This window comes from Lysinibacillus sp. FJAT-14745, from assembly GCF_001275675.1.
GTDB lineage: Bacteria > Bacillota > Bacilli > Bacillales_A > Planococcaceae > Lysinibacillus.
Genome location: NZ_LITM01000009.1, coordinates 1 through 57,671, shown reverse-complemented (window position 1 = coordinate 57,671; position 57,671 = coordinate 1). Strand labels below are relative to the sequence as shown.

Annotated in this window: 49 protein-coding genes; 32 read left to right on the top strand and 17 right to left on the bottom strand. The window is 36.8% G+C overall.

Annotation, left to right across the window (positions count from 1 at the left end; translation table 11 throughout):
* Window positions 1-888: 888 nt before the first annotated feature.
* Window positions 889-2,634, top strand: a complete 1,746-nt coding sequence (locus AMS59_RS15515) for an HD-GYP domain-containing protein (protein ID WP_234007819.1) — start codon at window positions 889-891, stop codon at window positions 2,632-2,634.
* 49 nt (window positions 2,635-2,683) lie between these two features.
* Here AMS59_RS15515 and AMS59_RS15510 read toward each other — a convergent pair whose 3' ends face one another.
* The gene (locus tag AMS59_RS15510) at window positions 2,684-4,069 is read right to left on the bottom strand and encodes a glycine--tRNA ligase (RefSeq protein ID WP_053484649.1); all 1,386 of its coding nucleotides are present in this window, start codon (window positions 4,067-4,069) and stop codon (window positions 2,684-2,686) included.
* A gap of 451 nt (window positions 4,070-4,520) precedes the next feature.
* Here AMS59_RS15510 and AMS59_RS15505 point away from each other — a divergent pair, with 451 nt between their 5' ends.
* The 12 genes from AMS59_RS15505 (at window position 4,521) to AMS59_RS15445 (ending at window position 16,196) form a co-directional block, all read left to right on the top strand.
* The gene (locus AMS59_RS15505; protein WP_053484648.1) at window positions 4,521-5,153 is read left to right on the top strand and encodes a helix-turn-helix transcriptional regulator; all 633 of its coding nucleotides are present in this window, start codon (window positions 4,521-4,523) and stop codon (window positions 5,151-5,153) included.
* 19 nt (window positions 5,154-5,172) lie between these two features.
* Window positions 5,173-5,985 carry a pyruvate, water dikinase regulatory protein gene (locus AMS59_RS15500; RefSeq protein ID WP_053484647.1) on the top strand — a complete coding sequence of 271 codons (813 nt, stop codon included), beginning with the start codon at window positions 5,173-5,175 and terminating at the stop codon, window positions 5,983-5,985.
* Window positions 5,986-6,192: 207 nt separating this feature from the next.
* On the top strand, window positions 6,193-8,025 hold the full coding sequence (dnaG, locus tag AMS59_RS15495; RefSeq protein WP_082337536.1) for a DNA primase: 1,833 nt from the start codon (window positions 6,193-6,195) through the stop codon (window positions 8,023-8,025).
* 32 nt (window positions 8,026-8,057) lie between these two features.
* Window positions 8,058-9,185 (top strand): RNA polymerase sigma factor RpoD, encoded by a 1,128-nt coding sequence (gene rpoD / locus AMS59_RS15490; RefSeq protein ID WP_053484645.1) that lies wholly within the window; start codon window positions 8,058-8,060, stop codon window positions 9,183-9,185.
* Between the two features lie 304 nt (window positions 9,186-9,489).
* Complete coding sequence (locus tag AMS59_RS15485; RefSeq protein ID WP_053484644.1) at window positions 9,490-10,053, top strand: hypothetical protein; 564 nt, start codon at window positions 9,490-9,492, stop codon at window positions 10,051-10,053.
* 463 nt (window positions 10,054-10,516) lie between these two features.
* The gene (locus tag AMS59_RS15480; protein ID WP_053484643.1) at window positions 10,517-10,867 is read left to right on the top strand and encodes a cytochrome c; all 351 of its coding nucleotides are present in this window, start codon (window positions 10,517-10,519) and stop codon (window positions 10,865-10,867) included.
* Window positions 10,868-11,185: 318 nt separating this feature from the next.
* Window positions 11,186-11,878 (top strand): tRNA (adenine(22)-N(1))-methyltransferase TrmK, encoded by a 693-nt coding sequence (locus AMS59_RS15475; protein WP_053484642.1) that lies wholly within the window; start codon window positions 11,186-11,188, stop codon window positions 11,876-11,878.
* A 1-nt stretch (window position 11,879) separates the two neighbouring features.
* Window positions 11,880-13,001 (top strand): Nif3-like dinuclear metal center hexameric protein, encoded by a 1,122-nt coding sequence (locus AMS59_RS15470; RefSeq protein WP_053484641.1) that lies wholly within the window; start codon window positions 11,880-11,882, stop codon window positions 12,999-13,001.
* Between the two features lie 15 nt (window positions 13,002-13,016).
* Entirely contained in the window at window positions 13,017-13,241 is a 225-nt protein-coding gene (locus AMS59_RS15465; protein ID WP_053484640.1) for a hypothetical protein, read from the top strand.
* A 651-nt stretch (window positions 13,242-13,892) separates the two neighbouring features.
* The gene (locus AMS59_RS15455; RefSeq protein ID WP_053484638.1) at window positions 13,893-14,141 is read left to right on the top strand and encodes a DUF2164 domain-containing protein; all 249 of its coding nucleotides are present in this window, start codon (window positions 13,893-13,895) and stop codon (window positions 14,139-14,141) included.
* 222 nt (window positions 14,142-14,363) lie between these two features.
* A complete protein-coding gene (locus AMS59_RS15450) occupies window positions 14,364-14,897 on the top strand; it encodes an NADPH-dependent FMN reductase (protein ID WP_053484637.1) in 534 nt (177 codons plus the stop codon).
* Between the two features lie 405 nt (window positions 14,898-15,302).
* The gene (locus tag AMS59_RS15445) at window positions 15,303-16,196 is read left to right on the top strand and encodes a PhzF family phenazine biosynthesis isomerase (RefSeq protein ID WP_053484636.1); all 894 of its coding nucleotides are present in this window, start codon (window positions 15,303-15,305) and stop codon (window positions 16,194-16,196) included.
* A 71-nt stretch (window positions 16,197-16,267) separates the two neighbouring features.
* Here the strand turns inward: AMS59_RS15445 and AMS59_RS15440 are convergent, their stop codons facing one another.
* Entirely contained in the window at window positions 16,268-16,447 is a 180-nt protein-coding gene (locus tag AMS59_RS15440) for a hypothetical protein (protein WP_049663817.1), read from the bottom strand.
* Between the two features lie 219 nt (window positions 16,448-16,666).
* On the opposite strand from AMS59_RS15440, the gene AMS59_RS15435 reads away from it, so the two are divergent.
* Together AMS59_RS15435 and AMS59_RS25350 are read left to right on the top strand one after the other, a co-directional pair.
* Window positions 16,667-17,392 carry an alpha/beta fold hydrolase gene (locus AMS59_RS15435; RefSeq protein WP_053484635.1) on the top strand — a complete coding sequence of 242 codons (726 nt, stop codon included), beginning with the start codon at window positions 16,667-16,669 and terminating at the stop codon, window positions 17,390-17,392.
* 62 nt (window positions 17,393-17,454) lie between these two features.
* Complete coding sequence (locus AMS59_RS25350; protein WP_156304690.1) at window positions 17,455-17,682, top strand: hypothetical protein; 228 nt, start codon at window positions 17,455-17,457, stop codon at window positions 17,680-17,682.
* Between the two features lie 321 nt (window positions 17,683-18,003).
* Here AMS59_RS25350 and AMS59_RS15430 read toward each other — a convergent pair whose 3' ends face one another.
* The 3 genes from AMS59_RS15430 to AMS59_RS15420 all read right to left on the bottom strand — a co-directional run bounded on the left by AMS59_RS15430 (window position 18,004) and on the right by AMS59_RS15420 (window position 21,265).
* A complete protein-coding gene (locus tag AMS59_RS15430; protein WP_053484634.1) occupies window positions 18,004-18,540 on the bottom strand; it encodes a hypothetical protein in 537 nt (178 codons plus the stop codon).
* Between the two features lie 119 nt (window positions 18,541-18,659).
* Window positions 18,660-19,925, bottom strand: a complete 1,266-nt coding sequence (locus AMS59_RS15425; RefSeq protein WP_053484633.1) for a dicarboxylate/amino acid:cation symporter — start codon at window positions 19,923-19,925, stop codon at window positions 18,660-18,662.
* Window positions 19,926-20,215: 290 nt separating this feature from the next.
* Complete coding sequence (locus tag AMS59_RS15420) at window positions 20,216-21,265, bottom strand: TRAP transporter substrate-binding protein (RefSeq protein ID WP_053484632.1); 1,050 nt, start codon at window positions 21,263-21,265, stop codon at window positions 20,216-20,218.
* Window positions 21,266-21,416: 151 nt separating this feature from the next.
* Here AMS59_RS15420 and AMS59_RS15415 point away from each other — a divergent pair, with 151 nt between their 5' ends.
* Both AMS59_RS15415 and AMS59_RS15410 read left to right on the top strand, forming a co-directional pair.
* Window positions 21,417-22,958, top strand: coding sequence for a sensor histidine kinase (locus tag AMS59_RS15415; RefSeq protein ID WP_199777785.1), 1,542 nt, complete (start codon window positions 21,417-21,419; stop codon window positions 22,956-22,958).
* Between the two features lie 210 nt (window positions 22,959-23,168).
* Window positions 23,169-23,870 carry a response regulator gene (locus AMS59_RS15410; protein WP_053484631.1) on the top strand — a complete coding sequence of 234 codons (702 nt, stop codon included), beginning with the start codon at window positions 23,169-23,171 and terminating at the stop codon, window positions 23,868-23,870.
* 225 nt (window positions 23,871-24,095) lie between these two features.
* Here AMS59_RS15410 and AMS59_RS15405 read toward each other — a convergent pair whose 3' ends face one another.
* Both AMS59_RS15405 and vrrA read right to left on the bottom strand, forming a co-directional pair.
* The gene (locus tag AMS59_RS15405; RefSeq protein ID WP_053484630.1) at window positions 24,096-25,064 is read right to left on the bottom strand and encodes a 4-hydroxy-3-methylbut-2-enyl diphosphate reductase; all 969 of its coding nucleotides are present in this window, start codon (window positions 25,062-25,064) and stop codon (window positions 24,096-24,098) included.
* Between the two features lie 73 nt (window positions 25,065-25,137).
* On the bottom strand, window positions 25,138-25,680 hold the full coding sequence (gene vrrA / locus AMS59_RS15400) for a VrrA/YqfQ family protein (RefSeq protein WP_053484629.1): 543 nt from the start codon (window positions 25,678-25,680) through the stop codon (window positions 25,138-25,140).
* 352 nt (window positions 25,681-26,032) lie between these two features.
* Here vrrA and AMS59_RS15395 point away from each other — a divergent pair, with 352 nt between their 5' ends.
* On the top strand, window positions 26,033-27,721 hold the full coding sequence (locus AMS59_RS15395; protein WP_053484628.1) for a methyl-accepting chemotaxis protein: 1,689 nt from the start codon (window positions 26,033-26,035) through the stop codon (window positions 27,719-27,721).
* Between the two features lie 114 nt (window positions 27,722-27,835).
* On the opposite strand, the gene AMS59_RS24380 is transcribed toward AMS59_RS15395, so the two are convergent.
* The 5 genes from AMS59_RS24380 to AMS59_RS15375 form a co-directional block, all read right to left on the bottom strand.
* Window positions 27,836-28,015 (bottom strand): FeoB-associated Cys-rich membrane protein, encoded by a 180-nt coding sequence (locus tag AMS59_RS24380; protein ID WP_082337533.1) that lies wholly within the window; start codon window positions 28,013-28,015, stop codon window positions 27,836-27,838.
* A gap of 10 nt (window positions 28,016-28,025) precedes the next feature.
* Window positions 28,026-30,005: a ferrous iron transport protein B gene (gene feoB / locus AMS59_RS15390; protein WP_053484627.1), complete on the bottom strand. Its 1,980-nt coding sequence runs from the start codon at window positions 30,003-30,005 to the stop codon at window positions 28,026-28,028.
* Window positions 30,002-30,229: a FeoA domain-containing protein gene (locus tag AMS59_RS15385; RefSeq protein WP_053484626.1), complete on the bottom strand. Its 228-nt coding sequence runs from the start codon at window positions 30,227-30,229 to the stop codon at window positions 30,002-30,004. The genes feoB and AMS59_RS15385 overlap by 4 nt, the downstream gene beginning before the upstream one ends.
* A gap of 123 nt (window positions 30,230-30,352) precedes the next feature.
* A complete protein-coding gene (locus AMS59_RS15380) occupies window positions 30,353-31,057 on the bottom strand; it encodes a response regulator transcription factor (RefSeq protein ID WP_053484625.1) in 705 nt (234 codons plus the stop codon).
* A gap of 495 nt (window positions 31,058-31,552) precedes the next feature.
* Window positions 31,553-34,273 (bottom strand): sensor histidine kinase KdpD, encoded by a 2,721-nt coding sequence (locus AMS59_RS15375; protein WP_053484624.1) that lies wholly within the window; start codon window positions 34,271-34,273, stop codon window positions 31,553-31,555.
* Window positions 34,274-34,648: 375 nt separating this feature from the next.
* On the opposite strand from AMS59_RS15375, the gene kdpA reads away from it, so the two are divergent.
* The 3 genes from kdpA to kdpC are packed head-to-tail and all read left to right on the top strand — an operon-like array spanning window position 34,649 to window position 39,118.
* The gene (gene kdpA / locus AMS59_RS15370) at window positions 34,649-36,352 is read left to right on the top strand and encodes a potassium-transporting ATPase subunit KdpA (RefSeq protein ID WP_053484623.1); all 1,704 of its coding nucleotides are present in this window, start codon (window positions 34,649-34,651) and stop codon (window positions 36,350-36,352) included.
* Between the two features lie 52 nt (window positions 36,353-36,404).
* Complete coding sequence (gene kdpB, locus AMS59_RS15365) at window positions 36,405-38,468, top strand: potassium-transporting ATPase subunit KdpB (protein ID WP_053484622.1); 2,064 nt, start codon at window positions 36,405-36,407, stop codon at window positions 38,466-38,468.
* Between the two features lie 11 nt (window positions 38,469-38,479).
* Window positions 38,480-39,118: a potassium-transporting ATPase subunit KdpC gene (kdpC, locus tag AMS59_RS15360; RefSeq protein ID WP_053484621.1), complete on the top strand. Its 639-nt coding sequence runs from the start codon at window positions 38,480-38,482 to the stop codon at window positions 39,116-39,118.
* 277 nt (window positions 39,119-39,395) lie between these two features.
* On the opposite strand, the gene AMS59_RS15355 is transcribed toward kdpC, so the two are convergent.
* Complete coding sequence (locus AMS59_RS15355) at window positions 39,396-40,451, bottom strand: 2,3-butanediol dehydrogenase (protein ID WP_053484620.1); 1,056 nt, start codon at window positions 40,449-40,451, stop codon at window positions 39,396-39,398.
* 591 nt (window positions 40,452-41,042) lie between these two features.
* On the opposite strand from AMS59_RS15355, the gene AMS59_RS15350 reads away from it, so the two are divergent.
* On the top strand, window positions 41,043-42,344 hold the full coding sequence (locus AMS59_RS15350) for a DEAD/DEAH box helicase (RefSeq protein ID WP_053484619.1): 1,302 nt from the start codon (window positions 41,043-41,045) through the stop codon (window positions 42,342-42,344).
* A 12-nt stretch (window positions 42,345-42,356) separates the two neighbouring features.
* Window positions 42,357-43,250, top strand: a complete 894-nt coding sequence (locus AMS59_RS15345; RefSeq protein ID WP_053484618.1) for a deoxyribonuclease IV — start codon at window positions 42,357-42,359, stop codon at window positions 43,248-43,250.
* 51 nt (window positions 43,251-43,301) lie between these two features.
* On the opposite strand, the gene AMS59_RS15340 is transcribed toward AMS59_RS15345, so the two are convergent.
* A complete protein-coding gene (locus AMS59_RS15340) occupies window positions 43,302-43,538 on the bottom strand; it encodes a Nif11 family protein (RefSeq protein WP_053484617.1) in 237 nt (78 codons plus the stop codon).
* Window positions 43,539-43,767: 229 nt separating this feature from the next.
* Between AMS59_RS15340 and AMS59_RS15335 the strand changes: the two genes are divergently transcribed.
* Genes AMS59_RS15335 through AMS59_RS15325 form a run of 3 tightly spaced genes read left to right on the top strand, consistent with a single transcriptional unit; the run spans window position 43,768 to window position 45,811 of the window.
* Complete coding sequence (locus tag AMS59_RS15335) at window positions 43,768-44,514, top strand: metal ABC transporter ATP-binding protein (RefSeq protein ID WP_053484616.1); 747 nt, start codon at window positions 43,768-43,770, stop codon at window positions 44,512-44,514.
* 14 nt (window positions 44,515-44,528) lie between these two features.
* Entirely contained in the window at window positions 44,529-45,392 is an 864-nt protein-coding gene (locus AMS59_RS15330; RefSeq protein ID WP_053484615.1) for a metal ABC transporter permease, read from the top strand.
* A complete protein-coding gene (locus tag AMS59_RS15325; RefSeq protein ID WP_053484614.1) occupies window positions 45,389-45,811 on the top strand; it encodes a Fur family transcriptional regulator in 423 nt (140 codons plus the stop codon). Before AMS59_RS15330 ends, AMS59_RS15325 begins: the two co-directional genes overlap by 4 nt.
* Window positions 45,812-46,113: 302 nt before the next feature.
* Here the strand turns inward: AMS59_RS15325 and serC are convergent, their stop codons facing one another.
* A complete protein-coding gene (gene serC / locus AMS59_RS15320) occupies window positions 46,114-47,205 on the bottom strand; it encodes a 3-phosphoserine/phosphohydroxythreonine transaminase (RefSeq protein WP_053484613.1) in 1,092 nt (363 codons plus the stop codon).
* A gap of 1,049 nt (window positions 47,206-48,254) precedes the next feature.
* Between serC and AMS59_RS15315 the strand changes: the two genes are divergently transcribed.
* A complete protein-coding gene (locus AMS59_RS15315; protein WP_053484612.1) occupies window positions 48,255-48,794 on the top strand; it encodes a hydrolase in 540 nt (179 codons plus the stop codon).
* A 35-nt stretch (window positions 48,795-48,829) separates the two neighbouring features.
* Here AMS59_RS15315 and AMS59_RS15310 read toward each other — a convergent pair whose 3' ends face one another.
* Window positions 48,830-49,339, bottom strand: coding sequence for a PCYCGC motif-containing (lipo)protein (locus AMS59_RS15310; protein ID WP_053484611.1), 510 nt, complete (start codon window positions 49,337-49,339; stop codon window positions 48,830-48,832).
* A 79-nt stretch (window positions 49,340-49,418) separates the two neighbouring features.
* The gene (locus AMS59_RS15305) at window positions 49,419-51,731 is read right to left on the bottom strand and encodes a YhgE/Pip domain-containing protein (protein ID WP_053484610.1); all 2,313 of its coding nucleotides are present in this window, start codon (window positions 51,729-51,731) and stop codon (window positions 49,419-49,421) included.
* A gap of 191 nt (window positions 51,732-51,922) precedes the next feature.
* Here AMS59_RS15305 and AMS59_RS15300 point away from each other — a divergent pair, with 191 nt between their 5' ends.
* From AMS59_RS15300 to AMS59_RS15280, 5 genes are all read left to right on the top strand, one after another.
* The gene (locus AMS59_RS15300; protein WP_053484609.1) at window positions 51,923-52,402 is read left to right on the top strand and encodes a co-chaperone YbbN; all 480 of its coding nucleotides are present in this window, start codon (window positions 51,923-51,925) and stop codon (window positions 52,400-52,402) included.
* Between the two features lie 98 nt (window positions 52,403-52,500).
* Window positions 52,501-53,202 carry an O-linked GlcNAc transferase gene (locus tag AMS59_RS15295; protein WP_053484608.1) on the top strand — a complete coding sequence of 234 codons (702 nt, stop codon included), beginning with the start codon at window positions 52,501-52,503 and terminating at the stop codon, window positions 53,200-53,202.
* A gap of 380 nt (window positions 53,203-53,582) precedes the next feature.
* Window positions 53,583-55,760 (top strand): EAL domain-containing protein, encoded by a 2,178-nt coding sequence (locus tag AMS59_RS15290; RefSeq protein WP_156304689.1) that lies wholly within the window; start codon window positions 53,583-53,585, stop codon window positions 55,758-55,760.
* 168 nt (window positions 55,761-55,928) lie between these two features.
* Window positions 55,929-56,486: a hypothetical protein gene (locus tag AMS59_RS15285; protein ID WP_053484607.1), complete on the top strand. Its 558-nt coding sequence runs from the start codon at window positions 55,929-55,931 to the stop codon at window positions 56,484-56,486.
* A gap of 90 nt (window positions 56,487-56,576) precedes the next feature.
* The gene (locus tag AMS59_RS15280; protein ID WP_053485096.1) at window positions 56,577-57,230 is read left to right on the top strand and encodes an alpha/beta hydrolase; all 654 of its coding nucleotides are present in this window, start codon (window positions 56,577-56,579) and stop codon (window positions 57,228-57,230) included.
* Window positions 57,231-57,671: the final 441 nt, after the last annotated feature.

Sequence of the window (57,671 nt, the reverse complement as noted above, 5' to 3'; positions counted from 1 at the left end):
GCTAAAAATTAACATGGGAAAATGGCTTGTTCATCAACATGGAGTAGATATTATCCAACTAGGGTGCTTTCAGGGTCGAACGATCATCTGTTTAGGGACAGAGGACTTATTTCTAATCCTATATATCAATTAAAATACGTATAACAAATGTCATCTCCGACTTTTGTGGTGAGACAAAAGTTGGGTAAAATACATAAAAATGATCAATTTCCAATGTTCCAGAATGTAAAAATGAGTAGTTATTTTTCCAAAATGGTAATGTTTGTATATTTTTATTGAATGTTTGCTAATAGTATTAGGACAAATTGATTAATCTTTTATAATTTACAGAAATATTATTTATGAGATAAATTTAACTATAAATTATAAAAATACACTTTTCAATCCTTTATATAGGACCTTATATCTTTTTGGTTTCAAATTAATAGCTGTTGTTAAAGGAATGCGTTAGATATAAATTACTAATTTTAAAATAGTTTTTAACATAAACATAGTAGTAACTATTCATTCGAGTACCATAAACTAGTTGAAAAGGCATTTTAATCTATGATATTGTAAATGATATAGACGCAATTATGTCGAGGCATAATTGATACTATTCTTGTATTACTTATACGTTTCGTACCCATTGAAACTAGGCCAATTTATATAAATTTGACATACATATAAAATGTAAAATAAGCCTCTATCAGCAAAAGCATTTTAACTACTTTCAGCCAAATATTTTCTGTAGCGAAAGCAAAGCTTCAGCTATAAATGTTTTTGTAACGTAAGTGAAACGTCAGTTACATATGCGAAAGAAGTTAAGCTGATTCCGGACGCAATTATGCCGTGGCATAATTGATGAACAACGCAGTCTTATCGAAGAAGGAGGGAGTCACATAATGCTTGAACATTGCGTATGTGGCAGAAAATATGCTAAGAAAAGTGACGTTAAGTATTGATGAAGTTGAAGCAAATGATATTGTAGCTGAAGATATATTTTCTGATTATCGTTTACTAGCTAAAAAAGATCTAGTTTTAACTGAACGAATTATTGCCTTACTTAAACTTAGAAAAGTAGACGAATTATCTGTATATTTACCAACTGATTCAGTCCGAATTGTGCATGATTTAAGTGTTCAGCGTACAAGGGATTTCGAGGATGTGTTTGCACCATTATTGGATAAAAAGGATGAGGTAGATGAATATAAAGATACAGTAAGTAACCTTTTTATGACTACATTAGAGAATGTTGTGCATGAATTACGCTATGGTCAAATTTTAAAAAGCATCCAAGATACTGCTTATGTACGAGGTGTTTTTGAACAAATTTTAGAAAAAAGACATCGCTATGAATTACTCATGCGATTAAAAGAATGGGATGAATATTCATTTGTTCATTCATTTGATGTTTTCATTTTAGGTACAATTTTTGCACGTTATTTAGGTTTAACAGATATTGAAACACTAGCAAGGGGCTATTTGTTCCACGATATTGGGAAGGTGTTTATTCCACAAGAAATATTAAATTTAAAACGAAAATTATCAGAAGATGAGTTTGACATTGTTAAAACTCATACGACTAAAGGTTTTGAGATGCTTATAGAAAATGGGGAAGAGGATATTGCCTATTTCGCACGTGATCATCATGAGCGCTTTGCCGGTCAAGGTTATCCGAATCGGCTATGTGAGGATGAAATGTGTGACGGAGTTCAATTACTGCAAATTATTGATGTTTATTCAGCAATGACATCAAAGCGAGTATATCATTCGGGATATGCTGCAACAGATGCGTTAGCTGTTTTATATCGTGATCGACATTTATATAACGAGAAATTTATGCACAAATTTGTAGAGTGCTTAGGGATTTATCCTGTCAACTCACTCGTTCAACTATCTGATAATCGAAGTGCACAAGTAGAACTTGTCTATGATTTATTCCCAACGTTACCTAAAGTTAAGCTATTGGATGAACAAAAGTCTATGATTTTACCTTTGAATTATAGTGTGAAAATTTCGAAAATGATCGATTATCGTGCTAACAGCTTTGAAGAAATTTTTAACTTATTTATAGAACAATTAATTCGCTGTGACGAAAACAGCTTAAGAGTCTACTTTAATAAATTAATAGATCATTTACATCCTAAAGAAATTGTTTTAAAAATATTTTTACCTGCCTTTCGAATTCTACGTTTATTAACGAGAGAAATTCAAACGGATATGACAAAATATAGGAATTCTATAAATATTCTAAAGCAATTATTAGACGAGCAATTAAATGTATTATATATGGATTATCAGCATGAGAAAACAACTATATTAGTTGTGGAAACTTCACTTCGTGAAAATTTCTTCATAAAACTTGTGCAAAGTATTTTATATATTGATAAAATTGTGCCGTTTTTTATTAATCCAGATGATGATCAGCGCATTACGCAATTAATGGAACATTGTAACGTAAATGTAGCTTACTTTATTGGGGATGAACTCGCAGTCGATAAGAGAGTTCGCCCAATGCGAGAAGGAACGTTCCTTTTTTATTCGCTTGTAGATATTGAGGAATTACTTATTAGCTTAGTCGGTATGAGTATGAAAAGGTTTTCCTTTGAGGAGAAGATGCAAGAGCGCTTGTTTTCATCATTAAAGATATGACAAGAGGGAGTCGCTGGAAATGCGACTCCCTCTTTATATACTTATGAATTTAGAATTGAAGATGTTTTTCAATGTATGCTTTAACATCTGTAATTGGCATACGAACTTGAGACATTGAATCACGATGACGCACTGTAACTTGACCATCCTCTTGTGAGTCAAAGTCGTATGTGATACAGAATGGTGTACCAATTTCGTCTTGACGACGGTAACGTTTACCGATTGATTGAGACTCGTCAAAGTCAACTGGGAATGCTTTGCGAAGCTCTGCCCATACATTTGTAGCTTCATCTGAAAGCTTTTTAGAAAGTGGTAGGACTGCTGCTTTAAATGGCGCTAGAGCAGGGTGGAAGCGTAAAACTGTACGCTTATCATCGCCTTCAAGCTCTTCCTCGTCATAAGCATCGCAAAGGAATGCTAATGTTACACGGTCTGCACCTAAAGAAGGCTCGATACAATATGGAACATAACGTTCGTTTGATACTGGATCGATGTAAGTGAAATCTTCACCAGAATGCTCCATATGCTGTTTTAAATCGAAATCTGTGCGATCCGCTACGCCCCATAGCTCGCCCCAACCGAATGGGAATTTAAATTCGATATCAGTTGTAGCATTTGAGTAGTGAGACAATTCGTCGTCTTCATGATCACGAAGACGCATAGACTCTTCTTTCATGCCTAAATTTAATAACCAATTTTTACAAAATTCCTTCCAGTATGCGTGCCATTCAAGGTCCTCGCCTGGCTTACAGAAAAATTCCAATTCCATTTGTTCAAATTCACGTGTACGGAAAGTGAAGTTACCTGGAGTAATTTCGTTACGGAATGATTTACCGATTTGTGCAATACCGAATGGTGTACGTTTACGCATAGAACGTTGTACGTTTTTAAAGTTCACGAAAATACCTTGTGCTGTTTCTGGGCGTAAATAAATTTCGTTAGTAGAAGATTCTGTTACACCTTGGAATGTTTTAAACATTAAATTAAATTGACGAATATCTGTAAAATCAGCTTTACCACAATCTGGGCACACTACGTCATACTTAATCATCGTTTCTTTCATTTGGTCAAATGTCATACCATCGACAATGATTTCATCGCCTTTTGCTAGTGCAGCATCCTCGATGATTTTATCAGCACGATGGCGCGCTTTACATGCTTTACAATCAATCATTGGATCATTAAAGTTACCAACGTGACCAGAAGCAACCCAAGCTTTTGGGTTCATTAAAATTGCAGCATCTATCCCAACGTTGTGCTCTGATTCTTGGACAAATTTTTGCCACCATGCTTTTTTTACATTGTTTTTTAATTCAACACCTAGTGGACCGTAATCCCAAGTGTTTGCTAAGCCTCCGTAGATTTCAGAACCTGGGAAGACAAAGCCGCGATGCTTCGCTAATGATACAATTGTTTCCATTGATTTGTTAGCCATAAAAATAGCCTCCTTTGTAGTTTTCAAAGAGTGAACTTTGAATTTGTTTTAGCGTATTTATAGATAAATTCGCTAAATATTTTTAATTTAGGTAGGACTAAATTAAAAATAGCACCCGTCTCCGGGCACAATAAATGCCCAGGGACGAGTGCTAAAACCCGCGGTTCCACCCTGATTGTTTTAAACGTGTTGTTTAAAACCTCTTTTCAAAAAGTTAGCTCAAGGAGTGCCTTTTCTCTGTTGCTATGTAGACTTTCACCATCTTCTACTCGCTTTAAAGTGGAACAGATACTTTTTTCCCGTCATCGCCTATATAACGCAAATTACTCGAAAATACATCTAGAGCAAGCGTATGTGTCAATATTGTAGCATGTAGTTCTTTTCTTCGCAATAATTATTAAAATAGTATATAATAATTGAGCATAAGTATAACACTATTAGATTTGAGGCGGTGAGTCCAATCGAACTCAATAAACGTCAGGAAGACATTTTACAAATTGTGAAAGAAAACGGCCCAATCACAGGCGAACATATTGCAGAACGTCTCAGTCTGACAAGAGCAACTTTAAGACCAGATTTAGCTATACTCACAATGGCGGGCTTTTTAGATGCTAGACCTCGTGTAGGCTATTTCTATTCAGGTAAAAAAACATCTGTTACATTGATGGATAGTATTCATAATTTAAAGGTGAAAGATTTTCATTCAGGACCAGTTGTTGTACCGGAAACAATGACTGTTTATGATGCGATTTGCTTCATGTTTTCAGAGGATGTTGGAACACTTTTTGTCGTAGATAAGAATGAATTTTTGACAGGGGTACTTTCTCGTAAGGATTTACTACGAACAAGTATTGGCACGCAGGATTTAAACAAAATTCCTGTACATATAATAATGACACGTATGCCAAATATTTCGTACTGTGAGAGATCAGATTCTTTAGTTGTCGCAGCGAATAAACTAATTGAACGAGAAGTTGATTCGCTACCAGTAGTAGAGCCACAAGAAGGTGGATTAACTATCGTTGGTCGTCTGACGAAAACGACGATTACACGAGCTTTCTTATCGCTAGTACAAAATGTCTAAATATTTGAAGGAGAGCAGCATGAAAAGACTACGAGTTTTTGTTGTATCTGATTCAGTCGGTGAAACTGGTGATCAAGTAGCGAAAGCAGTTATTAGCCAATTTCGACCTGGTTTGGAAAACACGGTAATTCGTCGTTTTCCTCATATACAATCAGAGGAGCTCATTCGGAAAATTGTTGGCCTTGCAGCGAAACAGAAGGCATTTATTGTGTACACGCTTGTTCGCCAGGAAATGCGTTCGATATTACATGAACTGTGTGAGCAAGAAAAGATATATGCTGTTGATATTTTAGGGCCTGCTTTAAAAACAATGGCAACTTTTGTGGAAGAATTCCCATTAGAAGCACCAGGAATTGTTCACCAGCTAGATGATGATTATTTTAAAAAAATTGAGGCTATTGAATTTGCAGTAAAATATGATGATGGTAGAGATCCACGTGGTCTATTACAGGCTGATATTGTGCTAGTCGGTGTTTCACGTACCTCTAAAACGCCGTTATCACAATATTTAGCACATAAACGCTATAAGGTAGCGAACGTACCTTTAGTACCAGAAGTGGAGCCACCAGAAGAACTATTAAAAATTGATCCTAAAAAATGTATTGGTTTAATTATTTCTCCTGATAAATTAAACTCAATTAGAAAAGAGAGATTAATATCTCTTGGATTGAATGATGATGCTATCTATGCACAGCATAATCGAATATTAGAAGAAATCCAGCATTTTGAAAAAATTGTCGCTAAAATCGGTTGTAAGGTTATTGATGTGACAAACAAAGCTGTTGAGGAAACAGCTAACGTCATTATTGAGCATATCTCGAACTGTAAATAAGAAACGAATGATGATAAACCACCTCGGTTATAAGAGGCGGTTTTTTTGAGTCGGTTGTGAAAATAGTATAGATAAAAACTGATTTTTGTTTTATAATAATAAAATTGTGGTAAAAATATTTATTAAGAGAAAAATCCTATTTTTTTGTCGAGAAATAAAGGATTTTTAAATCGGATAGCGAATTGTGTTTTATAACGTAATTTAAAGATGGTGATGGATTTGGCAGGGAAGATTCCTGAAGAAGTGATTGAACAGATTCGCACACAATCAGAAATTGTTGATGTCATAAGCGAATACATGCAGCTTACAAAGCGTGGGCGAAATTGGTTTGGCCTCTGTCCATTTCACGGAGAACAAACGCCATCTTTTTCTGTGTCATCAGACAAACAAATTTTTCATTGCTTTGGTTGTGGTGCAGGTGGTAATGCTATTACTTTTGTCATGGATATAGAAGGTATTTCTTTTCCTGACGCAGTCGTGAAACTTGGTGAACGTGTTGGCATACATTTAGATGTTGGGCCTAGTTTACCTGAAGTAGCGAAAAAGGTATCTAAAGCGGAAGAAAGGATGAAAGAAGCACACGCTTTTGCAGCAGATTTTTTTCATCATTTACTGTTAAATACTGAAGATGGTGAAGAACCTTTAAATTATTTGCTAGAAAGAGGATTTACAAGGGAACTTATAGAATCTAATAGCATTGGATGGTCTCTTCCTAGCTTTGATGCATTAACGATATTGCTTGAAAGAAAAGGTTATAACTTACAAGAAATCGCTGAAAGTGGTTTAGTTATTAAGCGTGAAGGGGAAGAACGCTATTTTGATCGTTTTAGAGGGCGTATTATGTTTCCTATTCGTGATGAGAACGGTAAGATTATAGCATTTTCAGGACGAATTCTTGCATCGACTGGTGAAGAGGCAAAATATTTAAATAGTCCAGAATCACCGATTTTTCAAAAGAGTGAAGTGCTATATAACCTAGATAAAGCACGAACCTCAATTAGAAAAAATCGTCAAGTAGTATTGATGGAAGGGTTTATGGATGTTTTAGCAGCAACCTCTGTTGGCGTAACGAATGCTGTAGCAACAATGGGCACCTCGCTTACGAATCAGCATATCACAAAGCTAAAGCGCTTAGTAGAGCAGATTACGATTTGCTATGACGGTGATAATGCTGGTTTTGATGCGGCAAAAAGAGCAGCGCAGTTACTGCAAACGGAACGTATGAAAGTCAATATTGCGGTATTACCAGATAAGCTAGATCCCGATGAATACATTCGTAGTTTAGGTGGACAAGCATTTAAAGAACAAATTTTGGAAAACCCTCATGCGTATATTGCTTTTATGATGATGCATGCTAGACGAAATAAGAACTTTCAGTTTGAAAATGATACGCTTCAATATATCCAAGAAGTTCTTGAACAACTGGTAGGTAGATCATCACCAGTTGAACGAGATCTGTATATAAGGCAGCTATCGAATGAAACAAACATATCGGAAGAAGCGATTTATGCTCAATTCCGAAAGCTAGAGGCAAATCAGGTGCGTTCTGCAAAAGTAGAAATGCCTGTTCAAATGCCTTCGATGCCGGTCACTCAGCAACACAAGCCTATGGACGCAGCTGAACGTGCCGAACGTTTATTACTGGCTCATATGCTTCATAATATAGATGTAGTGGACAGGGTATTACGTAGTGAGCAAAAAGATCCGTTTGCACGAGATGCCTATATGGCTGTTTTTGTTCGCTTAGTAGGATTTTATGAAGAATATGGTCATCCTGATTATCAGCGTTTTGTTGAGATATTGGATGACTCTGAATTACGTAAGATTGTAATGGAAGCGGCTTTAGCGGAACGGGACCCCGACCAAGCAGAGGCAGAGGTCACAGACTCAATACGTCAGCTGCAAAAATATAGAATTGAGCAAGAAATTCAACAAAAGATGCATGAGTCAAAGGAAGCGGAGAAGATGCATGAGTATGCGCGTGCACTTGAAATCGCCCAACAGATTATTCATTTAAGAAAATCGTTATCGGCGATTTAATCCGATTCGGTTGTTTAGAAGGAGGAAGGTTTATGGCGGACAAGTCAGAACGTTCAAAAGAGGTAGAAGTAGAAATTACATTAGATGAAGCAAAAAAAATACTACAAGAAAAAGCAAAAACAGAAGGTGAAATTTCAATGAAAGAAATTTCAGAGAAACTAGCGCCTTATGAATTGGAGAACGAAGAGATTTTCCACTTTGCTGAGGATCTTGAAAAGGCTAAAGACATTCAAATCATTGGAAAAGAAGAGTTTGAAGAAGAAAGCTTAATGAAAGAAGAAGCAAGCGAAGAGACTTTTGATTTAAATGATTTGAGTGTACCACCGGGTGTTAAAATAAATGACCCTGTACGTATGTATTTAAAAGAAATTGGTCGAGTTGATTTACTTTCTGCCGAGCAAGAAATCGCATTAGCGGAACGTATTGAGCAAGGTGACGAAGAAGCGCGTAAACGCCTAGCAGAAGCGAACTTACGTCTTGTTGTATCGATTGCAAAGCGATATGTTGGCCGTGGAATGCTATTCCTTGATTTAATTCAAGAGGGGAATATGGGGCTTATCAAGGCTGTTGAGAAATTTGACTACCGTAAAGGCTTTAAATTCTCCACTTATGCAACATGGTGGATTCGCCAAGCGATTACACGTGCAATTGCGGACCAAGCACGTACAATTCGTATTCCAGTGCATATGGTAGAAACAATTAATAAATTAATTCGTGTACAACGCCAATTACTACAAGACTTAGGTCGCGAGCCATCTCCTGAAGAAATTGGGGAAGAAATGGATTTAACACCTGAAAAAGTACGTGAAATTTTAAAAATTGCACAAGAACCAGTATCTCTTGAAACACCAATTGGAGAAGAAGATGATTCACATTTAGGAGACTTTATTGAGGATTCTGAAGCTCAATCTCCATCTGACCATGCAGCTTATGAATTGTTAAAAGAGCAATTAGAAGATGTGTTAGACACATTAACTGACCGTGAAGAAAATGTCCTTCGCTTACGTTTCGGTTTAGATGATGGTCGCACACGTACATTAGAAGAGGTAGGGAAAGTATTTGGTGTAACACGTGAACGTATTCGCCAAATTGAAGCTAAAGCTCTTAGAAAGCTACGTCACCCTTCTCGCAGCAAACGTTTAAAAGACTTTTTAGAATAAAGATAAAAAGTTGGGGCTACCTAATTAGTGATGACTAATTAGGTAGCCCTTTTTTAGGCTACTATTATATTCGCATGAAATAGGAGACTACCTGTGAAAGCGAAGTAAATATCCGCGCAAAATTTTCATCATTTATCCCTAGATCATACTAAACATAGTAGATATTTTTTCGATAAATGTTATAGCGAGTAATTAGAATGAGGCAGTCTTATTATTTTTGCTACTTTATATAGATGTGTTATGAAAGGTTTTAAGATAAAATTGTAATAATAACCATTATTAAGCAATGTTTGGAGTATACATTATGACAAATCCTCGAAAAAAAATAATCTTGAATGAGATTTTGTTTTGGAAGCAGAATAAGCTATTACCAGAGCATTACTGTGATTTTTTAGCGGCTCTATATGCAGAGGGGGCGGATCTAGAGGAGTTAGAACCAGTACACCATAAACAAGCTATATTGCCTTCTGAAAAGAGAAAACTGCTACTTATAATTGCGGGTATATGTATCGCCATGATTATGCTGCTGTCTATTTATTTTACAATATCATCCTTAATGATCATTTTAACGGTTGTCGTTGGAATAGCTGCGGTGATATTATTTCTGACGGCGTTTCGAATGGCACGAAAAAATGATTTATTAGCTCCTGTTTTCCATTTGTTAGGTGCTATTTTATTGTTTAGTATGTCAATTCGAATTTACACTACATATTTTAATGGAAATAATATTGCATTGTTTTGCTTGATTGCAGCAAACTGCGGGGTTTGGCTTTGGTCAGGTTTAAAAATGAAGCTACTTTATTTCACGGTTTCAGGTGTCCTAGGTTTACTAGCACTGATTAGCTATTATATCATAAACTTATTATAAGAACTCATTTTGTAAAATAGTTTCGCTGACAATGACAAAAATCCGTTTGCTTTCAAATAGCTAACGGATTCTTTTTTTTGTATCAAAATTGTGTCTGTAATTTATTCAACATTAACTTCCTGTAAATACTTTATTGGTGAAGAATATAATCGTATAGCTTATTTAGTTAATGGATTATTATTAAAAAGATATTTTGATTTTCTTGGTATACGAATGTGTAAAAGAGGAAAAATAACAGCATGTAAGGAAGTTAAGTTTAAATGCTAAAAGATGATAGATAGTCCAAGTAATGGGGATTTCAAGACATATTTTATCCAATAGTTACAGAAATGTCGAATTTGTTACAAACAAAGGAAAACTTAGCGAATAGGCTTTTCGTTTCATGGTTAATGAAGTACAATATTAGATGTTGACTGATTCTATATTATCATAGAAGTAGATTTACAATGAGGAGGGGAAACATATGAAAAACAATCCAGTCGTTCCTTACATCTTAATTCTTGCATTTGGTATTGGTCTTATTTTCTTCATGTCTTTAACAGGTGCAGAGAACAAAAAAGAAATTGCTGCTGAAAAAGAGGGCGGTGGCGAAAAGACAGAAGCTAAAGATGACGGTTCAGCTTTAGTACAATCTTGTATTGGCTGTCACGCTGCTGACTTAACTGGTTCTGTGGGTCCAAATCTACACGGCAAAGATGAAGCTCGTATCGTAGAAGTTTTAACAAAAGGGATCCCAGGCACACCAATGACGCCTGGTCTGAAAAACGAAGCGGAAGCAAAAGCAATCGCTAAGTACATTTCAACTCTAAAATAGTCTAACTTCTTTCAGCGGATGCCCAGACAAACATCCGCTAAAAGAAGTAAAAGCCTCCGGCGGATGTCACGGAATCGGAAAGGAATTCTTTGTGCCAGCACAAAGCCGATTCCGGACGCAATTATGCCGAGGCATAATTGATAAAAGTAGCTGTACTGAAAGCGTTTAATCGTAATCGGTACAGCTACAATTTATTTATCTTTATTTCAGTTAAAGAAAAATGGAGTTGCTCAAAAATTTGAGTCAACTCCATTTGTTTTTTTTCGCGACATCATCCATACTAAGAATGGACACTATTTAAGACAGGCGGTAAAAAAAATGAATGCACAAAAATTATCAAAGCGATTAGAAACAGTAGCAAAATATGTACCCTCTGGTGCGGTTATAGCTGATATTGGCAGTGACCATGCCTATTTACCATGCTACTTAATTCATAAAGGTATTGCTTCTTATGCGATAGCAGGGGAAGTTGTGAAAGGACCATTTGAATCAGCAGTTGGACAAGTGAAAAAGGAAGGCTTAACAGAAAAAATTACAGTACGACTTGCGAATGGCTTAGCAGCAGTAGAAGAAGCTGATCACGTAGATACAGTTACTATTGCTGGGATGGGTGGACCTCTTATTGTCTCCATTTTGGAGAAGCATCCTGAAGCATTGCAAGGGGTAACAAGGCTTATTTTGCAACCAAATATTCATGCTAAAGTGATTCGTGAATGGGCATTAGCACATAATTGGGCAATCCAGGACGAAGAGATTTTAGAGGAAGACGAAAAAATTTATGAAATTCTTGTATTGCAAAGAAGCTCAATGACGTTAACGGAACCGGAAATTTTATTTGGTCCGAAATTAATGCAACGAAAATCACCATCATTTATAAAAAAATGGTCACGTGAAAAAGAAAATTGGCAGCGTGTATTAAAGTCCATTGAAGGGGCAGATCAAACACCTGAAATTGAAGAAAAACGTGGAGAATTAGTAGCTCTACTCAATTTAGTGGAAGGGGTTCTGTGAGATGAAAACAGTTAACGGTCAGGAAATTATACAATTGTTCGAATCATGGTCGCCTAAAAAATTAGCCTGTATGGAAAATGACCCAATCGGTCTTGCAATCGGCACATTAAACAAACCTGTAAGTAAAGTATTAGTCACATTAGATGTTAATGAAGCAGTAGCAGACGAGGCTATTGCTCAAGGATGCGAGCTAATAATAGCGCATCATCCACCGATTTTTAGACGTCTTTCGAATATTCGTACTGACAATCCAGCCGGGCGTTTATATGAAAAGCTTATCAAAAATGATATTGCCGTTTATGCAGCACATACGAATCTAGATGTGGCTGAAGGTGGTGTCAACGATCTACTAGCAGATGCTCTACAGCTTGAAAACCGTTCTATTTTAGAAGAAACATATGCTGAAAATATGTTGAAGCTGGCAGTTTTTATACCGACTGCAAATGCCAATGATTTACGTGAGGCATTAGCAAAAGCAGGAGCAGGCCGTATTGGAGATTATGAAGCATGTAGCTATACTACATTGGGAGAAGGTCGTTTCCGTGCACTAGAAGGTGCAAATCCACATGTAGGTTCTATTGGTGAATTACATGTTGAAGAAGAAGTGAAGGTAGAAGTAGTATTTCCAGAATCCATAAAAAGTCGTGTATTAAAGGCCATGTTAAACGCGCATCCATATGAAGAACCAGCCTATGATATCATTCGCCTAGACCAGCAAACAAATGTAATGGGCTTAGGCCGAGTTGGTTATTTACCACAAGAAATGACTCTTCATAAATTCACGCAATTTGTAAAGGGGCAGCTAGACGTACCTGCTGTCCGAGTTGTTGGTGATTTACAGTCGAAGGTGAAAAAAGTAGCGCTTGTCGGTGGCGATGGCAATAAATATATTTATTCTGCGAAACGTGCTGGGGCAGATGTATTTTTAACGGGAGATATGTATTTCCATACAGCCCAGGACGCTCAAGCAATTGGTCTACAAATCGTCGATCCAGGTCATCATGTGGAGAAAGTGATGATTGCAGGAGTAGCTAAAAAGATGTCGAGAATGTGCGAGGATAAAAAATATTCTGTTGAATTTGTCCAATCTACTATTCATACAGAACCGTTTTTATTCGTGTAAGAGAGGGGAATAGCTGTGGCGAATGAAAGACCTTCTGGCAATAAAGCCGGCAAGTTATGGATAATGATTGGTTTGCTAATTGCTGTGTTTGGTGTAGGCATGACATTTATGACAAATACGATGAATGCCAAAAAAATTGATGCTATGACTGAGCAATGTGAAAAAGATGGTGGAGAAGCCATCGTCTCAAAGGAAAAGAATTTTCTATCAACAAACTATTCATTTAAATGTAACCAGTAATAATAAAAGGCTGAATTATAGAATTAAATATAATTCAGTCTTTTTAATGTTAAAAACTATATGTTCAAGGAAATCTTGGTGAATGGTTTTGCTCTTTAAATGAGGGTGATTTCCATTCCAGGCTACTCACTTTCCTGTGTAGCGAGAGTCGAGCCGCTTCCTCCACTTTTATTGTTGCTGTCGCTGGCTTTCGCACAGATATAACCCAAGTGCTAAGGTATTGTTTCATCACTATAAATTAGAGGCCAGAAAACTTATGCTATGTGAATTGGTTGATTGGAGTGGAGGCTTGGCGACTACTTGGGGATTAGCGATAGAGGAACGAAGGCTAAAACCATCACGTCCTGTGATAACGCCTTCGTGACCAACCTCGTGTTGGCCCGAGACCCTGGAGCGAGCAACGCGAGTGAAGCGGCTCATCGGACGCCCCCAGGAAAGCGCCAAGCCGGAACGGAAATCAACCCCTCGTTTTGCCATAGAGCCGTACTTAATTTAATAGGACACCTTAATCTAATTGACATATTAGTTTTTCAATGTAATGAAGGCTGAATTATAGTATTTATTGTAATTCAGTCTTTTTGTGTATGCATGGATTAATTTTAGAGTGTTATGATAGGTGAGTATAAATGGCAATGAGAGGAGAGTTTTGGATTGTTTATTCGTTTAACAAAAGAACAACAAGAAACAATAATAGCTGATATTCAACGTTTTTTCTATAATAATCGTGATGAGGATATTACAGAATTTGAAGCAGAAAGAGTATTAGATTTTATAAAGGAAAATATTGCTCCGCATATTTATAATGCGGCTATCTCGGATGCAAAATATGTTGTAGAAAGACAATATGCATCGATTGAGGATGAACTGGCAGCATTAGAAAGACCTATTAAAATAAAATAATTTAATCCGAATTAAATAACTGGAAATTTTTATAAACATATGATATTTTTGTTTTGGATTAAAGATAATTTAATTCGAAGTAAAAAACAATGGTTTCATTAACCATCAATGTATTGAATGAAGAATTGGATTCCTGTACAACATGGCTAAGAGAACCGTTTTTAGTTTTTCAATGAATGATTCGGTCACAATTTGAGGGATGAATGAAGGAGGAACAACAAGGTGAAAATAGGGGTTATTTTAGGTAGTACTCGTGAAGGTCGTTTAAGCCCACAAGTTGGCGAATGGGTAAAGGAAGTAGCTGAAAAACGCGGTGATGCAGAATATGAAATTATTGATATCGCGGATTTTAAATTACCACTGCTAGGTGAGCCAGGTGGAGATGCTTCAGGAGCAGCTACATGGTCACAAAAAGTTGCTGCATGTGATGGTTTTGTATTTATCGTTGCAGAATATAACCATTCCATTACTGGGGCATTAAAAAATGCATTAGATTACTTACGCGTGGAATGGAATAATAAGGCGGCAGGAATTGTTTCTTACGGTTCTGTTGGTGGTGCAAGAGCTGCTGAACATTTACGTGGAATTCTTGGTGAATTATTAGTAGCAGATGTTCGCGTCCATCCGGCTTTATCATTATTTACAGATTTCGAAAACGGTACGGTATTTAAACCAAAGGAAGTGCAAGCAGATTCAGTAAATCAAATGCTAGATCAACTTATTCCTTGGTCAACGGCATTAAAAACAATTCGATAGGGTCCTAAAGCAGTATGTACAATTAAAAGTGCATATTGCTTTTTTATGTATATAGAGACCTATGTTTGAGTGAAGTATTGTCTCAAAACTTAGATAGATGGTGTTGATACTACCTTATGACTAAATTTTTTAAAAAGGTCATTGTGGTGGGAATTTTCCAAAATTGACGTTGCGGTAAAAAGCTTCTGCGTTAATTCTATTTTTTAATAGGGGATATTTTTTAAGAGTAGCTTAATAATTTGGGGAATAATGGAACTTTTGTGCGGTCGATTCGTATCTATTAATGTATCGGAAATGGATATTAGGAATTGGGGATAATCGCCAAGGAAGCATAGAAAGTCGGAGATCGGATTTGTTTCGCAGGATAAAATTGATGTAAAACTTAAATAAAGGAAGGGAAAGTATATGAAAATGGTTACCGTCGATCATTATGATGCGTTTAGCACGATACCTAATAAGGGGAACCCAGCAGGTGTCGTTGTAGAGGGAAATCAATATAGTGAAATAGAAATGCAGGCTATTGCTAAGCAAGTAGGCTTTAACGAAACAGCTTTCGCGCTAAAATCGGATAAAGCAGATTTACGTATACGTTATTTCACGCCAGGGCATGAGATGGATTTATGTGGACATGCAACAATGGCAACGATATATGCGCTAAGAACAAAAGGTTTATTAGTAAATAAGTCGAAACTAACCATTGAGACGAAAGCAGGAATTCTTCCAATTGAGATAAAAGAACAACAAGCAGGACAAATTTACATTACTATGCAACATGCAACACCTCAGTTTGAAGCATTTAATGGTTCAAAATCTAAACTTGCACAATCAATAGGACTAACAGAGGAAGCGATACATCCTGAATTACCGATAGTTTATGGAAGTACAGGAATTTGGACTTTGTTAATACCTATTAAAAATTTAACATACTTTGAAAAAATGACTCCGCAAACTGCAGATTTTCCAGCTATCCTAGAAGAAATGCCAAAAGCATCCTTGCATCCTTTTTGCTTAGAGGCATTTGATAAGAATGCTGATATGCACGCAAGACATTTTTCATCTCCATACTCTGGAACAATTGAAGATATTACTACAGGTACGGCCTCTGGTGTCATGGGAGCGTATTTTGCAGAGTATATTCATCGACAAGCACAACTGCCGAAAACGCTAATCTTCGAACAAGGTCAGGAACTTGGGAAGGATGGGCGTGTGCAAGTTCATGTAAAAAGTGATGAGGGGAAATTGAATATTTCAATCACAGGAACTGCTGTACATGTGAAGGAACTAAAGGTACGAATATAATAAGAAGGGCCGCTTAAAGTATTTTCATCACTTAAGAAGCGGCCACTTTTTCTGGAATGTCATCTACTCCATTAATGTTTTATTTCTTCAATGACTTTTTCTTTTAAATCTGCATCCATTGATGAAAGCTTAACATTATTAGTGAGACGTTCTTTTAATTCTCGATCTGTCATAATACCGCGTTCCTCTAGAATTTGAACAAGTAAATCTAACGTCATTAAATTTTTAATATCTGCTGCTTTTGTATCCATTTTAAATGCCTCCAAATGCATAGTATTTCTACCTCTTTAGTGTACTCCTTTTTTAGAAGGGCGGCGTAAAATGGTCAAAACAAAGCGAATTTATTTCGTGTCCCGGAATATATTGAATGATTCTAGCAGTAGTGGAAAATAAAAAAAGGCCGATTTTTTTATTAGATATCAGTTCTTAAATATTCGATGAAGTCTAAGATAAAGAAAGGAAACTATACTATGTTTAAAGAAATGTTTGTACCAATTAACGATTTTAAGTTGTATGCCAAATTGATAGGTGAAAAAAATGGTAAACCTACAGTGGTTATGGATGCGGGATATGGTGATTATTCTAAAGGGTGGATTTCTATAGTCTCTGATGTTTCAGCATTTACAGAAGTGTTAGTTTACGATAGAGCGGGACTTGGTAAAAGTGAGAAAAGTTCAAATCCTAGAACAAGTCGAGAAATGGTGAAGGAACTGAAAGAGCTTCTTACTAAATTGGATATAGCCCCTCCATATATATTTGTAGGTCATTCATTTGGTGGAGTTAACGCAAGATTATATGCGAGTGAATATCCTAGTGAAATTGCTGGATTGTTGTTAATTGATTCTACTCCAGAGGATTACCAAGAAAGATTTCTTCCAACTATGAGTAGGGAATTTCAAGAGGCTTATAAGAATCAATTTATACACGAAGGCAATTATAAAGAATTTAAGGAAAGCTTAAAACAATTAAAAGACAATCAGATAAAATTAAACATACCGTTAATTGTTCTTTCAGCAGGTAATAAACATCTCTATACTAAAGAATCTCAAGAACTGTGGAATAAAATGCAAAAGGAAATATTACAAATTTCCACTCAAAGTGAATTTATTATTGTTGAAAATAGTGCGCACTACATACAAAATGATGCACCTTCAGTAGTCGTGGAAGCAATAAATAAGTTACTTAATAATTTTTAATATCAAAAAACTCCTAACAATAGGAGCTTTTTTTCATTATCTATTTAAACCGGTATGTATTTATGTTAATTAAGAGCTTACTCTCCGTTGATAGAACTTTGTTTTCCGCTGCTAAAGGCGTTCACTTCGCCGCTAAAACAGGTTATTCCGCCGGTAAAGCTGTAAACTGCGCCGCTAAAACAGGTTATTCCGCTGCTAAAAGCGTCCACTTCGCCATCAAAACGGTTATTCCGCCGCTAAAGGTGTCGACTTCGCCGCTAAAACCTGTTATTCCGCCGCTAAAGCTGTAAACTGCGCCGCCAAAACAGGTTATTCCGCCGCTAAAGCCGTTCACTGCGCCGCCAAACCTGTTATTCCGCCGCTAAAGCCGACCACTGTGCCGCTAAAACCTGTTATTCCGCCGCTAAAGCTGTAAACTGCGCCGCCAAAACAGGTTATTCCGCCGCTAAAGCCGTTCACTGCGCCGCCAAACCTGTTTTCCGCTGGTAAAGCCGACCACTTCGCCGAAACGACAGACACCGAGGGACATGCGAGTGAAGCGGCTCATCGAACACCAGAGGAAAGCGCCAAGTCGAAACGAAAATCAACCCCACTCTACGACGATAAGCCTCCTAATTATTCATCGAAAATAATGCCTGATACAAAGTCGCTAGCAAAGCAACAAAGAGCGTATCATCTGAGTTAAAAAGTTTAAAAGCTACACCGGTACGCACAAGTTCAGTTTCTATATTACTAGCACTTGCGATTTTTTCATCATTACAATATAAATAGGCGGTAGATGTAAAATCTTTTTCAAAACGAAAGTCGAGTCCATCCATTGTAAAAGAGTAGGAGGATTCAAGTAATTGAACCGTCTTCCTTTGTATTGGTAGAATTGATCCATCTGGCATTATAAGCTGATGGCTGACACCCTTTGCTAATAGTGTAGATTGTACTTGAAAAAGTGGTGTACCTAAAGTAGAACGTGTTTCATAACGATGTGGCAAAGACTGCTTTGAAGCTACTAGCATGACAGCATTCATTACTTTTCCAACGGATGAACGCTCTACTTTTTGTAGCACACAAACCGTCTCATTTTGTTCATTCACGATAGGAATATTTAAAAATCTTTCGAATGCTTTTGGGTAAGTAAGGGTAAATGTAGTCATATATAAACCTCCAATTTACTTACTATACGAGTAAGAAGTACAAGAGGTTTCATATTAAAATGGAAAAATAAAAGGCTGACCGATAATGTGATTTTTTCACTACCGGCCAGCCTTTTATTTTATTGTTGAGTTGTGACTTGTCCTGCAAGAGCACGTTTTTCCTGCTCTGGATCGAATTCTTTTTCCATTTTTGAAACGACAACTGTTGCTACACCATTACCAATTAAGTTTGTAACGGCGCGGGCTTCAGACATAAAGCGATCGACCCCGATTAAAAGTGCAATCCCTTCTACTGGAATCATTGGGAATGCTGCTAATGTTGCTGCGAGTGTAATAAAGCCTGAGCCTGTTACACCGGCCGCACCTTTAGATGTTAGCATTAAAATAGCTAGCAATGTAATTTGATGCCAAACATCTAATTCAATTCCATAAGCTTGTGCGATAAAAATAGCCGCCATAGATAAGTAAATGGACGTACCATCTAAGTTAAAGGAGTACCCCGTTGGAATAACAAGACCAACGACTTGCTTAGAGCAACCATAGTTTTCTAATTTGCGCATCATCGAAGGAAGGGCCGATTCTGATGATGATGTCCCAATAACGATAAAAATTTCATCTTTAATATATTTAATAAACTTAAAGATACTAAATCCAAAGTAACGTGTAATAAGACCAATGATGACTACGATAAAAATAAACATTGTAATATAAACGGAAAGCATTAAAAATCCTAAGTTTCCTAGTGATTTAAGACCGAAATTACCGATTGTGTAGCTCATTGCACCGAATGCACCAATCGGTGAAACTTTCATGACCATATTTACAATTTTAAAGAATATATCTGCTACTTGTTCGAAAAATTTAATAACTGGTTTAGCTGGTTCACCAATAGCAGCAGCAGCTATGCCAAATAAAACTGCTGAGAATAAAACAGGCAATAACTCTCCATTTGCAAGTGCTCCGACAACATTATCAGGTATAATTTGCATAATAAATGCACCAATACCATGCTCTGTAGCGGCTGCTGCCTCTGTATATTGGGAAATATCTGCACCGTTTGCAGCAGCTGTATTAAAGCCTTTACCAGGCTTTACAATATTGACTACGATTAAGCCGATTGCTAGTGCGAAAGTAGAGACAATTTCAAAATAGATTAATGCCTTCCCGCCAATTTTACCAACTTTTTTTACATCGCCCATACTACCAATTCCAATAACAACTGTTAAGAAAATGATAGGAGCTATTAACATCTTAATTAATTTAATAAAAATATCTGCTAATATTTTCAACTTCGCTCCGAACTCTGGGAACGTAGCACCTACAATAATACCTAGCACAATAGCAATCAGTACTTGTACAGTTAAGTTTTTAAAATTTATACGCATAAAGTTCTCCCCTTACACTATATTTATGAATATTATGTGAACGCTTTCATGAAGTTATCATAGCTGAAATTTTCCGACAATAGTCTTTATGACCGTAAAGTTTCTATTGTTCATTTTGTTCATTTTTAGGTGGAGGATGAATGAAGCTAGTAATAGAAAGGGTTTTTGGCTGTTTTATAGTAGTTTTATAATTTAGAAATCTATTATAATACAAAAGAAAAAAATCCCCACGCTTGTGAGGATTTTATCATTAATGAACAAAAGTATTGATCCCGCAGTGAAGAAATACTTTAAGGGGAAACAATTTTTTCAATTTCCGATAAGACATCATTATTTTGTACATTGTTTCTATAAAAATCATAGACAGGTGCTAGTTTTTCTTTAAAGCGTTGGCGTTCCTTATTGCTCATCGTATAAATCTCAAAGTTATTCTGCTGCTCAAGTTTTTGCAAATCTTCTTTGTTTATTTCTACAGCTTGCTCAAATTGCCAGTCTGTTGTTTCTTTCATAGCCTCCATAATCTGTTTTTGAATTTTTAAAGGTAAGGACTTCCAAAACTTTTCGTTCATTAAAACGGTGTATCCTAAAATGCCATGCTTTGTTAATGTCATATGCTTCTGTACTTTATAGAAACCTTTAGAATAAATATTTGACGCTGTGTTTTCTTGAGCGTCGATAGTATTCGATTCTAAATCAGTGAAAACCTCGCTGAAGGGAGTCGGGATTGGTGTAGCCCCAACGACCTCGAATTGCTTTTCAAGAGCTATACTTGGCATTGTACGGACACGTAAGCCTTTTAAATCTTCAAATGTATGAATAGGGTGATCGACAGAGGTCAAATGTTTAAAGCCATTATGCCAAAAACCCAGTCCTTTTATATGAAAAGGTTTAAGCTCCTTTAATAATTGTTCACCGATTGAACCTGTAAGAACCTCTTGAACTTCGTCATCCGTATTAAAAAGGTAAGGTAGATCGAGAACCTGCCAGTTTGGTATATAGGATGTCATCTTTGAAAAAGTAGGGATAATCATTTCTACTTGTCCATCTTGCAAAGCTTGAAACTCATTTTCATCATTAAACAGGGAGGAGTTTGGGTAGACGTGTACCTTCACCTCACCATTTGTTTTTTCCTCAACAAGCTCGGCGAATTTACTTGCTGCTTGTCCTTTCGGTGTATTCTCAGCAACAACATGACTTAAATGAATCGTAATTTGTGTATCCAAGCCTTTTTGCTCATCGTCATAGGGGAGAGGCTTGGCGAATAGTAAGCCCTGTTGAACACCAATCGCTATCGTTAACAGTAAAACGGTTACTATTGTTCCAATAATAAATTTTTTCATCAATTACACCCAATTTATTCGTATTTTCTGATGTTTTTGTTATTCTATCATATGGAGTAAGTTAAAATATAGTAAGAGGGAGGCGTACATCTTGAAATTTCAAAAATTATCGATGAAGAGAAAAATTATGTCTCTGACTTTTTTTATTCTCATGCTCTCCTTTAGTATTGGTGGAACATTTTTGCTAGGGTTTGTCATGAATGTGCAAAAGGATAAGCTTGGAGATCAGGCTTTACTTGTAGCAAAAACAGTATCACAGCTTCCTGAGCTGAAAACTTACATTTCAAATAATAATTTTAACGAGGCTACGAAACACATAAATACTGTAGTGGAAGAAATACGTGATATCAATGGCGCACAGTATATTGTTGTACTGGATATGCAAAGGCGCAAGTACTCACATCCAAATACAGAGGAGATCGGGCAAGTCTCGGAGTCAGGTGATCTAAATGCTGCATTTTCTGAGCATTATTATACATCCATCGCACATGGTGAGCATGGAGATATGGTACGAGCATTCGTCCCAATCATGAGTAAAGAAGGAAGGCAAATAGGTGTAGTAGTAGTAGGCTATAGTGTTTTAACTGTTGCAGAGTTATTACAATCTATTCAAACCGAATTAATGATTACGATCTTATTGTCTCTTTTCTTTAGTGCATGGGGGGCCCATACTTTAGGGCTTCATATGAAAAAGCAAATGTTTGGGCTAGAGCCCCACGAAATTGCTAAAATGTATGTAGAACGAACAGAAACCTTTAACGCGATGCATGAAGGGATTATTGCTATTGATAATGACTTGACAATCACAATATTTAATGAAAAAGCATGTGAAATATTAGATGTTCACAAACAAGCGTCAACATTAATAGGAAAGAAAATTTTTGATGTTTTACCTGATACACGATTACCGGAAATTTTGGAACTAGATCAACCTATTTTCAATCGTGAGCTCTATATTAATGATCATAGTATTATGAGTAATCGTATTCCTATACAAGTTAATGGGAAAACGGTTGGAGCTGTGGCCATGTTTAAGGATCGTACAGAAGTGAAACAGCTTGCAGAGGAATTGACGGGTGTTAAGGCATTTGTACAAGCATTACGTGTACAAACACATGAGCATAAAAATAAATTGCACACAATTGCTGGTCTTTTACAGCTTGGACATCATAAACAAGCACTTTCTTACTTAACGCAAGTAAAAGAAGAACACGATGAAATTACAAACTTTCTAAATGAACGGATTAAAAATGAAAATATTTCAGGTCTATTGCTTAGTAAAATTTCCTATGCAAAAGAACAGGGAATTCTACTGGAGATTGACAGAGAAAGCCGTTTGACAACATTTCCTAACAATCTAGATCATCATGATTTCGTTATTTTATTTGGTAACTTAATTGAAAATGCTTTTGATGCATTAAGGGATGTACAAATTGAAGAAAAAGTTGTCAATGTTTCTGTTGATGAGGATGAGGATGTGTTGGCAATCTTAGTAACAGATAATGGTATAGGCATGACAAATGAAGTAAAGGCACATATTTTTGATAATGGCTATTCAACAAAACAGAAAAAAGGTCGAGGCATTGGACTTTTTTTAATAAAAGAAATTGTACAAAAAGGAAAGGGAGAAATTGAAGTCATAAGTGAACCGAATAAAGGAACAAGCTTTTTAATAACTTTTTACCATACTTAATAGGCTCATTACTAAGCTGAGAATAAGTTTTAGTAAAACGTATACCTTTTGATGGGAGTAAAAAATCAAAATAGAAATCAACCCTATGGGGAAATTAGTTAGAGTAGATGCGAGAAATTCTATGGGAACAGAGTGACGCTCTCTTAGATAGCTTCCTTAAGTGAATATTTACACATATAGAGATAGAACAGAGTGTATGGAGGACTAACAGTGATGCAAACAAAGGTATTATTAATAGAGGACGATCCAATGGTGCGAGAGGTTAATCGCCAATTTATTGAGAAGATAGCTGGATTTGAAGTAATAGGACAAGCCTCAAATGGAGTTGTCGGGATTGCTCAAATTCAAAAACTTAAACCAGAATTAGTATTTATGGATATCTTCATGCCAGAGCAGGATGGAGTGACAAGCTTACGAAAAATTCGTGAACTCAAGTTACCAGTAGATGTAATTACGGTAACCGCTGCTAATGATATGGAAACTGTAAAACAGGTCCTGCATCTTGGCGTCTTTGATTATATTATGAAACCTTTTTCATTTGAACGAGTGCAAGGAACACTTGAAAATTATTTGCGCTTTAAAAAGCAAATGCAAACGGAGCGTGAATTAACACAAGGAGAGCTTGATCAGTTATTCCATTATCAGGGTGGGCATAATGAAGTTCAGCAATCAAATGATTTACGGTCAGAAAAAAGTTTACCTAAAGGTTTTAATCGTGCAACATTAGAGAAAGTTGTGCATTATTTGCAGTCTGTAGAAGGAGCATCGGCAGAAGAAGTAGCCAGTGGTGTAGGTATTGCGCGCGTAACAGCAAGACGATACTTAGATTATTTAGAGAAGCAAGAGAAAATTACGATGGATGTGCATTATGGTGGCATCGGTCGTCCGGTTAATTATTATTTTAGTAAATAATGAGAAATCCTGATTGTCGAAATAGACAATCAGGATTTTTTTACTGTTAAAGTAACTATAGTTTTTTTAGTTGCGGATAACCAAAAGCATAGTTTTCGTCTAGGCTAAAGCGCTACATCCTCGAGGTCACTTCGATCCCTCGGGCAAAAGTGGTGGAGCGTTTACTTTTGCTTCGGGCTCGCCAGTGCTTGTCGGATGTAAACGAGCGCTTTAGAGCATTTGTTCTTAGTAAGGCATAATTTTGTCAACAGGCTTTGGCGTTTTAATTTTAGGTAAAATTTTATCTAAAGTAACTGTACGCTCAATGATATGTGTTGATTCATCATTTTCATCGAATTGATCAAGGAATGAAATAACCTCTTTGACAATTGGTGTTGGCGTTGAAGCACCTGCTGTAACAGCGACGGAATTAATTCCTTTTAACCATTCAATTTTTAGCTCAGAAACGTCTGCAATTCGATAAGATGGTGTCCCTGCAATTTCAACGGACACCTGCGTTAAACGATTCGAGTTATTGGATTTTGGGTCACCAACAACAATAAGTAAATCTGCTTCCCCAGCTTGCTGAGCAACTGCTTCTTGGCGTACTTGGGTTGCCAAACAAATCTCCTTATGCACTTCAATATGTGGGAATTTCTCTTTTAAACTATCCATTAAATGAGCGACATCCCATTGACTCATCGTCGTTTGATTCGTTACTAGTAATTTATCATTCGTTAAATTTAATGCATCAATATCAGTGGATGATTGTACTAAATGCACATGATCTGGTGCAACGCCAATTGCTCCCTCTGGCTCGGGATGGCCTTTTTTACCGATATAGATAATATCATAGCCATTTGCTGATTTTTCACGAATTAAATCGTGTGTAACTGTTACGTCAGGACATGTAGCATCAATGGATACTAAGCCTTTTCGCTTCGCAATTTCACGAATTTCGGGTGAAACACCATGGGCTGTGAAAATAACAGTGCCAGTTTCAACTTGTTCAATAATTTCTAAACGATTCTCGCCATCTAATGTGATGATGCCATCAGCTTCAAAGGCATCTGTAACATGTTTATTATGCACAATCATACCTAAAATGTAGATAGGTCTTGGTAATGTTTTATCGAGTGCGGCATTTCGAGCGATGACCATCGCATCAACAACACCGTAGCAATAGCCACGTGGATTAATTTTTAATACTTGCATGGTTGTGACTCCTTTCAAGCTTACCTATCTACATTATAACGGACAGGGACGGCGAATACAAAGAAACCTTCATCTACATAGGCGGCTGGAAAATACGGGGCTTAGATGGAAGTGGGTCAGCAGGAGTAAATGATCCATTTTGTCGAGACGCTTTTCGACTTTTAGTAGAACCTGCTCCTTTGCTAGCCGCTGCTTCAGTTGCTACTGCTGCAGCCCCTGCGGCAGCTCCTGCAGCAGGAAGACCTTGAAATCCTTTATACAATTTTAAAAGTGACGGAATATTTTTTACCATTGGCATTGCTTGCTGAATGTAAGGCGTATATGTTTTCGCTGAGTTAAATAAGCTATTCGCCTGCTGCAAAAATGAACCGATTTTTGAAGGTTCCTGCATTGATGGCATTTGTCCTCCAAATGAACCTATTCCACTGGACATTGGAAAGCCACCGCCACCCGGAATTCGTGGATTTGGGAAGCCTCCAGGCTGGAAAAAGGACTGCGGTGACATTTGTGGAGGTGTTGGCATTTGCATTGGCATTTGCATTGGCATCGGCATTTGCATTGGCATGGGCATTCTCATGCCACCAGGATACATCGGGAACTGTGGTCTAAATACCATAACGATCTCCTTTCGATAGTGATTTAACATTGATGACATACCTGATTATAAATATGATATGCAGATGGGTAAGTTAGCGTTCGACACCACAAATAAATAACGAGGGCGATTGTAAATGTATCTCACTATATCCTGGAAGGTTTACTTATTTCATATGTAGTTAATAAGTGGTAAAAAAGTCTAGAAAAATACACATTTTTTGCACTTTTTCAGCCGTTTTGAAAGGTATAATGATTTGTTGGAAAATCATTATTTTAGAAAAAGAAGATTATCATCTGAAATGTATTACATTAATGTAAATAAATTGATAAAATATTATTTACTAGTAGTGGTTGAAAATAGGGGGTATTCTGTGACAATTAAAGTTAGAAGTATAGTGTCGTTTGGTCTTATCGTAGTATTAGTTTTAATTATGGGTATTTTTCAACAACAAAATGCAAAATCCCAACTAGAGCAAGTACATTTGATAAAAGAAAAAACACTTCAAACGACGTTATTAGCAGATGAGATGAAGTTAGCAGTTGTACAGGTTCAGCAGTTTTTGACGGATATTAGTGCTACAAGAGCACTCGATAATTTAGATGATGGATTTGAGCAAGCCGAAAAATATAGCAAAATCTTTAATGAAGATTTGGAGCAAGTGAAAAAAATGCATCCGGAAGAGCAGGAAAGATTAGCTGCGATTAAAGTAGCGTTTGATGAGTATTACAATACTGGTCAGAAATTGGCTCATAGCTATATTCAAGGCGGGCCAGAGCTAGGGAATAAAATAATGCTTGAATTTGATACTACATCAGTTGACATTAATGACAAAGTAGATTTGTTTCAACAAGAAAACATTACAGACATGCAAAATTCTTTAGCACATGTTGAAACGCTTATCGATGATAATGAGCAGTGGTTCTTATGGATGTTCTGTATTATTTTATTGATTTGTATAGCAGTTGGGATTGTATTCGTACGTTCTATCGTTGTTCCGGTCAATAAGTTAACTTCTGCAGCTAAGGTAATTGCTAAAGGAGATTTATGTCAAAAGGATATTGAAGTTAGGGCAAAGGATGAAATTAAAGATTTGGCTGATTCTTTTAATTTGATGAAGTCTAATTTACATTCACTAATACATAGCATGACCGTAAATGTTGAACATACAACATCGGCAGCTGAACAATTAGCAGCAAGTACAGATGAAATTTCACATTCATCTCATGATATTGCAAACCTTGTAGAGAAAATGGCAATTAGTGATCACCAAGCGGCTGCTACTGGTCGTGAAAGTTCGGTAGCAATGGATGAAACTGCTCAAGGTGTTCAACGTATTGCGGAGGCTACTCAAATGCTTCATTCTAAAGCGGTAGATACACAATCAATTGCAAATGATGGTGAGAAAACGTTACATATCGCAGAAAACCAAATGTCGATTATCCAACAATCTTCAAATACAACAAATGAGCGAATTAAGAAGCTTAGCACACAATCAGCTGAAATTGTTAATATTACGAAAGTGATTACTGACATTACTGAGCAAACAAATCTTCTAGCACTGAATGCTGCGATTGAGGCGGCTCGTGCAGGAGAGCATGGTAAAGGCTTTGCGATCGTGGCAGATGAAGTGCGCAAATTAGCCGAGGAATCAAAAGCATCTGCCAATCAAATAGTGGATGTAATAGCACTTATTCAGCAAGAAACGAAGGAAGTAGAAAAGGCTGTAAGTGTAACAGTATTGAATGTAGATGAGGGTGCCACATTTATTCAGAATGCCCAAAATGCCTTCGATGGAATTTTAAAAGCGATTAGTGATATGACATCTCAAATCGAGGATGTATCTGCTTCTACACAGCAAATTTCTGCAAGTACTGAAGAAATGGCAGCATCGGTTAATGAAATGTCCTCTACTGCTAACCATGCTGCACAGCAATCTGAAACAATTGCATCGACAATAGAAGAACAAGCTGCGACTATTCAAGAAATTAATGCTGTTGCAAAGTCATTAAGTGAAGAAGCGGTGTCTGTGAAGGAAGAAATCAATAAATTTAAAATTTAAGAGTACGTTGAGCTTTAGAACAAAGCCCTCCATGTCTAAAAGCCACAAAAAAGCGAGGTAGTTTCCAAACTGTTAATTCATTTGGAAACTACCTCGCTATATTATCATACAAATTTATTTAGTGGTAAAATCTTTAAGTTTAGCAGGAGGGGCACAAACGTTAGAGGAACAACTCTTCTGTAATGAGCATGATGCGCATTTGCCCTTCTTCTGCTTCTTAATGCTCTTATATAAGGTAATACCAGCATAGCCAAATATAATACAACCGATTAAGATATTAATTAATAAAGTCATTCTCTACACCTCACATCAATAAATTCCCAATACCATAAATCATAAGTGCAATAAGATAAGCTACAACAAATGGATATATGGTTGCAAATAAGGTCCATTTCACAGACTGTGTTTCCCTTTTTATTGCGCCTACTGTAGCTAGACAAGGCATATAAAGTAAAACAAAGGCCAAGAATGTATAAGCGCTTAAAGCAGTAAAATGAGTTGTCATTGTAGAGGATAAGACACCTTCACTTACACCATAAATAATCGCCATTGTCGAAACAATCACTTCTTTTGCCAGGAATCCAGCAATAAGGGATGCACCGGCCTGCCATGTTCCAAAGCCAAGTGGGATAAACAACACTCCAAAAGCGCCCCCAATAATTGCTAAAAAGCTGTCATCCATATTGACATTAGTGCCATGTGGTCCTAAATAAGAAAGAAGCCAAATAATAACGGAGCCAGCAAAGATAATAGTACCAGCTTTGCGGAAGAATCCTTTCCCTTTTTCCCAAGTGGAACGCCAAAGTGTTTTAAGCTGTGGTACATGATAGGCTGGTAACTCAACAAAAAATACAGAGGTTTCATTTTTTAAAATCGTCATCGATAATATTTTTGTTACAATAAGCGCTATCACTATACCCATTACATATAGGGAGAATACTACTAACGATTGATGTTCAGCAAAGAATGCTGCACCGAACAAAGCATATACAGGTAATCTTGCTGAGCAGCTCATAAACGGTGCAACAAGAATTGTTAATAACCGTTCTCTTGGTTGCTCAATTGTTCTCGCAGCCATTACACCTGGAACATTACATCCAAAGCTTACAATCATCGGAATAAAGGCTTTGCCGTTTAAACCGAAAAATTCCATAAGGCGATCCATCACAACAGCAATTCTCGCCATATACCCTGAATCTTCTAAAAGTGAAATAAAGAAAAATAGTACAAAGATTTGCGGAATGAAAACTAAAACACCGCCAACACCTGCAATGATTCCATCACATATTAAATGAACAATAAAAGGAGATGCACCAATAGCTTCTAAGCCCCGAGTAACAGTATCTGAAAGAGGGCCGCCTACAAAGCCATCTAGGAAATCCGAAAGTGGGGTACCGATCCAGGCAAACGTTGCTTGAAACATTAAAAACATAAGCGCTAAGAAAATCGGAATACCTAAAATCGGATGTGTTAGAATTTTATCAACTTTTTCTGACCATTGTGTTTCACTTTTCTCTTGTATAATTACTTCGCTATAGATGTTAGAAATATATAAATCACGTTTTTTAGCTATAGCTTTATTTAATGGTTCACCTATTTGCTTCTCTAAAGCATCTCGCATTGCAGCTAGCTGTTCAAAGTATTCCTTCTCTTTCAAATAAGCGTCAACAGCGTCATTTCCCATTAAAAATTGAATCGTACACCATCTTCTTTGTTCTTCAGGAATAGGCTGTAACAATGCTTCAATTTTTGTGATACCTTCTTCAATTAGATCATCATAGGTTAATGCAAAACGTTGTTGAGTACGATCTGAGGCTTGAATAGCAGCATAAATACCATCAACACCTTTACCAGTACGAGCGCTTATTGGAACAACAGGTACTCCTAAAGAACTCTGTAGTTTCTCGACATCAATTGAAATGCCTTTCTTTTTCGCTACGTCTATCATATTTAAACAAATGAAAACAGGTTTTCTAAGTTCAAGTATATCTACAGTTAATTGCATATTTCGTTCGAAATTAGAAGCATCAATAATATTTAAAATTCCATCTACCTGATCTTCAAGTAAAAATGAAGTAACAACACTTTCATCTCTTGAAATCGGATTAAGCGTATAGACACCAGGTAAATCAATAATTTCCTTTTGTAGTTTTTTTACTTGTCCTACTTTTTTTTCAACGGTTACACCACTCCAGTTGCCAACGTATTCATATGAATTTGTCAACGTATTGAACAATGATGTTTTACCGATATTGGGGTTTCCTATTAAAGCTAATCTACTCATACTTGTTCGACCTTTATATCCATTAAATCTTTTTTTCTAAGTCCGATTTTCTGTCCTTGACATTCTAATATACAAGCTCCAGAAAACCATCCTTTTTGGACCATACAAACTTGACAGCCTTCTTTTATTCCAAAAGCATTTAATCGTTTACATAACATAGAGTCGATTTGTTGTAGATCTTTCACTTTAACTTTTTCACCCAATTGAACCACGTGAAGATTCATGAGATCTACCTACTTTCTTGTGAGTGATAATCATTATCAAGTAAATATTATCATTTTTTCTCCAGTCAATCAATAATAAGTTTGCTGTTGGAAAGTAAAGCAAAGTTAAAGCAAGATCAAACCTTATTCTTCATCGTGACAACGAAGCATCCTGTACCCAACGCGGACATGTGTCTGGATTAACTTTGGGTTAGCTGGATTGTTCTCTATTTTCTTTCGAAGAGTAGCCATAAAAACCCTTAGACTAGGAACATCTGATTGAAGTGCGTTGTGCCAAATTTCCTTTAAAATAAAATTATGCGTTAAAACTTTCCCGACATGCTTTGATAAAATAACCAAGAGCTTATATTCAATAGGTGTCAAATGTACTTCGTTACCATTTACAAACACTGTATTTGCCATATAGTTTATTTGTAAATGACCATTTACAAAGACAGGGGATTCATTTTCTAGCTGATGCTCAAAAGATTTTCTTCTCAAAGCTACTCGAATTCGGGCTAATAGCTCTTCAACACTGAAAGGCTTTGTAACATAATCGTCTGCACCAGCATCTAAAGCATTGATTTTATCGTGCTCTTCGCCGCGTGCACTAACTACGATAATTGGTGTTTGAGTCCAGCTTCTAATTTTCGTTATAAGCTCTACACCGTCTATGTCAGGAAGTCCTAAATCCAAAATAATTACGTCTGGATTCATGGCAAGAGCCTTTTGTAGAGCACTATGACCATCTCGTGCAATGTCGAATTCATACTGCTGAGTAGCTAATGTCATTTTAATTAAATTGCCAATGGCTACATCGTCTTCTACTACTAGAACTCGTTTATTCATCGAATTTCATTACTCCTTTTTGGTTTATCACCATCGTGAAGGGGTGATTTCCTTTACGACTGAGCGCTTTGTTGTTGCTGTCGCTACACTTTCGCACAGTTAAAACATTGTTGCTGACGCTTCGCTTTCGCACAGAGCAAAGCTTCCTAGGGGCGTCGGGGCAACAGATGTTTTTTTGTGCGAAAGCGCAGTGCAACGTAGCGGCAGTGACAAATGTTTTCTGTGCGAAAGCGCAGTGCAACGTAGCGGCAGCGACAAATGTTTTCTGTGCGAAAGCGCAGTGCAATGTAGCGGCAGCGACAAATGTTTTCTGTGCAAAAGCGTAGTGCAACGTAGCGGCAGTGACAGGATGTTGGTCACGAAGGCGTTATCACAGGACGTGATGCTTTTAGCCTTCGTTCCCATACCCGCTTCACTTCGTTGCAGGATCCCACCTATGACGCTGATTCCCAAGAAGTCGCCCAGTCTCTACTTTAATCAACTTATACGAACGTTTTAACAAATGTCATCCCCAACTTTTGATGATAAGATTCCTTTTTTTAGTGAAAAATTAAAAACCGTTCCTTTTGGTCTATTATCCGAAACTGTTATTTCACTACCATGTAATTTTAAAATAGTTTGACATAGAGCCAAGCCTAATCCTAAGCCTCTTCGACTATCACTACGCTGTACTTTTCCGGTAGTAAATGGCTCAAAAAGGCTGGTTTTTATAGCATCATCAATGCCAGGGCCATCATCAGCAATGCTAAAGTGTACGAAACGTTCAGATTCTGTAACCTTTATAGTAATAACGCTACCTGATGGTGTATAGGTCAATGCATTATCAATAATATTAATTAGAACTTGAATAATCAGTCGCGCATCCATTACGGCAAATAAAAATTCTGGTTCAATATGATAGGATATTTCATGTCTATTGTTTAGACGAACGACATGTGTTAGTGACTCTTGAATAATATCTTCTACAAGTTCCAATTGCATCTCTATAGCAAATTGTCCATCTTCTAACTTAGACACAGCTAGTAAGTTTTCAACCATTTGTACGAGCCATTTTGAATTTTTATAAATATCCTCATATATTATGCTTTTTTCATCCTCTCGAATTTGAGATGCATTGGATAGTAATATATCTGCATTACCAGAAATAGCAGTAAGCGGTGTTCTTAAATCATGAGAAACTGCGCGCAAAAGATTAGCACGCATCTGTTCCATTTCAGCTTCCCTAGCAACTTCTTCATTGAGTTTTTGTAGATACCACTTATCAAGTGCGAATGAGAAATCGTTAATAATGGCATGCAAAATATTACGCTCAAATGCAGGTAATGGTGCTTGCTTTGACAAAGCAATACCGATAACGCCTTTAACACTCCCATTTGAAATAACCGGTAAATAGTAGGCATTCACTTCAGGAAATATATCAGTGGATACGCCTGCTACATGCTTATTATTGATAACCCAGCTTACTACACCATGCTCATTCGGATTCTCAAAGAGGGATGCTATCTTCTTATTTTCAATACTAGAAATGCTCTCGGTACGGAAAAAAATAGAGTTCACAATTAAGTTATTTTCTATTTCAAAAAATTGTACTGGCTTTTCTACTAATTTAACGATTTGTGACATGCCTTCAGTAATAATTTCTTCTATAGACTTAGCATGTTGAAGCCTGCGATTTGTATCAAGGAGCACCTCCATTCGATAAGATTTACGAACAGCTACAATGGTTTGCTCCTTTATTTTTTTTGTTAAGCTACTTGTAATCACTCCTGAAAGGAACATGATCACAAAGGTTATCGGATAGTCGCGATGATAGGCGTTAAATGAAAATCGTGGTTCTGTAAACAAATAATTAAAAAGTAGTACCGCTATGATGGAGCTAATAATGCTCATCATCCATCCTGATGACCAAATGGCAAGAATTAAGACACCTAAAATATAGATAGTGATTATGTTCGATTCGCTTACGCCAATTGTGTAAAAATACAGCCCGACAACTGATACTATGCCGAATACTATAGCCATTTTTAATAAGTCAAGCCATTCAAATGACAGCTTATTTTTTACCTTAGGGAAGTAGAATTGTTCATTTTCCTGATCTGGCACTATATGTATGGCTAAATTCGGTACAAATTCGTTGAGTCGATCGCTGATTTTTGTACTTGGTTGCCACCATTTTTTTCTCATGCTAGTTCTACCAATGACTAATTTAGTGACACCACTAATTTGTGCATAATTGGCAAGGGCAGCAGCTACATCATCTTCCTGAACGATTACGACATGGCCGCCAAGCTGTTCAACAAGCTTTATATGCTGCTGAAGTCGTTCAGAATTTGCGTTATTCCTATCATGTTCCTGGACGTTTTGAACGTAAAGAGCTGTAAATTTCCCATGTAATGCCTGTGCTAGTCTCGCGGTAGTTCGAATAACCTTGGCATTTGTAGGAGAGCTACTAATACCAACAAGTAAATGCTCTTCGATTTGTACATGATGCTTGATAGATTCGTCGCTATTTACCTGCTTATAGTTAATCGTATCAGCAGCTCTCCGTAGTGCAATTTCTCGAAGTGAGACTAAATTTTGTTTACGAAAAAAAGATTGCAACGCTTTTTCAGCTTGTTGTTTTACATAAATTTTGCCTTCTTGTAGGCGCTGTATTAACTCATCTGGTTCAATATCGACAATTTTTATTTGTGCAGCTTGATCTATTAAGTAATCTGGAATACGCTCCCGCACCTTTATTCCGGTTAATTCTTCTACTATATCGTGTAGGCTTTCAATATGTTGAATGTTTACTGTTGTATAGACATGAATACCTTTTGCAAGTAATTCCTCTACATCTCCAAAACGTTTCTTGTGACGCATTGTTGGAACATTGGTATGTGCCAATTCATCAATAATGACAATTTCTGGTTTGCGCTTTAGTACTTCATCAATATCTAATTCCTGGAAATGTTTCCCTTTATAAATTATTTTTTTTGTAGGGATATGCTCAAGTCCCTCGAGTAAAGCTAACGTATCTGGACGAGGATGTGGTTCTACATAGCCAACTACCACATCTTTACCAAGTTTTTGTGCTTGATGTGCTGCATCTAGCATTGCATAAGTTTTACCTACTCCAGCAGCATAACCAAGAAAGATCTTTAGCTTCCCTACAAATTGTTCTTCCTGTTGAAGCCTCGCTAAAAACGTCTCTGGGGTTGGACGTGTATTTTCCATCCTCTTTCACCTCATTTGTATTATAGCGTTATCTTCCATTAAGAAAGTATTAAGATTTTCCTTCTTTATAGTTTCTTAATAGAAGAAGCGATTTCCTAACACTACATTAATTTGAAAGTCAGTATGATGAGAGCATCCTAATTGGAAGAGGGGTGTTTCGATTGATGGACTTTTATATGATTGGCTTACTAATTATAAGCTTTGCATGTCTTTATGCGTTAACCGCTTGGTGCTTCAAGCTTGTCGAAGAAAAGTAAGGGGGAATAAAAAATGTGGATTGTTATGGGGATTGTACTTGTGTTCCTTTTCGGTTATCTAGGGCATGCATTACTTTATCCTGAAAACTATTAATAGGTTGGTAGGAGGTACTACAGTATGTGGCAAATCGCCATTGTATTAATCATTTATTTACCGCTCGTTATTTTAACTGGTCACTATCTATTTCGAGTGACGATGCAACAAAAAACATGGCTTGATCCAATTATGGATAGATTTGATGCTGTTATTTATAAGTTATGCGGCATTAAACAAGTCGATATGACTGGTAAACAGTATGTACTTTCATTAATTCTTTCAAACGCTTTTATGGTGTTTATTGGATATCTTCTATTACGCATTCAAGCGATGCTGTTTTTAAATCCAAATAATATTGACAATATGGAATCAACACTTTCATTTAATACTATTATTTCATTTATGACGAATACGAATCTGCAACATTATAGTGGCGAATCTGGACTCAGTTATTTATCACAAATGCTAGTTATTATCTTTATGATGTTTACATCTGCAGCTACTGGTTATGCCGCATGCATGGCGTTCTGCCGTCGTCTAGTTGCTAAAACTGACACTATAGGGAATTTCTTTGTGGATTTCGTTCGTGTTATTACACGTGTGTTAATGCCTCTATCTATTGTTGTTGCCATTATTTTAGTAGCTCAAGGTTCTCCGCAAACCTTGAGTGCGAATAAAACTGTCCAAACAATAGAAGGTAAATTACAAGATATTGCCCTTGGACCTGTAGCTTCTCTTGAATCCATCAAGCATATAGGCACTAATGGTGGTGGTTTTAATGGAGCCAATTCAACGACGCCTTTTGAAAATCCAACGGTCATTTCTAATATTGTGGAAATGCTATCTATGATGTTATTACCAGGTGCTTGTGTAGTTGCATTTAGTTTAATGGTCGCATATAGAAAAAAGAAAACGATATTTGGAAAACAAGGGCTATCCATTTTTGCGGCAATGGGCGTGTTGTTCCTAGTCGGACTTGCGACTGTGTATGTAGCAGAGAAAGCGGGTAATCCAATCATTAGTGAACTCGGAATTTCGCAGGAGCTTGGAAGTATGGAAGGCAAAGAGATGCGCTTTGGAGTAGCGCAATCAGCGTTGTTTACAACAGTGACTACTGCTTTTACAACGGGATCTGTCAACAATATGCATGATACATTAACGCCGCTTGGTGGTCTTGTACCGATGTTTAATATGATGCTAAATGTTGTGTTTGGAGGCAAAGGAGTTGGCCTGATGAACATGATGATGTATGTGCTCCTGACAATTTTTATCGCCTGTTTAATGATTGGTCGAACACCTCAGTTTTTAGGCAAGAAAATTGAAGAGAAGGAAATGAAGCTAATTGCTCTTTGTATATTGATTCACCCTGCTATTATTCTACTATTTTCAGCACTTGCAGTTGCAACAACAGCAGGAGTAGCGGGCATAACGAATCCAGGTGCACATGGTTTGTCTCAAGTTCTGTATGAATTTGCATCGGCCTCAGCAAATAATGGCTCAGGTTTTGAAGGATTAGCTGACAACTCAACATTTTGGAATGTCACGACAGGTCTTGCAATGTTCTTTGGACGTTATTTGACGATTATTATTCAACTAGCTATAGCATCTCTACTTGCTAAAAAGATGTTTCATAGTGATTCGGTGGGAACATTGAAAACGGATAATACTATTTTCACATTTTTACTTGTTGCTATCGTTTTAATGATTGGTGCACTTACATTTTTACCAGCATTAGCTCTTGGGCCAATTACAGAGCACTTACAACTTTATCTTCATTCATCTTAAGACTCCCACCTTTTAGTGTGGTGAGATTGATTTTTAATAAGGAGAGACACTTATGGAAACTGCAAGAAAAAGTTTTATTACGGGCAAAATGTTTAAAAGCTCGATGATAGACGCTTTAAAGAAGTTTAGCCCATTATATATGGTGAAAAATCCTGTTATGTTTGTAGTAGAGATAGGGTTTATGTTTGTCCTGTTATTAACCCTTTTTCCGAACATATTTGGTAACGAAGTAGGGGAGCATGACCGTTTGTATAATGCGATTGTCGCCGTTATTCTTTTTGTAACCATCTTATTTGCAAACTTTGCTGAGTCGATTGCTGAAGGACGAGGAAAAGCACAGGTTCAAACGCTAAAAAATACTAAAACAGTGACACAGGCTCGTGTCTTACTTAGTGATGGCTCTGAAATACTTAAACAGGCACATGAATTAAAAAAGGGTGATATTGTTTTAGTTCAGGCAGGAGAGGTTATTCCAAATGACGGAGAAGTCATCGAAGGAATCGCTACCGTAGATGAATCCGCAATAACAGGTGAATCTGCGCCTGTTGTAAAGGAGCGGGGTGGAGATTTTTCATCAGTGACAGGTGGTACGACTGTTACGAGTGATTGGCTGATGATCGAAATTACCTCGATGCCTGGTGAATCATTTTTAGATAAAATGATCACGCTCATCGAAGGAGCCAGTCGTAAAAAAACACCAAATGAGATAGCGCTCAATACACTTTTAGTAAGTTTAACGATTATTTTCTTGTTAGTTGTTGTAACACTATATCCAATGACAACTTATTTAAATGTACCGATTTCTATTGCAACGTTAATTGCCTTGACAGTTTGTTTAATTCCTACAACGATTGGTGGATTATTGTCGGCAATCGGTATTGCAGGAATGGATAGAGTTACTCAGTTTAATGTTATTGCGATGTCTGGAAGAGCCGTAGAGGCGTGTGGGGATGTAGATACATTAATTTTAGATAAAACGGGAACTATTACTTATGGAAATCGCATGGCAGCTGAATTTCTCCCAGTAAAAGGGGTGGACAGTAAAGATTTAATGCAAGCTGCATGGCTTAGTTCTTTAACAGATGATACACCTGAAGGAAAGTCTATTTTGTCACTTGCTTGTGAATTAGGAGTGAATACTAACGATGAAGAAAACATTATCAAGTCAAGTGAACATATTCCCTTTAGCGCACAGACTCGTATGAGTGGTTTGGATATGAAGGATGGCATAAAAATTCGAAAAGGAGCCTATGATACGATAAAAAAAGAAAGCTTAAAGGCAGGACATAGCATTCCTACAAATTTGGAACAGCTGATTCAACAAGTATCTTCTGTTGGTGGAACACCTTTAGTAGTAGCGTTAAACGAAAAAATTTTAGGTGTCATTTACTTAAAGGATGTCGTAAAGGCCGGACTCAAGGAACGTTTTGAACAACTTCGAGCAATGGGCATTAAAACAATCATGTGTACAGGAGATAATCCACTAACTGCAGCAGCCATCGCAAAGGAAGCGGGGGTGGACAGCTTTATTGCAGAAAGTAAGCCAGAAGACAAAATTCAAGTTATTAAAGATGAGCAGGCACTAGGGAAAGTAGTAGCTATGACAGGTGACGGAACGAATGATGCCCCCGCATTAGCACAAGCTAACGTAGGTCTTGCCATGAATTCAGGAACGAACGCAGCAAAGGAAGCTGCGAACATGGTCGATTTAGATTCAAACCCTACTAAAATTATTGAAGTTGTAGAAATAGGGAAGCAGTTGCTCATGACGCGAGGTGCGTTAACGACTTTTAGTATTGCAAATGATATCGCAAAGTATTTTGCCATTATTCCAGCTATGTTAATGGTCGCTGTACCAGAGATGCGTACATTAAACATTATGAATCTCAATTCTCCATCAAGTGCGATAATTTCTGCTTTAATTTTTAACGCAGTGATTATACCACTATTAATACCTATTGCAATGAAGGGTGTAAAGTATAAGCCGATGAGTGCTGCAAAATTATTAAATAAAAACTTACTTGTTTATGGCGTAGGTGGGATTATCGCTCCCTTTATTGGCATTAAGTTAATTGATTTACTAGTTGGACCACTATTCCATATGTTTGGGTTATAGGAGGAAGCTACATGCGAAAATTTTTTGAAAACTCAAAGCAGGCATTACTTATCACAATAACTATGTTCGTTTTATGTGGTTTTATCTACCCATTTGCAGTGACTGCATTAGCCCAAGGGTTATTTCATCATCAAGCAAATGGCAGTTTAATAGAGGCGGATGGTAAAGCCGTTGGTTCAGAATTAATCGGTCAAACTTTTACTGCACCACAATATTTCTGGGGTCGTGTCTCATCCGTTAATTATAATGTCTATACGAAAGAGGATACGATACCAGACGAAAAGGGCCAGGTGAACTATAGTGGTGTCAGCTCTGGGACTTTTAACTATGCACCATCCAATCCAGAATTAAAGAAGCGAATAGAAGCAGATATCGAAAAGTTTTTACTAGCAAACCCATCTGTAAAACGACAAGACATACCCGCTGATTTAATGACCGCTTCAGGCTCAGGTTTGGATCCACATATTAGTGTGAAGGCTGCAGAAATACAAGTCGAACGAATTGCCCAAGCAAGTGGGCTTGCGAAGGATGAGATTGAAAAAATTATAGCAGCAAATACGGAAAAACGGACGTTGGGAACTTTTGGAGAAAATAAGGTAAACTACCTAATGGCCAATCTAGATATTATGAAAAAAATGGATGAGAAATAGGTTCATCACCAAAAGTTAGGGATGACATTTGTTAATAAGTTTACCATGTATATAAGTTGATTGGAGTGGAGGCTGGGCGACTCCTCGGGGATCAGCGTCACAGATGAGACCCTGCAGCGAAGCGAAGCGGCTCATCGGACGCCCCCAGGAAAGCGCCCAGTCGGAACGGAAATCAACCCTACGTTATGATGATGAGCAATAGAGGGATAAAAATTTAACAAATAAAAACAGGTAGAGAAAAGCTTCTTAGTTTTCTCTACCTGTCGCTATAAATAAATTAAGCTTGTGAATTTACAAGGATTTTAATATGATTTTTTTCTTTCATTAGTGCCTCGAAGCCTTCTGTTACGACTTCATCAAGAGCAATTCGTTTTGTCACAAGTTTTTCAGCAGGGAAGTAGCCTTGTTTCATTAATTCCATAACGGCTGGGAAAATATCGCGATAAGCAATAATCCCTTTTACAGAACGCTCTGTCAGTACGATATTGTTTGGCAGAATAGAAGCTTCAGTTTCCCAAATAGAAACGATAATTGTTTCACCTTCAAATGTTGTTGAATCAATAGCTTGCTGTAATACTACAGGTACACCTGTTACTTCAAATGCAACATCTACGCCACCATTTGTTAATTCATGTAGACGAGCTACTGCATCCTCATCTTTAGGGTTAATAACTGCTGTGGCGCCAAGCTCTAATGCTTTAGCAGCACGCTCTGCAGAAAGTTCTATCGCATAAATTTCGGCTGCTCCAGCTGCACGCAATGCTTCGATAACAAGAAGACCGATTGGCCCTGTACCAAAGACAGCTGCTGTATCGCCAGCTTTTAGTTTACTTTGACGAACTGCATGTAATGCTACTGCCGCTGGTTCAACAAGTGCACCTTGTTCATAGGAAAGACCCTCTGGCATTTTGTGTACCATTTTTTCATCTACCATTGTATATTCAGAGAAACCTCCGCCACCGCCAGAAAGACCGTGGAAGCCTAAGTGCTTACAAATATTGTATTTCCCTTTTTTGCAAGCGGCACATTCGCCACATGCAAGAATAGGTTCTACAACGACAGGATCTCCAACTTGTACCTTTGTAACACCTTCGCCAATTTCTACTACTTCACCAGAGAACTCGTGTCCCATAACAATTGGCGCTATATCTTTACTTACATAGTGAGGTTGTTCCACTGGAATGAATATTGGTCCAGCTGCGTATTCATGTAAATCACTACCACAAATCCCTGTCCAATGTACTTTAATTTTTACTTTTCCAGATGAAATTACTGGTTCTTCAATGTTTTCTACACGGATGTCTTTTGCTTTATACCATCTTGCTGCTTTCATAATAAGTCAACCTCCTCTAGTATCTTACATTTTTATCGTAACATATGGTAATTCTCCAAGGTATTAGTTGACAGTAAATGACATGAAAAATACTAATTCCTGGCTTTTTTTTACAGCATTATAGCGCTTCAACTTTTCGATAAAATAAAGTGTATCAAAAGTTTCGACATTCCTCACAAAACGAGAATGAGAGTTCTGACGAACAAATAACCATACAGCTTTATGCAATTAGCAGTAGTGTTTGTCTACAGTCTAGGGCACTGAAAAAGTCCATATCTTCTCACGTTGCGAGGAATTCAATGATTAAATCGTTGAATTCCTCGCTTTTTTCATTTGGCACTGTGACTCTACTGTTGTTTTCCGAAGCATTCCGCTCGCTTTCCGCGGGCAACGTAAGTTTTTCAGTACCCTCTCTACAGTCTGAGCGCTTTTTTTATTGCATATTTACTGCATTTCGAGTAACTTTGATAAGGGCTTCGCTACAGCTATGATAAAAATATAAAATTATGTTCATGCTTTAGATAATAGGACGTTAATATACCTACAAGTTGAATCATGATACAATGGGAAAGATGTTAGGAGGAACGAATTATGTCAAAATATACTGATTATAATTTTCAGCCATTTTTGCAGGATGCAATTGCAAAACTTGGCTTTACAGAACCAACGCCGATTCAAAAGGAAATCATTCCACTACTATTAAAAGGTAAGAGTGCAATCGGACAAGCGCATACAGGGACGGGAAAAACACATAGCTTTTTAATTCCGATTGTGCAACGAATTAATGCTGACAAGCAGGAAGTACAAGCTGTTATTACGTCACCTACACGTGAGCTTGCACAACAAATTTTTGATGCGTTAAATCAATTAATAGAAGGAACAACTATTCAAGCGAAATTATTTATTGGAGGTACGGACAAACAACGCTCCATTGATAAGTTAAAAACGCAACCACAAATTGTTGTCGGAACGCCAGGACGTATTCGTGATCTCGTTTCAGCGCAAGCGTTATTTGTGCATACGGCGCCAATTTTAGTTGTCGATGAGGCAGATTTAGCCTTCGACATGGGCTTTATAGAGGAAATCGATGGTTTTGCTTCCCAAATGCCAGAAAACCTTGAAATGTTTGTATTCTCAGCAACAATTCCAGAAAAGCTTCAACCTTTCTTAAAAAAATATATGGAAGCACCTGTTCATATCCATATGAACGATAAACGCCCGGTTGCAGAAGGAATTGACTTTGTGCTTGTACCAGTGCGTTCTAAATCACGTAACAAACGTTTGTTAGATGTCATTGAAGGAATCAATCCATTTTTAGCGGTAATTTTCACCAACACACGTAAAACAGCAGAGCATGTTGCAGGCTTCTTAAATGAAAACGGGATTCGCTGTGGTCAAATACATGGTGATTTAAGTCCACGTGATCGTAAGAAAATGATGAAGCAAATTCGAGAATTGGACTATCAATATATCGTTGCAACAGATCTTGCAGCGCGTGGTATCGATATTCAAGGAATTTCACATGTCATTAACTACGAAATCCCAGAGGACTTAGAATTCTTTATTCATCGTGTAGGACGTACAGCGCGTGCAGGGAATAAAGGAACTGCTATCACGTTGTTTGAGCCATCAGATGAGGATGCAGTAGTACGTGTTGAGAAAATGGGCGTTCCATTTGTTCAAAAAGATGTAAAAGATGGCGAATGGTCTGAACTAAAAGATCGCCATGCACGTAAAAATCGTGTGAAGCATGAAAATGAAATCGATGCGAAAGCAAAAGCATTGGTGCGTAAGCCGAAAAAAGTAAAACCAGGCTACAAGCGTAATATGAAATGGGAAATGGAAAAAGTTAAAAAACGTGAACGTCGTTTAAAAGCTCGCGGTAAAAAATAAGGAGGCATTCAAATGCTACTTGGATCACATGTTTCAATGAGCGGAAAAGAAATGCTGCTCGGATCAAGTAAAGAGGCCCTTTCCTATGGGGCAAATACCTTTATGATTTATACAGGAGCACCGCAAAACACTCGTCGTAAGGCAATTGCTGACCTTAATATTATGAATGGCTTACTACACATGAAAGAGCATGGTATGACGAATATTGTTGTCCATGCTCCGTACATTATCAATATTGCGAACACAGAAAAACCTGAAACTTTCCGTCTAGGTGTAGATTTTTTACAAACTGAAATTGAACGTACAGCGGCGTTGGAAGCAACACAAATTGTTTTGCACCCAGGTGCCCATGTAGGTGCGGGAGCAGACGCAGGTATTGCCAAGATTATTGAAGGTTTAAACGAAGTGTTGTCACAGGATTATCCTGTACAAATCGCATTAGAGACAATGGCGGGGAAGGGAACTGAATGTGGTCGTTCCTTTGAAGAGCTTGCTAAAATTATAGATGGTGTAACACATAATGAGCGTCTTTCAGTATGCTTTGATACATGCCATACTCATGACGCTGGTTATAATATTGTAGAAGATTTTGATGGCGTTCTAAATGAGTTTGATAAACTAATAGGTGTTGATCGTATCAAAGTCCTGCATATCAATGATTCAAAAAATGTCCGTGGTGCAGGAAAAGACCGTCACGAAAATATTGGCTTCGGTCATATTGGCTTTGATGCATTAAAAAATATTGTGCATCATCCACAATTAATGGAGATTCCTAAAATCTTAGAAACACCATATGTTGCTTTAAATAATGATGCCAAATCAAAATCGGCTCCTTATAAACATGAAATTGAAATGCTTCATAATGGAGAGTTTAAACCAGAGTTAATCGATGCTCTAAGAGGATAGAATAAAAAGCCCGAAATCAGCTAGCATAAGACTGATTTTCGGGCCTTTCTTTTATTTCGTAAACAATGCAATTAGTTGTCTGGAACGCTTTCTACCTAAAACAGCTTCAACCTCTACAAGAATATCTTTTGGAATACCTAAAAAGAGCCACGTAAATGAGAATTGCTCCAAATAAGGCCGGAGTTTTCTTACTTCAGAAGTAGTAATTTCAAATCCTTCAGCACGTGCAATCGCAACAACTTCCTTATCACTACTTTGTGTTAATTGCTGTAAAAATTGAATACTCAAAGCTAATCCTCCTTTTAAAATTGTTTAGTTTCTTGAAACAAAAACATTCTTGTGAACGTCGTGACAGCTATGAAAACCTTTCGCATAATGTTTCAGAATCAAAGTCTATAACAACTTGAGATATTAACAGTAGAATAGCAATCTTATTTTCTTTACAAAAACTGTACTTTCATTTATACTTACAACTTGTAAATCGTAATGATTTTGAATTAGAAAGAAGAGAGCATACATGAAAAAATCATTAATTGACATTGAAAACGTGTCATTTCAATATGACTATACGCAAGTATTAAAAAATATCTCTTTCCGTGTAGAAGAGGGAGATTTTTTAGCACTTCTCGGTCCGAACGGGTCAGGGAAATCTACATTATTAAAGATTATTTTAGGGTTACTAAAACCAATGTCAGGAGAAATAAAGCTATTTGGAGAACCAAGTACGACTTTTAAGCATCGTGAATGGATAGGGTATGTGTCACAAAAATCGAATGCCTTCAATTCAGGGTTTCCAGCAACCGTCCAAGAAGTAGTGAAAAGTGGACTATCCAAAAAATTAGGATTATTTAAAAGACCTGGACGAGATGCGAAGGAAAAAGTGTTAGAAGCATTAAAAGCTGTCGGCATGGAAGCATTTATGAATCGTAATATTGGTGAGTTATCTGGTGGGCAACAGCAACGTGTCTTTATTGCAAGAGCTTTAGTTAGCGAACCGAGGCTATTAATATTAGATGAACCAACTGTCGGCATTGATCATGAGAATGTGCAGTCATTTTATGATATGCTGGCGAAATTGAATCGGGAACAGGGAATTACAATGATTCTTGTAACACACGATGTTGATACAGTATCGAACCGTATTAGTCATGTGGCATGTTTAAATCAAACCATCCACTTCCACGGTTACAAAAATGAATTTGATACAATTTCTCAGGATGCGCTTGATGCATGGTATGGCCATTCTGTGAGAAAGATTCACTAGAAGGAGAAGGCATAATGATCGAAGCAATTTTGAACTATGAATTTTTACAAAATGCCTTTTTCTCTGGGCTATTAATTGGCATATTGGCACCGCTACTAGGTGTTTTTATTGTCGTTCGCAGGCTCTCGCTTATTGCAGATGCCTTGTCACATGTGACACTGGCAGGTATAGCGGGAAGCTTATATATCAGCCAATCTGTTACAGCCTTGGCAATGCTAAATCCAATTTACTTAGGCATACTGGCCTCTGTCAGCGGTTCAATATTAATTGAGCGTCTTAGACGTTTATATAAGCACTATGAAGAGCTTGCGATTCCGATTATTATGTCAGGTGGGATTGGTATTAGTGCTATATTTATCTCGCTTGCAAGTGGCTTTAGCACGGATTTAATGAGCTATTTATTTGGTTCAGTGTCAGCTGTATCACGTCAGGATTTATGGGTCGTGGTAGGAATTGCTGTCATTGTTATTATCTTTTTGTTTATATTTTTTAAGGAACTTTTTGTTTTATCTTTCGACGAGGAATATGCAAAAGCTAGCGGTCTGCCTGCACGTTGGATTCATCTCTTATTTATGATTGTTACAGCGCTTGTTATTGCTGCAAGTATGCGCATCGTCGGTATTTTACTTGTATCATCACTTATGACGTTACCAGTGGCTGCTGCAATGCGACTGGCAAAGGGCTTTAAGCAAACAATCATCTATGCAATTGTCTTTGGCGAAGCGGCTGTGTTAATCGGTTTAGTCAGTGCCTTTTATTTAGATTTAGCACCTGGTGGTACAATTGTCGTCACTTCTATCTTAATTTTGTTACTTGTTATACTAGTGAAGAAAATAGTATTTAAGATGGCTACAAAACGGGAGGAGGTAGCGCAGTGAATGTCTCTAGAGCGTGGGAAATTTTAAAAGAAAATGGCTTTAAAAAAACAGATAAGCGGGAGTTATTATTAGATATGTTTGCAGCAACGGATAAATATCTAACTGCTCGAGACTTATTAGATGTTTTGAAAAAAGATTTTCCAGGTATGAGTTTCGATACGATATATCGCAACCTTGCAACGTTTGTGAAGCTAGGAATTTTGGAGGAAACTGAGTTATCTGGGGAGCGAAATTTCCGTATGCATTGTGAATCTGAACATCATCACCATCATTTTATTTGTATGGATTGTGGCAATGTTAAGGAGCTAAATCTCTGCCCTATGGAAATGCTTGGAGAAAAGCTGCCAGACTATGAAATTGAAAATCATAAATTTGAGATCTATGGTAAATGTCCAGATTGTAAACATGAAACGTTGTAAAATCTGAAATGACAATATTTGAAGAAAGGGGTAGTTCCAAGTGAGGTTTCGCTTGGAACTACCCCTTTAATAGTAACTATGTTGTTTTAAGTAGCTTCAATTTTTTTTGTACAAAGGTCTTCCCCGACTAGTATTGCGCAATACTCTAATATTCTATGATTTTTGAGTGCAAGGAGATTGGTTATATGTCCGCCAGGCATTTAAAAAGATGTATTCCTTAAAAATTGAATAGAAGGATTGTCTTCTTTCCGCAAATATTAAAAAGACGAATGATTACGTGAGTAAATCATTCGTCGATTTTTTTATAATTGATGTTTTTGTTGGAATTCTACCATAAAGTCACGTAATGCTTCACAAGCTTCTAACGGTACAGCATTATAAGTAGAAGCACGGCAGCCGCCTACAGAACGGTGTCCATTAAGTCCAACAAATCCTGCTGCTTTTGCTTCAACAAGGAATTGTTTTTCAAGCTCTTCATCAGCAACACGGAAAGTGATGTTCATTAAAGAACGACTTTCAGGTGTTGCATGACCTGTATAGAACCCGTTGCTATTATCAATAGCATCATAAATTACTTTTGCTTTTAACTCATTATACTTGGCAATTTCAGCAACGCCGCCTTTTGATTCTACCCATTTTAATACTTCACCTAACATATAGATACCAAAAGTTGGTGGTGTATTGTATAAAGAGTTACTGTCAGCATGCGTTGAATATTTAAGCATTGTAGGAATATTTTTATTCGCTTTCTCTAACAAATCTTTGCGAATAATAACTACTGTTACACCAGATGGACCAAGATTTTTTTGAGCCCCTGCATAAATAAGACCAAATTTACTTACATCGACGGGTTTAGAAAGAATATCACTAGACATATCCGCAACTAACGGTACATTACCTGTTTCAGGGAATTCTTTCCATTGTGTACCGTAAATCGTATTGTTTGAAGTGATATGCAAATAAGCATCTTCTTCATTGAATTGGATATCTGCTAAAGCTGGGATATTGCGGTATTTATTTTCTTTTGTACTAGCAGCTTCTACAGGCGTACCAAATAATTTAGCCTCTTTGAATGCTTTTTCAGACCATGAACCTGATAATACATAGCTAGCTTTTTGATCTGCCTGAAGGAAGTTCATCGGTATCATAGTGAATTGAAGACTAGCTCCACCTTGTAGGAAAAGAACTTCATAGTTTTCTGGGATAGCATAAAGCTTTTTCAATAAAGCAATTGCTTCATTATGTACTTCGTCGAAAATGGCACTGCGGTGGCTCATTTCCATAATAGACATGCCTGAGTCACGGAAGTTTACTAATTGTTGTTGAGCTTTTTCTAATACTTCTAGTGGTAGGGCAGATGGGCCTGCGTTAAAATTGTATGCACGTTGTGTCAAAGTGGTACACTCCTTGTTTGGTTTTATAAGGTTAAACCTTAATTATAGGGTTTTTAGTCCCTACTAATTGGTTATTGAATCTATCAGGCTTTTACGGTCAGTTCTAAATCATCTAGTAAACTATTTTCTTTTATTAGATTTTTTAGATTGAGCAGATTACTGACCGTTAAAGCGGGATAAAGTGAAACTTCAATCAGCAGGGGTTTTTCATCCCCGGCTGGTTGGTAGTTGAACCAATCGGGCTTTTACGGTCAGTTCTAAATCATCTAGCAAATTATTTTCTTTTATTAGATTTTTTAGATTGAGCAGATTACTGACCGTTAAAGCGGGATAAAGTGAAACTTCAATCAGTAGGGGTTTTTCNTTGGTAGTTGAACCAATCGGGCTTTTACGGTCAGTTCATAATCATCTAGATAACTATTTTCTTTTTTATTTTTTAGATTGAGCAGATTACTGACCGTTAAAGCGGGATAAAGTGAAATTTCAATCAGCAGGGGTTTTTCATCCCCGGCTGGTTGGTAGTTGAACCAATCGGGCTTTTACGGTCAGTTCATAATCATCTAGCAAACTATTTTCTTTTATTAGATTTTTTAGATTGAGCAGATTACTGACCGTTAAAGCGGGATAAAAGCACTTTACTGGATTATAACTCAATTTTCAAGAGAAAAAATAAAATTCTCACTATTCGAGCAGAATAATGACAGGGTCGCAACAAAATGTACACAATTGAGTTAAAATTCAAAATAGCGTTTTCGGTTTAAATACGAACAAACGAAAATATAGATGTACATATATGAGTTAATATTTCGTGATTTACACGTTGCATAAACAGTGGGGTTATAAAATGTTCGTGTTTATTCAAATGGAATTTCTCCTATCAAATATGTACTCGCTTGCACATTCCACTCCAGAAGGACGCTTTCTGCGGGTGTAGTCTACATCTACAACTTTTGGACAAATTGGATGGGCGGAATATTGCTAACCTTCAACATAAACCAAGTAACTTTCGGTATAATGAATTGTGAAAACGGATAGAAGGGGTGTTTTAAATGTTTACAATAGAAGAAGCGTGTTTAGTTGTCGTTGATGTACAAGGGAAGTTAGCGACAATTGTTGATGAAAGTGAAGCGGTGATTGAAAATGTGGCTAAGCTGGTACAAGCTATGCAAGCATTGGAGGTACCAATTTTATGGCTCGAGCAAAATCCTAGTCGTTTAGGAGGGACTGCGTTAAATATTGCTCAGCATATTCAAGGTCAACAACCTATTGCTAAAATGGCTTTTAGTGCTTGCCAAGAACAAGAGTTTGTCGATGCATTAAAGGCAAGTGGGCGTTCGCAATTTATCGTGACAGGTATCGAAACACATATTTGTGTCTACCAAACAGCCCGACAGCTAAAAGAACAAGGGTTTGAAGTTGAAGTTGTTGTAGATGCAGTGTCCTCTCGTACGAAGGCCAATAAAGAGATAGGGCTTGAAAAGATGAAGGCACTTGGAATTTTACCAACAAGTACTGAAATGATTTTATACGAGTTACTACAACGTGCAGATCATCCACATTTTAAAACGGTGTTACAACTCGTTAAATAACAAAAAAAACTCATCATAATGATGAGTTTTTTGCATTAAGCAGGCATATCAGTCGGTGTTGGTTTTGCGTAGCCTTCTTTATATGTGTCATCAATTTTTTGACGAATTTCTTTCAGGCTCATACCGTCTTTATGCATTTTTGCAGACTGTACAGCAATTTCTAGGCAAACAAGACAACGGGTACCGTGATCATCCCAGACAATTGTTCCATCCTCGCGCTTTTCCTGAATAAAGCAGTTTAAATTGCTTTTATGTCCAACTGATTCGCCACATCCACAATAGCATGGCATCCACTCTAAAATTTCAGTAGATTGTCCAGCGATTTGATACACTAAGCGAATATCTTCTGATTTATTGTTTAAAAATGATGGTAAAACATCAGCTGATGCAGTCTCCTCCTGAATATCTCCGGAAGCATGTCCATGTTCTGCGTGTGAAGCTTCTTTTTGTGCTTCATTCTGATTTTTTTCAACAACTTGTTTATCTACACCACAAGCACTTAACACTAATAACGACAAGGCAAAAATAGATAGAAGTTTTTTCAAGAAAAGCGCCTCCTACATGTTTACAATACTTCCATTATAACATTGTTCGTTGAAACATTTACAAGGAGGCAAGTGAAAATCAATGAAATATATCTGATCCGCGTGTTTTGTTCATGAAATGTTCCATTTTCTCACTCAGCAATTTTTTCAAGAACACACCAAATAGAATGAGAATGAGCCAGAAGAAAGATAAAAAGGCAAGATCAACCCATACCTTTGACCAAATAATACCACCAACTGCTTCTCGCATCATTCCAATTGCATAAGTGAAAGGAAGAAATGGATTTATTATTTGGAAAAACTTAGGTAGTAATTCTACGGGATATGTGCCACCCGAACCAGCAATTTGCAGCACTAACATGACAATGGCTAACGCTTTTCCAACATTGCCGAATACGGATACTAGCGTATAGACAACCGTAATGAACACTAAGCTAATAAATAGCCCAAATGGAATAAAGAAGTATGGAGCGCTAATGGATCCATCTAAAAGAAGAACATCTCCTATTGTAATAATGAGCGTTTGAATAAATGAAAAAGTTGCAAATGTTAATAAACGTCCAAAGTATATTTGGCGAATACTGTATTGATGATTGTCGTGAATAGCTACAGATAAAAGAGAAATTAATAATAAACAACCAACCCAGATGGAAAGCACAGTGTAAAATGGCGTCATAGCTGTTCCATAATTTGCAATTGGAAACATTCTATGTTCCTGAAGCTTAATAGGCTCCTCAAAGAAATTACGTTCAGCATTAACGTCGTTTTTCAATAATTGAACGATTTCAGAAATATCAGCTTCACTTTCTAATTTTCTCAGCTTGTCTGCAAGAGCCTTAATTTTTGTACTTAAAGCAGGGAAATTTGATTGTACTGTACCAATTGTCTTATTAGCTGTTGCTAACATATTTTTAGCATTTGTTAAACGATCTGTTGCTTGAGGCAGAAAACTTTTTACATTCGTTAGCATAGTTGATGCATTTGTTAACGTATTTTTCGCAGAAGACAAGGTCGTATGAATTTGTGGCTCTAGCTTATCGTTATAATGCGTAAGGAATTGATGAAGATTGTTAGAAGCATTTTGTGCAACATTTTGAACATCAGCCAGATTTTTTTTTATCGTTTCGACATCAATAGTATTTAACTGCTGTACTTTAGTTGAGACGTCTGTTAGTAATGTGTTTAGCTGATTTAGTGCTGTTAGAGAGCTTAAAGAATAATCGGTTACACTAGGATTTGCCTGTAAATCTCCACGAATAGCTTCAAGTTGTTCAATAATTTTATTATTCGTTAGCAAAGTTTTAACAGCTTCAGAATTGCTTTGCTGCAGCGCCGTCAGGATGTTTTGTACTTTGTTTTCAAGTTGTTTACGAGTCGAAGCATCAGCTTGTGTTAATTTTTGAAGCGCTTCAAGTGTTTGGATGCTAGTATTTACTTTTTCACGTGATGTATCTAGCTGGTTTTTAATCGTCTCCTTTATTTGTGCAATAGTAGCTGAATCAACATTAGCATTTTGTAGCTTCCCTAATATATCTGTAAATCGTTGAGCAATATTTTGTACAGCTTCTAAATCTTTTTTAATGATAGGGGATAGTTGATTAAACAGTGTATCAGCTTCATTAATCAATGTTAAACCTTGATGGATAGTTGTAAGACCATCATTTGTTAATTTTTCAACCTCAGGAACTTGGGTAATCGTGTGGTTCAGTAATGTTTCAGCCTCTTTCCCACCTTTAGCAGTTTGCGCTAAATATGTTTCAATATCTGGGAGATGCTGTTCGATTGTAAAAATATAATTTTCAAACTTTCTAAAGTCTGGAATTTCCCTTTCCATCTCAACACCGAGCGTATTAAAAATAGAAAAAAGTGTGCCATTGACAGTTGAAATAAACTCACTAGATACTTGTTGCGTTAGGCCACTAGCACCTTTACTTGTAATTTTGGGTGCGATTGGATTTATTTTTTCATTTACAAAATAGTCGATATGCGCTTTAGTAGGCACATTTGACAAGATGGAGGTTAGTTTTTGAGAAAAATCACTGGGGACCACAATAACCGCAAAATAGTTACCGTTTTTTAAATTATCAATGGCTTGTTCATGAGAGGTAAAATCCCAAGTAAAGTTTTTATTGGTACCTAATTTGTCTACTACATCGTTACCGACATTAATATCCTCGCCTCTAACATTCGCTCCTGTGTCTTCATTGACAATAGCAATTTTCATGTTTTCTGTATGAGCATAAGGATCCATAGAGGCGTAGATATTGAGCCATGCATAAAGAGAAGGTAAAAAAATAAGCCCACCAATAATGACAGCAACTACCCAGTTTGTTAAGATATTATGGATATCACGTTTATAAATTTGAAAAACATTTCGGATAGTGTGTTTCATATTAACCACCCCACATTCGTATTAAGCATTCTATATGTATGTTCCCAAACTTGGGCCAAATTATGTTTGGATTATGTAAAAACTTATTTTCAAAGACTTATTAGTTTACTAGGGTTTAAAAACAATTTATAATCAATCGCGAATACACTAAAAATAGGGTTTTTAGTGTAGCAAAGGAGGAACACATTCTCGTGAAAAAATTACTTATTATTGGCTCAGTGATTGTTTTGTTATTTGTAGCAATTATTGTGCTAACGAATGTATCAAACAACAGCAAATTAGCAAGTGAAAAAAATCCTTATGGCGACAAAGAACTGAAACAAGAAACAATTGATCAATTGGATGATAAAAATTACCAAAATATTATGTTACCTGACGAGCTTGAAAAAAAAATAAAAGCTGGTGAAGATGTAAATGCTTATTTCTACAGTCCAGTATGTGTACACTGTAAAGCTTTTACACCCAAGCTAATGCCGATTGCTAAGGAGCTTGGCGTTGATATTGCTCAAATAAATGTTTATGAATACCAAGATTTATGGGATAAATACCATATTAAAGCGACACCAACTTTTATACACTTTGAAGGTGGTAAAGAGGTTAATCGTTTTGTAGGTGCGTTATCAGATGAAGATTTGCGTGCATTTTTTAATAAAGAAGTATTAAAAAAATAAGTAAAGCTGAGACTGTATCAAAAGTTATTTTTGGTCAGTCTTTTCTATTTCTGTAGTGTATACTTATACTGAAGAGTTATACATTGGAGGAATATTGAATGACAATGGATGATTATTTTTATAATGGTGAGCTAATGAAGTGTTATGAGGCGGCTAAGCAAGTTACAGATGAAAACGAGAAAGCGTTAGCTGATAAATATATCGAATTATTAGAAGAGTATGGTTTTGCTAGCTATCCAAAGACTACACTGGTTGTTGAAACTCAACAAGCAGAACGAGCGGATGAAAGTTATCCTGAGTCGGATACCGTCGTCGAAATTCGTGCGATAAAAGATGAAACAGAGTTTTCTAAGCGTATTAAAGAACTTGAGAATGTAGCGACAACAGGTACTCCAAATGAAAAGGCACATTCATTTTTTACACAGGGTGAACTATTTTTGTTTGCACATCAGTACAACGAGAGTGTCCATTGTTTTAGACAAGCAGTAAAAGAAAACCCTAACAAGGCGTTATATTGGGGAATTACAGGTCAAACGATGCATCGCTTTGGATGGATGCCATTTGATGCACTAGGCTTCTTAGAGCAAGCTATTAACTTAGATCCAAAAAATGCGCGTTGGAAATGGAATAAAGCACTTGTTCTAATACAATTAGCGAAGGATTTGCAGATGGCGCCATTTATGGCAAATGCTGCGATTACATTGGAGGAGTCACTAGCTGTTTGTGGCGAGCATCAGCGATCATTAAAAGATGCTATCCAAAATACTATTGATAATATGGATAGCTATGTATTTTCATAGTAGATAGAAGATGTCTCAAAAACTGAGGCATCTTTTTTATCTTCATTCAGCAAATGTTTTTTAACGGCAGTAATTCATCTGTACCGAAAGCGAAGCGTCAGGTACAAAATTCTCGCCTCAACAGTCAGCGAAAGCACAGAAAGTAGGTGTGAGATGAACTGCCCGTAAAAGCCCGATTGGTGAAAACTAATAATCAGTGGGAATGAAGAAGACCCTCCAGTTATTAAAGTTTCACTTTATATTATCTTTTAGTCCTAATTTTCACTCTTGTTTTGGTTGAAAAGTCGTTACTTCGCGGGAACTTTGTAGTATAATTATCCTAATTGTTAATGGAACAGTAGATAGAGAGAATTATTTAGTGATTAACGAGGGGAGTAATTATGTGGAAGTTTAATGAGGATTTTTCTTTTGTGAAGCAGGGCATTCAATTCATCCTATTATCAATGATTTTATTAATCGTAATTGGTTTGGGTAGTGATAAATTTTATGGGATATTCGGAGAGAACAACTATGTAACGATTCATTTAATGATGGAAATGCTTATTACTGTGGTGACAATGTCTATTTCAATTCAGACGTGGTTAATTACGCCCTATATTTTATCTAATAAAGTTCTCTATGCAGGGGCTTTATTTTTAGCCATTAGCTTATTAGAAATGGCTCACGTACTCTCTTATAAAGGAATGCCATTTTTCATTACTGAGAGTACGCCGTATGCATCAACATGGTTTTACATGCTTAGTCGATTACTATTATCGATTGGTTTTCTCTTCATTTTTTTTATAAAGGAGAAGGAAATCAAATCATTTTATCGTTGGTTTATTTATAGCTTGCCGTTTGTAATAATTATTGGTTGTTTTGTCGTCATCTATGCCCCAATGTCTATATTGCCGCCTCTTATGATAGAAGGTGAAGGTCCTACTGTTTTAAAAAATACTTTGCAATATTTAGCTGTAGCGATACATTTGGTAATTATGGTTCTATTACTTAAAAATTTTGAAAAAGCACCCAAAATTATATTTTTATTGTTTGGCAGTACGATTTATTTAATTATAAGCGATTATCTTTTTACAATTTATCGAGATGTCTATGATATTAAAAATTTTATTGGACATATTTTTCAGTTAGGTGCATTTTATCTGTTATTCAGAGCAATTTATTTTTCTTCTATTGAAAAACCTTTTCAGCAGTTAGTTGATACACAAGAGCATTTAGAAAAATCTCGTGAAAAGATGCATTACATGGCTTACCATAATGAGATTACAAATTTGCCAAATGAACGTTTTTTAATGGAAACATTAAAAAACGATTTATACATATCTAAATCACAAAAGGCAATACTTGCTATCGGTATAGAAAGAATTTCTGCTATTAAAGCGTCTTTAGGTAGTACATATGCAGACCAAATGATAGGTCTAATCGCGCAAAGATTGAAAAATGTTTTACCGGAGAAGTATTTACTATGCATACTGAGAGAAGACTATTTTGTCGTTTATATGGATGAGGTGAGCGATACCCATCAATTGACCCAGCTAAGTCAACAGCTTCAATTTGTCATGGAAGAATCATTCCAAATACAACATTTTTCTTTAAATAGTCAATTAAATATTGGAATTGCTTTGTTTCCAACAGATTCTTATAGGGAAGAGGAACTCATTAGATTTGCACTTTATGCTATGCATGAAGCACAGAAAACACCAACACGTATACGATTTTATGAGTCTTCGATATCTAAAGAAACGACTGAACGACTTTTAATAGAAAATGATTTACATAATGCTTTAGCTAATCAAGAGCTTTTTTTAGAATATCAACCGCAACTTGATTTACATACTGGCCAAATTAAGTCAGTAGAAGCTTTAGTCAGATGGCAGCATCCGAAAAAGGGGTTGATTTCGCCTGGAGTCTTTATTCCAATTGCTGAGGAAACGGGATTAATAGTTCCTATAGGACAATGGGTATTAGAAACAGCCTGTAAACAAGTAAAGAGTTGGGAAGCAGCTGGATTGCCACCCATTAAAGTAGCGGTCAATCTGTCATTAGGTCAACTTTTCCAGCAAAATTTAGTTGAAATAATTCATAATGTTCTTGAGAAAACACAATTAGAGCCAAAGTATTTGCAGCTAGAGATAACGGAAAGCATGACGATCAATATCGATCATATGACGACGATCTTACACAAATTGAAGGCACTTGGGGTTACGATCGCGGTAGATGATTTTGGGACGGGCTATTCATCATTATCTTATTTAAAGGATTTCCCTATAGATTGCTTAAAAATTGATCGGTCTTTCGTTCAGAAAATACAATCGAACTCTACAGATAAGGCATTAGTTGACATGATCCTCTCTATGGCAAAGCATCTACAGTTAAAGGTAGTCGCAGAAGGAATAGAAGAGATAGAACAGCTATCATATCTAATAGAAAGCAAATGTGATACTGTACAGGGCTTCTTATTCAGTAAACCAATACATCCAAATATATTACAGGAGAACTACCAAACGCTTCACAATGAGGCAAAGTATATTTTAGAGTCAATTACAGCTTCAGAAGTATAAAGTGTTCATACAACATCCTTGTTTTATCTGACAAGGGTGTTTTTTTGTTAGCTATGTAAATCTATGGCAGCCTCTATGGCAGATCTAAACGCTACCCATTTCTTTCTATTCTACAATCATGATATGATAGTGGAGAAATGATTTGTAGATATAAAGGACGGGTTTTTGATGGCACAAGAAGTGGCAAATAAATTTATTGAAAATGTATGTAATCATTTAGTGCGCAATATGAATATTACGAAGGTTGAGGAGCACTTTAAAGAAGTAATAGAGATGCAGCGTAAATCAGCACATTCTCAAATTGATTTTTGGGATAGGTTAATGATGAATATGCTGTATTTTACTGAAAATGAGCAAGTTTGGGAAAAGGAATTTTTGAAGATGCTCGAAAAGAAAGAATGGTTAAAGACCACTGTACTTGAGGAAGAGCTATTGATGCATCAAATGCGTATTCGTCAGCAGGTCGCGGAACAAATGGACGCCGCTAAAGAATTGTTTCATAAGCAATATGTGACAGACAATGTGACAGAGGAAGATATTGTTTACGATTATGCTTATAGCTCTGCTGGAAATTCAATGCGCGTAGATTTATTAACAGTACTTGTCTCAACACCAGAGCAATCAAAAGTGCTATTTAACGCAGATCCACAAGAAACGATTCGCATAATAAACGGCTATATTGCTTATCACACTGATGGGATTATTAATAAAACAAAAATAATATAGGTTTGGCTCATCACTAAACAATAGGGCGAAGGGCCAATACTTATGCAATATAATAAGGGTTTAGTAAGTTCACCTGAAAGGAATTTTATAATGAATACACCATTTACATTTAAACATACACAACCAACGAATATGGACCCAAATAAAAAATATCCAGCGATTTTTTTATTACATGGAATGGGTAGCAATGAAGATGATTTACCGCAATTAGTGCAGGACTTTAAAGAGCAATGCCATGTATTTAGCTTACGCGGACCTATTACGCAAAAGCCTGGCTATGCTTTTTTCACGATCCAAGATGTCGGTAATCCAGACCGTGAAATTTTTGATAAAGTGTTAGTTGCAATACAACGATTTGTGTTAGAGGCAATTGATGAATATCAAATTGATCCACATAAGGTGTACGTGCTGGGATTCAGTCAAGGGGCAGTTTTGGCACAGTCACTAGCTTTTGCAATGGGGAATTTAATTACAGGAATAGTAGCATTAAGTGGCTACACGCCAAAATTCGTGACAGAGGAATATGCAATTCGCCCAGTGAATCATTTACATGCATTTATTTCCCATGGTGATTATGATTATGTTATCCCGTCACAATGGGGTGCTGAAAGTAAAGAAAAATTTGAGCAATTTGGTGCTACTGTGACATTTAAACAGTACCCAGACGGTCATGGTGTTACACCTGAAAATCTGCGTGATCTAACTGCATTTTTAGCACAAGAATTACAAGATAATATTCAATGAAATGAAAAGCCGAGACACGAATGATGTCTCGGTTTTCATGTTTTTGAAAACTATAATAATAAATAAAGTATGGTTCTCTGACAACGCGAGGGGTTGATTTTCGTTCCGGCTGGGCGCTTTGTTGTTGCTGACGCTACGCTTTCGCACAGTTAAAACATTGTTGCTGACGCTACGCTTTCGCACGAACGGAAAAGTGCTCCGCTTTGGAGAAGAAGTGATCGGGTAGAACGGAAAAGTGCTCCGCTTTGGAGAAAAAGTGATCAGATAAGCCATCTTCTCCTCTTCGATAAAGAAGCGCTCAAATAAATCCGAAATCTGGAACGAAAATCACCTTTATTTAAACCGCGCAGCGTTCACAAAATTCGTAAGCCCGAATTCAAAAAAATATGCGCACCTCACGGCACGCACGACAAATGGCCAGCTTTCTGATATTTTTTTCAG

Bases quoted from the DNA above. Each gene is read 5' to 3' on its own strand.
- AMS59_RS15510 (WP_053484649.1), bottom strand. From the start codon at position 4,069: ATGGCTAACAAATCAATGGAAACAATTGTATCATTAGCGAAGCATCGC.
- AMS59_RS15500 (WP_053484647.1), top strand. From the start codon at position 5,173: ATGAAAAGACTACGAGTTTTTGTTGTATCTGATTCAGTCGGTGAAACT.
- dnaG (WP_082337536.1), top strand. From the start codon at position 6,193: ATGGTGATGGATTTGGCAGGGAAGATTCCTGAAGAAGTGATTGAACAG.
- rpoD (WP_053484645.1), top strand. From the start codon at position 8,058: ATGGCGGACAAGTCAGAACGTTCAAAAGAGGTAGAAGTAGAAATTACA.
- AMS59_RS15485 (WP_053484644.1), top strand. From the start codon at position 9,490: ATGACAAATCCTCGAAAAAAAATAATCTTGAATGAGATTTTGTTTTGG.
- AMS59_RS15480 (WP_053484643.1), top strand. From the start codon at position 10,517: ATGAAAAACAATCCAGTCGTTCCTTACATCTTAATTCTTGCATTTGGT.
- AMS59_RS15475 (WP_053484642.1), top strand. From the start codon at position 11,186: ATGAATGCACAAAAATTATCAAAGCGATTAGAAACAGTAGCAAAATAT.
- AMS59_RS15470 (WP_053484641.1), top strand. From the start codon at position 11,880: ATGAAAACAGTTAACGGTCAGGAAATTATACAATTGTTCGAATCATGG.
- AMS59_RS15445 (WP_053484636.1), top strand. From the start codon at position 15,303: ATGAAAATGGTTACCGTCGATCATTATGATGCGTTTAGCACGATACCT.
- AMS59_RS15440 (WP_049663817.1), bottom strand. From the start codon at position 16,447: ATGGATACAAAAGCAGCAGATATTAAAAATTTAATGACGTTAGATTTA.
- AMS59_RS15435 (WP_053484635.1), top strand. From the start codon at position 16,667: ATGTTTAAAGAAATGTTTGTACCAATTAACGATTTTAAGTTGTATGCC.
- AMS59_RS25350 (WP_156304690.1), top strand. From the start codon at position 17,455: ATGTTAATTAAGAGCTTACTCTCCGTTGATAGAACTTTGTTTTCCGCT.
- AMS59_RS15430 (WP_053484634.1), bottom strand. From the start codon at position 18,540: ATGACTACATTTACCCTTACTTACCCAAAAGCATTCGAAAGATTTTTA.
- AMS59_RS15425 (WP_053484633.1), bottom strand. From the start codon at position 19,925: ATGCGTATAAATTTTAAAAACTTAACTGTACAAGTACTGATTGCTATT.
- AMS59_RS15420 (WP_053484632.1), bottom strand. From the start codon at position 21,265: ATGAAAAAATTTATTATTGGAACAATAGTAACCGTTTTACTGTTAACG.
- AMS59_RS15415 (WP_199777785.1), top strand. From the start codon at position 21,417: ATGCTCTCCTTTAGTATTGGTGGAACATTTTTGCTAGGGTTTGTCATG.
- AMS59_RS15405 (WP_053484630.1), bottom strand. From the start codon at position 25,064: ATGCAAGTATTAAAAATTAATCCACGTGGCTATTGCTACGGTGTTGTT.
- vrrA (WP_053484629.1), bottom strand. From the start codon at position 25,680: ATGGTATTTAGACCACAGTTCCCGATGTATCCTGGTGGCATGAGAATG.
- AMS59_RS24380 (WP_082337533.1), bottom strand. From the start codon at position 28,015: ATGACTTTATTAATTAATATCTTAATCGGTTGTATTATATTTGGCTAT.
- feoB (WP_053484627.1), bottom strand. From the start codon at position 30,005: ATGAGTAGATTAGCTTTAATAGGAAACCCCAATATCGGTAAAACATCA.
- AMS59_RS15385 (WP_053484626.1), bottom strand. From the start codon at position 30,229: ATGAATCTTCACGTGGTTCAATTGGGTGAAAAAGTTAAAGTGAAAGAT.
- AMS59_RS15380 (WP_053484625.1), bottom strand. From the start codon at position 31,057: ATGAATAAACGAGTTCTAGTAGTAGAAGACGATGTAGCCATTGGCAAT.
- AMS59_RS15375 (WP_053484624.1), bottom strand. From the start codon at position 34,273: ATGGAAAATACACGTCCAACCCCAGAGACGTTTTTAGCGAGGCTTCAA.
- kdpA (WP_053484623.1), top strand. From the start codon at position 34,649: ATGTGGCAAATCGCCATTGTATTAATCATTTATTTACCGCTCGTTATT.
- kdpB (WP_053484622.1), top strand. From the start codon at position 36,405: ATGGAAACTGCAAGAAAAAGTTTTATTACGGGCAAAATGTTTAAAAGC.
- kdpC (WP_053484621.1), top strand. From the start codon at position 38,480: ATGCGAAAATTTTTTGAAAACTCAAAGCAGGCATTACTTATCACAATA.
- AMS59_RS15355 (WP_053484620.1), bottom strand. From the start codon at position 40,451: ATGAAAGCAGCAAGATGGTATAAAGCAAAAGACATCCGTGTAGAAAAC.
- AMS59_RS15350 (WP_053484619.1), top strand. From the start codon at position 41,043: ATGTCAAAATATACTGATTATAATTTTCAGCCATTTTTGCAGGATGCA.
- AMS59_RS15345 (WP_053484618.1), top strand. From the start codon at position 42,357: ATGCTACTTGGATCACATGTTTCAATGAGCGGAAAAGAAATGCTGCTC.
- AMS59_RS15335 (WP_053484616.1), top strand. From the start codon at position 43,768: ATGAAAAAATCATTAATTGACATTGAAAACGTGTCATTTCAATATGAC.
- AMS59_RS15330 (WP_053484615.1), top strand. From the start codon at position 44,529: ATGATCGAAGCAATTTTGAACTATGAATTTTTACAAAATGCCTTTTTC.
- AMS59_RS15315 (WP_053484612.1), top strand. From the start codon at position 48,255: ATGTTTACAATAGAAGAAGCGTGTTTAGTTGTCGTTGATGTACAAGGG.
- AMS59_RS15305 (WP_053484610.1), bottom strand. From the start codon at position 51,731: ATGAAACACACTATCCGAAATGTTTTTCAAATTTATAAACGTGATATC.
- AMS59_RS15295 (WP_053484608.1), top strand. From the start codon at position 52,501: ATGACAATGGATGATTATTTTTATAATGGTGAGCTAATGAAGTGTTAT.
- AMS59_RS15290 (WP_156304689.1), top strand. From the start codon at position 53,583: ATGTGGAAGTTTAATGAGGATTTTTCTTTTGTGAAGCAGGGCATTCAA.
- AMS59_RS15285 (WP_053484607.1), top strand. From the start codon at position 55,929: ATGGCACAAGAAGTGGCAAATAAATTTATTGAAAATGTATGTAATCAT.
- AMS59_RS15280 (WP_053485096.1), top strand. From the start codon at position 56,577: ATGAATACACCATTTACATTTAAACATACACAACCAACGAATATGGAC.